This window comes from Acinetobacter sp. F9 (genome assembly GCF_019195275.1).
In the GTDB taxonomy this organism is placed as follows: domain Bacteria; phylum Pseudomonadota; class Gammaproteobacteria; order Pseudomonadales; family Moraxellaceae; genus Acinetobacter; species Acinetobacter pseudolwoffii.
On sequence record NZ_CP078068.1, the window covers coordinates 999586 to 1048900 of the forward strand.

A 49315-nucleotide genomic window follows, 5' to 3' on the forward strand; every position below is an offset into this window, starting at 1 on the left:
TATAAGCATGGCTCATCCGTAAACGATCTAATGCACAAGTAATCGTTTGAGAGGATGCTCTCGTTGGCCCTAAATGAACAATATGTACGTACAGGCTCTTTCGATCAACGAGAGTTAATAAAGCACCTTTATGATGTTTACCAATTACAGTGTCACCTTCGAAATCTCCTAAACGTTGTCGTTGATCAATGACCTGGTCTCGGCAATGAATACTTGTTTTATCAATGATTTGCCCCCTACGATCCGTGTTTTTGTAACCTCGTTTTCGATATTTCTTCTGATGCCTTAAATGTAGGTGGAGTTTACCGCCTTTTGATTTATCTTCATAAATGTACTGGTAAATCCACTCATGTGAAGGTACATCCAGCCAACCGCGTTGTGTTAAAGCGCCTAAAATTTGTTCTGGTGACCAGTCCAAGCCAATCAAGTAATCAATATAAGCGAAGGCAAATGCTGTCATGGGTGATGAAGGACGGTACCGTCTTTGACTTGCAAATTTCGCTGCCTGTTGAGCTCTATATCCACGTTGCCCAGTATTTCTTTTTAATTCACGGTAGATGGTTGATCGTGAACGCCCTAACTCCCGAGCAAGGCTAGCGATTGAACTTTTACTTTTCAAAGTAGCATAAATTTCGTATCTTTCATCTTGAGAAAGTTGGGTGTATTTCTTCATTGTGTGCTTTCCAATTGCGAGTTGAAAAAGTCCAATGATTCTACGAATACACCTAACTTTTTCAACTAACTACAAATGTGTCGCACTTGAGATTTGAATCTGCGAGACAAAAAAAGAGACCAAGCTGAGAGCTTGGTCTTTTAAAATGGTGGCTATGACGAGACTTGAACTTGTGACCCCCGCATTATGAGTGCGGTGCTCTAACCAACTGAGCTACATAGCCGTAAACTGTGTGCGCATTATCGTAATTTCAGGTGCTATCGTCAAGCATTTTAAAACACAAATGTTCAGTCTTTATGCAAATGAAGAATAAACTCTTAAACTTTAAACAATATTAGATTTTTTATTTGGTATTTCACATATTCTTATGAAGAACTTTAATGCTTGGAGCTTTCACCGATGTACAAAATCAACATACTGATTCTTTTACTTAGCACTTTAGCAATCACCGCCTGCCAGGTGATTTCTCCTATTTTTGTCAACTACAATGGAGTACGTCGCGATGTGGCACAGTGGATTAATCATCAACAATTCATGAGCATGCAACAGAAACGCACCTTGGCGCAATTAAGTCGGGCTCAACAGCAAATCAAGCGTTATCCGGAATATGATCAGACTCAACGACTGGCCATTGCCAAAGAAAATCAGATTGCATTCTATTGTGCACGTTTGCATGTGAACGAACATAAAATCCAGCAACTGCAACAACAAATTTTCGCACCTGAGACGCAGGCGATTTTAAATCAATATGAACAACTGGCACCACAAATCAAATTGGACCCGGCATCCATTCAATGTGATTGACAATCAGCTTGAATATTTCTGTAAATCCATATAATTCAATTATTTAAAATCAATAAACCATGAAACTTAAAACTCAGAAACCTGCGTTTAACTGTTTAATCTATTAGACATTATACCTATGTATTTACTTGGTTTTATTTTTATACAATACAGGCTATGATCAAAGTATAAACAACTATTCGTACTCGGTTTAACGTGTCATCATTTTTATAACACTTAATTCCCAACAGGAGAATTCTAATGCCTTTTGAACATATTTTAGTCCCTATTGACGGTTCGGAAACATCTTATGCTGCCGTTGATAAAGCAGTCGAAGTTGCCAAAGCATTTAACAGTAAAGTGACAGTGGTACAGGTACTGACACTCGACCCTTATATTGCTGCGGAATATATCTCTGCAGCGCAAACCAACGACCTGATTGAACGTGCTCGCACCTCGATCTTAAAAACTCTGGATGAAGCCAAAGCAAAATTCTCTGGTGCAGGTGTTGAAGTAGATACCCAGCTACTTGAAGGCCAGGTGATTTATAGCGAGATTGTCAAAGCAGCGAAAGATTTAAATTCTGACCTGATCATAATTGGTTCACATGGCCGTACTGGCTTCAAGAAACTGTTCCTGGGCAGCGTAGCTCAAAGCATTCTAGGTCAGGCCGATATTCCAGTGATGGTTATTCGCAAGTAATCCGTGCATCAAACTCAAAATCCCCACTTTCTAAAAGCGGGGATTTTTTATATCTAGACCCAACCATCCCACTGATAGCGTTTTAAATCCACACGATCACCATTCAGCACAATCCCTTCCTGTATCAGCTTTTGTTGCTGAATATTCTGGCCAGATGAATCAAGCTTGTTCAGACTGATTTTAGCTTGTGCATTGATCACCCGATACCAGGGAATGTCGGTATTTTCTTCCAGATGGCTTAAAACCCGACCCACTAAACGTGCATGTTGAGGTAAACCGGCCAGTCTGGCAATCTGCCCATAGGTTGCAACTTTTGCATAAGGGATCTGACTGACCACAGTCAAAATCATCTCTGCCATTTCCTGACTGGCTGAACTTGTCTTGCTGCATTTCATCTGTTCAATAGTACCTTTAAATAAAAGATCACGCCCTGATCCCCCTATTAACAGCTATAGGAAAATAATCACGCCTGATTAAATGCTGATTCAAGCGATCTCATTTCACTATTAAACATAATCCAGTAGCGCTTTATCTTCTGGATTTTATCTTTAGAAATTATCTGGATTTTCCAGCCGTTTTACCTCTTGAAATTTGTCTGGATGATGTACGGTAGCAACACCATCGATATCTTTCTGATCAATCAGAATCTCTGGCTGAAAAATAGTGATGGTTTCATTTCCTTTGACATCTTCTCCGACAATATATTGAAAACCCTTACGGTTCAGCTTGTGGCACATACGCTGGTACCAGCCTTTAAAGCCCTGTGTGTCTTCCTCGGGATTATAGTAAAAAGCATTCATCACCGCAGGTAAGCCCAGACCACACACCAGACCCGACAAGAGCACCACAATAAAGGTATAGCCCACCAAGATACTGCTATAAGCCTCTAGCTGAGGAATATTGGCCACCGCCAGAATAAGCGCCAGGGAAATCCCGCCACGCACACCGCCCCAGGACAAAATCGTTAAACTGCCGTTATAGCTTTTTCGGCGTATTTTGGGGAACATGGCAAATGCCAAGTGATTGGCAGCAAAGCGCGCTAGATGTAAAATAATAAATGCCACAATCCCGCCCAAGACCAGACTGGTACTCAGGTCAAGAATAAACAACTCCAAGCCAATCAGAGTAAACAGGAAGGAGTTAATAATCCCTTCAACCGTATGCCAGAAATGGTTCACGTCACCAATATCGGCATCGGCCAGAATTTCTTTCCATTTATTACCGACAATTAAGCCACCAATGACACAGGCAATCGGTGCTGAAGCATGGGCCAATAAAGCAATAAGATAAGAGCCACATGCCAATAAAGCAGTGGTCAGAATCAGTGACTCCATTTCATGCTTGCCACGCAAGATTCTTAATATTGCAAAGCCAAATCCCAGACCAATCAGTACGGCCACCACAATCTCATACAATAAAGTTTGCATGACAGCCAGTACCGTAAAGTTTTCGCCTTGCAGAACATTGAGCAAGGTCATAAATAAGGCGATACACATGGCATCATTAAATAACGATTCGCCTTCCAGCTTGACAATCAGATGATGCGGTGCGCGAACTGAACTCAATACACCTTTAATGCCGATCGGATCAGTCGCCCCCAAAGCCGCACCAAGTAATAACAACACCAGTAAATCCACATGATTACCAATCAGGAACTGATAGCCATATAAAACTGCACCAAAGAACACCGCACAAAAGACCAGCGCTAAACTTGCCAAAATACCAATCGGTCGCCAATGATTACGTAAATCTGAAACCTTAAACTTCAGTGCAGATGAGGTCAGAATAAAGCAGATCACCCCATTGATCAGAAAGTCATAAAAATCGATATTACGAACAGCCTGCTCGATATTGTCAATATTAATACTAAAGAATGGATTACCTTGTAATAAACTGGCGCCCCATTGCAAAATAAAAACAAAGATGGCCGAAACAATCGGAACACCGATCGCTTGCGGAAAACCTAAAACACGCTTATTAAACATAGTGGTGGCAATGGAAAGTGCAAAGACCACCGTGAGTAGCTGAAGAAAAAAGAAATTTCCCATTCGGTTTCCTAAAGTCGGGCGAGATGGAGCAATATGCGCCGAGCGGCATGGTCAAAATAGAGATTTGAATAGCAGAGCATTAGTAAAAAGGCATTCTAGCAAAACAAGTTTAATCCTCTTTTTATCGAATTGAGTTAAGTTTCTTTTCAGTATTTCCGAATGATGATTTAACATACAGATCAGCACTCGGCTTTTGCTTTCCCATCTTTCTATTTTGAATTTTTCTCCCATGCACCAAACTGTCAAAACCATTTTTCGTCTTTGTTTTGCGAGCGTGATTTTTCTGATCACCTTATCCTTATGTTTTACCTGCTTCGCTAAAATTCAGGAGATTCTGCAGGCAGAACAGCATTATCAGCAGGCAACCCGTATTCCCTTGAAAAGTACAACTGGCGAACAGTATGTTTTGGTATCTAATAACCAGCGACCGGACAATGCCATTTTTATTCTGATTGCAGGAAATGGTTATGTGGCCAAAATCAATTGTGAGCATTACAGTGCTTTATGTAGTGATGAGGACAATCAATCACATACCCGTCAAATCCAGAGCGTCCACCTAATTAAAGCGGGAAATCTGTTTTATATTGAAAAAATTCAATTTAGAGATAGCCGGACTGGCAAAGTCACGGCTCTCGAATATACCAACCATGATATGCAGCAGTTCTATCAAAATGACATCAACAATCTCAAATATACGGTCTTTGCCATTGCCTTGTTTGCTTTGGCCGCCTTATTTGTCAGTATCAAGATATTAAGAAATTTCCGGCGTTTTCTGCATAAATAAAAAAGGATTGCCTGCTCCACAGCTGCCCCACAATTGAATTAAGTAGATTTTGGAGATGCGAGTGTGACAAGGAGGTCACACCTTAGCCATCACGACAAGCATGTTGTGTATGGCGAACAAAAGACTTTTGCCTGCTTTTGACCTGTCAAAAGCAGGATTTCATGACGTCATAGATTCAAACTATAACCAAAGTTAAAATGATGAGAAGCAGTGGCACCTGCTCCTTTTTTATCTGGAAACAAGCTAAATATTTTGGTTAAAGGTATCGCAATTCGAAACCTGACCCGATTTCAAGCCGGTATTAAACCACTGTACGCGCTGCGCACTGCTGCCATGGGTAAAGCTGTCCGGTACCACCTGCCCGCGAGCACGTTTCTGTAAATAGTCATCACCAATTTTATGTGCGGCATCCATAGCTTCCTGCACATCTCCCTGTTCCAGAAACTGGGTGCGCTGATGATTATGGTAGGCCCAGACTCCAGCCAGACAGTCTGCCTGCAATTCTTGGCGCACTGAAAGCTGGTTACTCTGTACCTCGCTTGCCTGCTGACGTGCCTGCTGTACTTGAGAGGAAATCCCCAAAATCGTCTGGATATGATGACCTACTTCATGGGCCACCACATAAGCCTGCGCAAAATCTCCGGCCTGATCATTACGGGAGAGTTCGGTGGCATTCTGTTCCCCACTAATCCCCATCTGAGTACGCATATCTTTAAAGAATGCGGTATCGATATAAACTTTCTGGTCTGCCGGACAGTAGAAAGGTCCCATCGCCGCCTGAGCCGTACCACAACCCGAATTCACAATGCCATTGAACAAAACCAGTTTCGGGGGAACATACTGCTGATTTAACTGCTGCTGAAACACCTGAGTCCAGGTATCTTCAGTATCTGCCAGTACGGTGCCGACAAAATCAATCGACTCCTGCTGTTCCGGTGTCGGATTTTCCAGCCCCCGTGTTTCCGCCGTACCCGATACGCCTTGGGTGACCTGTTTGGTGGTTTGATAAGCTTGCTGTGGATCGACGCCGAAGAATTTCCAGGCCACAAAAGCCACAATCAACCCAATAATACTGATTCCGCCAGCTTTGGCACCACCACCGCGACGGTCTTCTACATTACTACTGACACGACGACCTTTCCAACGCATAGTTTTTTCCTTTTCTTCATCTGCTCAATTTGCAGATATTTTTGCATCTTAAGCTTTTGATGATTTGGGCCAGATTTTTTTAATCAGGCTGATGACCAGCATCACCAGCAGACCCGCTAAAATTCCCACGGCGAAATTAATCAAGGTCGGTGTCAGGGCACCTACAATATTTCCGATACTGGGAATATCCTGTACATAGCTAACACTATCTTCAGTAAAGTGGTGAATAACAGGAATAGCATGATTAATAATTCCCCCACCGACCAGGAACATCGCTGCAGTTCCAACAACTGATAAAATTTTCATCAGAATCGGGGCAAATGCCAACAAGCCGCGTCCTATTTGTTGTTTAAAATCGGACTGCTGCTCGGTCAGATGCAGACCGATATCATCCAGTTTGACAATCAGGGCAACAAAACCATAGACCCCGATGGTCATCACGATCGCGATCAGGCTTAAAACGGTAACTTTGGTCAGCATAGAGGCTGCTGCCACCGTCCCCAAGGTAATCACGATAATTTCAGCCGAAAGGATAAAGTCGGTGCGAATCGCGCCTTTGACTTTTTCATTTTCAAACTGGTGCAAATCTGTTTCAGTCTGGATCAGTTGCTCACGTGCCTGTTCAGCATCCTTGGCCTTCGGTGTATACAAGGTGTGTACGATTTTTTCCACGCCTTCATAACACAGAAACAAACCACCCAGCACCAATAAGGGGTTAATCAGCCAGCCGGCAATAAAGCTGATTAACAAGGCCAGCGGCACTAAAATCAGCTTATTGACAAAAGAACCTTTGGCCACTTTCCAGACTACCGGCAATTCACGATCTGCCCGTACGCCTGACACTTGCTGTGCATTTAAAGCCAGATCATCACCGAGGACGCCTGCTGTTTTTTTGGCTGCCATTTTACTCATCACAGCCACATCATCCAAGACCGTCGCAATATCATCTAATAATAGTAATAAACTGCTCGCCATATTTATTATCCTTATCATATTTCAGTTTATTTTAATCAAAATTCTTAAAAATATTGTATTCACTTGTTTAATTAATAAGATTTTTTTAATACAGCTTTTTTTCTGGCTGACAATCAAAAACAGAATACCGTACAATGTTGCCATTCGTTAAAATACAGCTGTAGTACTGACTACCCTTTGGAATAAATAATGAGTAATCAAGATAATCGTCCAGTGATCTTGACGGGCGACCGTCCTACCGGACAACTTCACCTCGGCCACTTTGTCGGTTCATTACGCTCTCGTGTAGGCCTGCAAGATTCTCACCATCAACACTTGTTACTTGCTGATGCTCAAGCACTCACCGATAATGCCGATAATTTTGAAAAAGTACGTCGTAACATTATTGAAGTGGCAACGGATTATCTGGCTGTCGGTATTGATCCAACTAAAACTACAATTTGTGTTCAGTCATGTTTACCTGCCTTAAACGAACTGACGATGCTTTACCTCAATTTCGTGACTGTTTCACGTCTTGAGCGTAATCCGACCATTAAATCTGAAATCCAGATGCGTGGTTTTGAGCGCGATATTCCAGCAGGTTTCTTGTGTTACCCGGTGGCTCAGGCTGCCGACATTACAGCATTCAAGGCCACTGTTGTTCCTGTGGGTGAAGATCAGATTCCAATGATCGAACAGACCAATGAAATCGTGCGTCGTCTGAACCGTCAAATCGGTCATGACCTGTTACCAGAATGTAAAGCGCTACTGTCTAATGTCGGCCGCCTCCCTGGTTTTGATGGCAAAGCGAAAATGTCAAAATCTTTGGGCAATACCATTGTGCTGGATGCGACAGATAAAGATATTAAAAAAGCCGTCAATGCCATGTATACCGATCCGAATCATCTTCGTGTGGAAGACCCAGGTCAGGTTGAAGGCAATGTAGTATTCACTTATCTGGACGCTTTTGATCCAAACAAAGAAGAACTGGAAGAGCTTAAGGCATACTACCGTCGTGGTGGTTTAGGCGATGGTACAGTGAAAAAACGTCTGGAAGGCATTCTCAAAGAATTGATTGGTCCAATCCGTGAGCGCCGTATTGAACTGGCTAAAGACCCTGACTATATTATGGATATTTTAAAGACCGGAACAGATAAATGTCGTGATATTACCCAGGCGACTTTAGATGAAGTGAAAACCGGTTTAGGTGTATTCCGTTTCTAACATAAAATGATCACCTAAAGCTCTTCATATGAAGGGCTTTTTTATTGCGAGGTGTTTATGCACGATAAAGCAGCAAACTCGCCCATAGAATCTCCATAGTTTTAACCTTAATTAACATCTATTAACATGAATGCTGCTGAGTCAAGCCTTATCGGGTCGTATTATAGCTACATACAGTAAGGAATCAGATTTAACTCTCTCCACAGTTAAGCTTGATGTAGTTTGAAAAAACATTCCTTTTTCTACGCAATGATCACCCCAATCATTGCGTTTTTTTTGTCTTTAATTTTTTAGTATAGCGATTTAAAGCATAAAAAAACCCGCCTAAGCGGGTTTTCTAAAATTCAGCACTTATGCATTTTTATGACGCATATGCGGGAACAAGATCACATCACGGATACTTGCTGCATTAGCAAAGATCATCACCAGACGGTCAATACCAATACCTTCACCGGCTGTTGGCGGTAGGCCATATTCCAGTGCTTCTACAAAGTCTGCATCATAATGCATCGCTTCATCATCACCCGCATCTTTTTCCGCAACCTGTGCCTGGAAACGTTCCGCCTGGTCGATTGGATCATTTAATTCCGAGAAGCCATTTGCCAGTTCACGACCACCAATAAAGAATTCAAAACGGTCGGTGATGTGCGGATTATCATCATTACGACGTGCCAATGGAGAAGTTTCCGCTGGATATTCCGTAATGAATGTTGGTTGACGCAGTTTGGTTTCAACTGTTTCTTCAAACACAATCGTTTGCAGTTTACCCAGACCAAAACCTGGCTTCACTTGCTCTTTCAATTCTTCTTGAAGGAATTTTGCCAGGAACTCACGGTCATTGACATTTTCCGGAGTAAATTGCGGGTTATTTTCCAGAATTGCATCAAACATTGAAATTTTCTTGAATGGCCCTTTGAAGCTATACACTTCATCACCATAAGGTACATCGGTCGAACCCAAGATATCCAGCGCCAGTTTTTCCAGCATCTGCTCGGTCAATTCCATCAGATCTTTATAATCTGCATAGGCTTGATAGAATTCAATCATGGTGAATTCTGGGTTGTGACGCGTAGATACCCCTTCGTTACGGAAGTTACGGTTAATTTCGAACACACGTTCAAAACCACCCACCACCAAACGTTTTAAATAAAGCTCTGGCGCAATACGCAAGAACAATGGCATATCTAGTGCATTATGATGCGTTTCAAACGGACGCGCAGAAGCACCGCCTGGGATCACATGCATCATTGGCGTTTCAACTTCCATATAACGTTTTTCAGTCAGGAAGGCACGAATACCTGCAACCACTTTGGCACGAATTTCAAACGTTTTACGGGTTTCTTCGTTCACGATCAGATCAAGATAACGTTTACGATACTTCACTTCAGTATCATTCAGACCGTGGAACTTGTCTGGCAGCGGACGCAATGATTTGGTTAATAATTCAAAATGTTCGATGTGTACATACAGATCGCCTTTGCCTGAACGACCGATATAACCTTCGATTGCAATAATGTCGCCAAGGTCTAGACCTTTGATGGTCGCAAGTACATCTGCAGCGAGTTCTTTACGGGCGACATAAAGCTGAATACGACCTGTCATGTCCTGGATCACAATAAATGAACCACGGTTTAACATCACACGACCGGCAACTTTGACGTAGACCTTTTCGCCTGCTTCAATTTCTTCTTTAGATTTATCAGCGAACTGGTCTTGTAAATCTTGGGCATAATGCTCACGCTTAAAGGTATTTGGCCATGGGCTTTTACCAGTTTCTTGTGCCTGAGCTTCGATTTGCTTTAACTTGGCATGACGCTGTGCAATTAAATCGTTTTCGGAAATGATTTGTTCAGAAGTCGATTGAGCGTTAGTTTGCGTCATCTCTGCCTCGAATAAGATTAGTTAAAAAATAGAAGTTGCATAGAATAGCAGAAATCCTACCCAAATCGTAGCTTAAACACTCTCAGGAAGCGGCTTTTCTTTGGAAAAATCCACTATCTTGGCATTTTCCCAACCTTATCCCGTCAATCTAATCCACTCTACCAATACAATTCAGCTCGATTTGGGACCGATTATGCGATTACTTAGATGAAAGTCCTAGTGTGTGACGAGGTAGAGCAAATCACTGCGCAGAAAAATGCTGGCTTAGACCAATAGCTAACTGCCTTGAATGTCCACACGTTCTACAATGATGCTCAGATTGAAGATGATGTGCCAATCAATAAATACCAATATGGCATGCCCCATAAAAATGAGTAAGATTATGTCTAAGATTTTGTTTTTACATGGCTTAGATTCCTCCAGAGAATCCACCAAGTTTCATGCAATTAATGTCGTGCATAAATATTGTATTGATGTCGATTATCGTAATCTGAGCTATAATTCGGTCACCAATTTTTATCATGAGATGATTGAAACCATCAAACCGGATATTCTGGTGGGTCATAATCTTGGCGGCTATTGGGCACTGAAAATGTCGCAGGCTTATCACCTTCCCTGTGTGGTGGCGAATCCCATTTTGCAACCCAATTTCAGAGATGATTATCCGGCAATTTGTCATGGCGATTTACAGCATGATATTCCGCAGTTTGCCTATCTAGAACTGGGCGATGAAATTCTGGATATGCATGCGGTTCAGGCACAGCTTGAAGACTATATGCAAATTCAGGCAGTTGATGGCGGCCATCATCGACTAGAACATCCTGAACAGATTAATACGCTGATTCAGGAAATTGAACATCATTTTATCAGACAATAAAAAAGCCCCGATATTGAGGTAATGCTGATCAGTTAAGGAGTTTAGAAATAGACTCTTTAACTTTTTAGTCATTCACGGCGGAGTCTTAACTTTATAAATCAAATACTTGAAAATAATTTGTTACTTTGGTTTCGCCCAAATGAGAAGCGAAGCTTCGCAAGGAAGGCATCTTGCGGAGCAACACTCCTCACCGCAAAACTCGTCAGCCACCATCGACTAGTAAATTTGTCGCAGAAACAATCATTTTTAAATCTAGTCCTGCCTCAAACAGTTGCGGATGACTTTTCTACTTGTCAAATATGATCATGAATTTAAAAAAGAAAATGCCAGTCAATTTCTTAACTGACCGACATTACCGATATTGAGGAGCTTTTTTTTAAATCTACAATTTAGGCAACCGCAGCTTCAGGCTGAGATTTATCATCCAGTACTGACCAGATATCCAGACCTAATTCAGCATGCAAATCAGGAAGGTCAAGAAAGATACTTGCACCTAGTACTTCATGCTGACATTTGAGTGCCAATTCATTTACCGCTTTTAAAGTTCCGCCTGTTGCCAGAACATCATCAACAATGATGACTTTCTGAGACTGAACTTCCGCAGACATTTCTAAACGATCCAGACCATATTCCAGGCTATAACCGACACCCACGACTGGAGGCGGCAATTTTCCTGCTTTACGCACCAATAACAAGCCTTTGCCGGTACGTTGTGCCAACAGGCTCGCCAACACAAAACCACGTGCTTCCACTGCGATAAAGCTTTCTACTTCTGCCAGTTTGTCAGCAGGAATGCTGGCAATCAGGGCATCAGTCAATGGACCAATATTGCTCATGAAAAGTGGGGTCAAATCATAAAAGCAAATTCCTGGTTTTGGAAAATCTTGGACCGTACGAATGTGAGACCACAAAGAAGTAGACAAATTGCTCATGGGAGATCTTAAAAAAAGAAAAGGAATATGCGAATTTTAAACCTATTTCCAGCCAATGAACAAGCCGAGCTGTATAATAAAAACTCAATATTTAAGCACAAGTTATTGATTTTATTAAATTCATTTATTATAAAAATATTTAATCCAGACTTTACTGATTCTAAATTATATAAAAACCTCAGTTTTTACTGCACGACTTTGGTCTATAACGCCTCATTTAAGCTAAATTTTGCCACAGCAGCCGCTTCATCACTCCACAGCATTTGCCAGCAAAGCCGATTTGACTCATTTTCAGAGAAATACTGAATCCCAAAGTCATTCTGCTGCTAATTTCGCTGATTAAGCTTTTATTCACTTTACTTTCTGAATAGAACTGCGTAAAAATTTAGCCAAATATGTTCACTGTTAAAAAGTCATATTCTTTTAGAGTCTTGCCATTTTATGGATTTTAAGCTGACGGTTACACTTGCTCAGTTTTGGAGAGTTACATGAAAAAGTATCAATGCATCGTTTGTGGATGGATTTATGACGAGGCGGAAGGTTGGCCTCAAGACGGCATCGTGGCGGGAACCAAATGGGAAGATATCCCGGATGACTGGACCTGTCCAGATTGTGGCGTGTCTAAAGTCGATTTCGAAATGATCGAAGTCTGAGCACGCCCAGTTAAAGACCATGTCGATATGGTCTTTTTTTATGTCCTTTTTATCCTCATATAAAACAGCATGGAGAGCCCTACAGCATGGAAACGACTATGCATCCTATCGTTATTATTGGTTCAGGTATGGCAGGTTATGCTGTAGCACGTGAATTTCGCAAACTTAATCCAGAGCATGAACTGCTGATGATTTGCGCGGATGATGCGATAAATTATGCCAAACCTACCCTTTCCAATGCTTTGGTTGGCAAAAAAGCGCCTGAACAGATTGCATTGGGCGATGCTGCAAAAATGTCGGCACAACTGAATATGCGGATTGAACAGCAGACTTGGGTCAAAGCCATTCATCCGGAAGATCATCAGCTGGTACTTGAGAAAGATGGTCAGGAAAGCACACAGAATTATTCCAAACTGGTCTTGGCGGTCGGTGCCAACCCGGTACGTTTAGCCATTTCCGGTGATGCCAGTGATGACATTCATGTGGTGAATAATTTAAGTGACTATAAGACGTTCCGCAGCAATCTGGCGGCACGTGAAGATAAACGCGTGGTGATTTTAGGCGCAGGCCTGATTGGTTGCGAATTTGCCAATGACCTGCAAAATACCGAGCATCAGGTCACAGTGATCGATCTAGCACCTCAACCGCTGGGCCGTTTATTACCTGAACATGTTGCAACGGCCTTCCAGAAAAACCTTGAAGAAACCGGCATTCATTTCGTCTTGGGCACCACGGTCGAGAAGGTCTCTCGTGCTGAAAATGGTGACTATTTGGTCATGCTGGCCAATGGTCAGTCTCTCGTTGCTGATGTGGTTTTGTCTGCGGTAGGTCTACAGCCGAATATTTCTTTGGCCAAACAGGCAGATGTTCATACCAGTCGTGGAATTTTAACCACGGCGCAACTGGAAACCAATCATGCCGATATTTATGCCGTAGGTGACTGTGCTGAAGTGAATGGTACCTTATTGCCTTATGTCATGCCCATCATGCAACAGGCGCGCGCGCTGGCAAAAACCCTGAATGGCGAACATACGGCTGTACATTATCCGGCTATGCCAGTGGCAGTGAAAACGCCTGCTGCACCTTTAACTGTCCTGCCTGCACCAGTCGATGTTGAGGTCACCTGGGAAACTGAAGAGCTGGAAGATGGCATGCTGGCCAAAGCCATCGACGGTAGCGGCACTTTACGTGGCTTTGTACTCTTGGGTGCAACTGCGGGCAAACAACGTCTGTCTTTGACCAAGCAGGTTCCTGACTTGATTCCTGCTGTGGTTTAGAGGTTTAATACTCAGGATATTTTTTAAACAAAATATCCTTTAATTAGGACAGCAATTATGCACAGCGCATTACAGTTTAATCTTTCTCCATATAGTTCTTTCATGCGTGAAACCAGAGTTGATCTGGGTAATGGTGTGGAATTACATGTCGAGGTGGGCGGAAATCCGGAACATCCTACGCTGCTCCTGATTATGGGACTGGGTGCGCAGGTGCTGTACTGGCCTGACTTTTTTTGTAAATCATTGATTGATCAAGGTTTCCATCTGGTACGTTTTGATAATCGCGATATTGGCCTGTCTTCAAAAATCCATAACAAGGGTCCACGCCTGAACACCCTGAAAATGATGAGCCGTTTTGTGCTCGGTCTGGGCAATCAGGGTGCACCTTATGACCTGTATGATATGGCTGAAGATGTCAGTCTGCTGATTGAAAAAATGGGGCTGGATCAGGTTGATGTATTGGGTGCATCCATGGGTGGCATGATTGCCCAGATTCTGGCGGCACGCTATCCAGACAAAGTCAAAAAACTGGGTTTACTGTTTACCAGCAACAATCAGCCGCTACTGCCACCGCCCTTTCCCAAGCAACTCTTTAGTTTGATTGACAAACCGGCTTCAACAGATGAAGATGGTATTGTAGATCATAGTCTAAAACTGTTTAACATCATCGGTTCGCCAGGTTATGTCAATCATCTGGAAGCGGTGCAGACCGCACGTAAATTATATAAACGAAGTTACTATCCTGCCGGTGTACTTCAACAGTTTTTAGCAATATTATGTACAGGTTCATTGCTGCAACTGAACAAGCAAATCAAGCAAGAGACCCTGGTGGTTCATGGTGCTCGTGATCGATTGCTGCCTCCCAGTCATGGCAAGGCCGTTGCAAAAGCGATTCCAGGGGCTAAATTTGAATTAATTGATGGAATGGGGCATGATATCCCACCGCATTTTATTCCATATCTTAGCGAATTATTTGCTGATCATTTTAAATCATAAACATTAGGACACTATGGCTGCACTACCCTCCTTAAGACAGCTGTCATACCTCGTAACACTGTCAGAGACGCTACATTTTACAGAAGCTGCTCGCCGCTCATTTGTCACCCAGTCAACTTTGTCTGGCGGCATTATGGAGCTGGAGCGTTTACTCGGTGGCGTACTTGTTGAACGCGACCGCCAGAATGTTCGTTTAACGCCTCTTGGTGAACAAGTGGTTGCACGCGCACGTGTTCTACTGGCTGATGCTCAGGACTTGATGCGCTTAAGTCGTGAGATGAGTGAACCCTTAACCGGTGATTTACATCTTGGCGTGATTCCTACGATTGCTCCCTTCCTGCTGTCACAGCTGCTAGAAGAAGTGCATAAACAATTACCAAAAATCCAGTTGCATCTGCATGAAGCACAAAGCGAGAAAATTGTAGAAAAACTGGAACATGGCAACCTGGATATGGTGGCCTTGGCGCTACCTTTCGATACACGTGGCCTGAAAGTGGCCGAGATTGCCAAAGAGAATCTGTATCTGGTTTATCAAAAATCAGACCAACACGCTGCACAAGCGAATTCTCTGGAAGATCTTGATCTGTCTCGCCTGATGTTACTTGAGGAAGGTCATTGCTTACGTGATCATGCCCTGAGTGCCTGCCCGATTGGTGAGCGTAAAAATGATCATCGTTTAAAAGCCAGCTCTTTGCCGACTTTAATCGAAATGGTCTCTGCAAATCTTGGTTTTACTTTATTGCCAGAAATTGCGATTTATACCAATATGATCAAAGCCAACCCTGAGATTCTGGTCAAGCCAATCAACTCTGCGCCAAGTCGCACCCTGGCATTGGTGACGCGTAAAAGTACGCCGCTACAAAGCGAGTTTGATGTGTTATTACAGATTTTCCAAAAAATCACTCAGCACAATGCTGCTTGAGCTAAAATTTTAGATGATTAAAAGGAGCACACCCGTTGCTCCTTTTTTTATATCTCAAAGTGGATATAACCAACCATCATAGACCTGCTAAAGTCTCAAGCTGACTGTTAATGTCATCGGTTTTAATCTGTAATAAATGCTATTTAAGACGAAGATGAGGTGATTATCGTTAAATCCCTATTTTTTGGGATATTCATTTTATTTTGCTTCATCCACAGTATAGCCTTCTCTTAGAATCAACAGGATTGAGCTTATTGGCTGCCCTCTTGCCTGCACCGGTTTTAGTCATCGCTTCATTTACTGACCTGAACCTGTCCAAAACTCAGACTGTACTGCAACAACTGGGCTATCAACCAGATATGCTGCTGTATGCAGACAATTTCCAATCTGCACAAGAGATGATTGCCGAACATCTGCCTAACTTGATTCTTTATCACCTGACAGAAGCCTCACAGATTCATTTCATCGGCCAGATGAAACAGCATACCCCAAGTACACCTGTAGTTGCCGTACTCAAGAGTGAATCCACAGCACTCATTTATTCAGCAATCTTATCTGGTGCAAATAGCTATATCCAACCTCAGGCTTCATTCATCCAGTTTGCTGAAAGCCTGAAAATTGTCTTGCGCGGCGGTGCCTATATCCATGCTGAACTGGCAGAACATATCCTGTACCAGCTCACTGGGAAACCCTGTCTCAAGGTAACCGAATTGCAGCTCTTACGCTTACTCAGCCAGCAAAACCCCCCAGTAGACATACAGCACCAGCTCCAGCTGACTGACTATCAGATGTATGCCCAGGTCAAACAGATCTATCGCAAACTGCTGATATCCTCTGATTAAAACCCTTGAATGCTATTTTCTGGATAGAAAAGAGGCTGAATTTTCAGCCTCTTGAGAGCATTTATTTAAACAAGTCCAATAAAATGCGTTGAGCATTATGTGGCTTTTCACCTTCTTGCAGCTGTGCCCGCAGCCAGGTTCCATCCCCTTGTAATAACCAGGATTGCTGATTATCTTTCAGATAGTTAAGTAGCCCCTGTTGATAGATGCGTTTTTTCAACGCTTCATCTTCTACTGGGAAGCAGGCTTCGACCCGGTTAAACAGGTTACGATCCATCCAGTCTGCGCTTGAACAGTAAACCCGTGCATTACCGTTATTGCTGAAATAATACACGCGGGTATGTTCCAAGAAACGCCCGACAATCGAACGTACCCGAATATTTTCAGACAAACCTGGCAATCCCGGACGCAAACTACAAATCGAGCGGATAATCAGGTCAATTTGTACCCCCGCCTGAGAAGCTTCATAGAGTTTATTGATCAACTGCATTTCGGTCAGCGCATTGACTTTAACTATGATCTGCGCCGGTTTCCCTGCCTTGGCATTCACGATTTCATTATCAATATAATTAATGAGTTGGGTATGTAAGGTAAATGGCGCATGTAACAGCTTTTTCAGCTTGGCCATTTTTCCCATACCGGTCAGCTCCTGAAAGATACGGTGCACATCTTCACACAGGTCTTTATCCGTGGTGAGCAAACCATAATCGGTATAGATTCGCGCATTGCCGGCATGATAGTTGCCGGTTCCCAGATGCACATAGCGCACCAGTTTATTATTTTCCCGGCGTACCACCAGAATCATTTTGGCATGGGTTTTATAGCCAACGATGCCATAGACCACTACCGCACCGGCTTCTTGCAGGACATTGGCCACTTCGATATTGGATTCTTCATCGAAACGTGCACGCAATTCAATCACGGCCGTGACTTCCTTGCCATTGCGGGCAGCTTCCGCCAGCACCTGCACGATTTCAGAATCCGGGCCACTGCGGTACAAGGTCTGTTTGATCGCCAGCACTTGTGGATCACGTGCAGCTTCACGCAACAATGAAATGACCGGTGCAAAAGACTCAAACGGATGATGCAGCAAGATATCCTGTTTTTGCATGGCACTAAAAATATTTTCAGATTTTTTTAGTACTTTGGGAATGATCGGGGTATGTGAATCATAGCGTAAATGCGGGCGCTTGAAATTAGACAATAAGCGCGCCAGATTAACTGGGCCTGCGACTTTATAAAGCTGCTCTTCTTCCAGATCAAATTCATTCAGCAGATATTCATAAATATGCTGCGGACAGTTTTCTGTCACTTCCAGACGTACAGCACGGCCAAAACGGCGTGAACTGAGTTCGCCTTTAAGCGCCTTAGCCAAATCTTCAACATCTTCATTCAGGGCCAGATCGGCATTACGCGTGACACGGAACTGATAGCAACCAGTCGCTGTCATGCCCGGGAACAGATCCGAAACATGTTCATGAATAATCGCGGACAGCATCACATGATGCTCTTTGCCATCGGTTAATTCATCTGGCAGACGTACCACGCGTGGTAACGAACGTGGCGCTGGCACCACAGCCAGATCAATCTGACGGCCAAAGGCATCTTTACCTTCGAGAGTCACAATAAAGTTCAGTGATTTATTCACCAGACGTGGAAACGGATGTGCAGGGTCTAGGCTAATTGGCGTCAGGACGGGCGCAACCTGTTCCTGAAAATATTTTTTCACCCAGGCCGATTGTGCCGGAGTCAGTTCACCACGGCGCAAGAAACAGATATCTTCCTCACGCAGTTTTGGCAAAATTTCTTCATTTAAAATACGGTACTGGCGTTCAATCGCAGCATGTGCAGTTTTGGAAATCTGTTCCAGCACCTGCTTTGGGGTCAGGCCATCCGGACTGCGACTTTCATTGTCCAAATCTAACTGTTCCATCATTCCTGCGACCCGAATCTCAAAAAATTCGTCCAGATTACGCGAGAAAATTAACAGGAAATTCATGCGTTCAAGCAAGGGATGTAAAGGATCGACAGCCTGTTCCAGGACGCGTAAATGGAAGTCTAAAATAGACAGTTCACGATTTATATAACGATCATTATATGTATATTCGGGCTGTGCTGAAGTAGTGCTGGCTGCCGTATTCATATCAAACCTATGCGGATTTAAAATTGTGCTTATCAGTTCAAGTATGCTTCAAATTGATGACAATTTCATAAAAAAAAGCCCAAAAACTGGGCTTTTTCTTTAAATAATTATTTAAGGCAATTCTGCATAACGCATATAACGCTGAATCATGCGCTTGCGTGCATTTAAGGCAGAGGAGTTGCGATGATCCTGAAAATATTTTGGATTGGTCAGAATGGCCGCCAGAAAGATCGCTTGATCCTGAGTCAGGCTTTGCGCAGTTTTGCCAAAATAATGTTTGGCTGCGGCTTCTACGCCATAGATATTGTCACCAAATTCAATCGAGTTTAAATAGACTTCCAGAATCCGCTGTTTCGACCACATGCGTTCCATCATCCAGGTGGCCACCGCTTCCTGGCCTTTACGTACAAATGAACGCTTATTAACCAGAAATAGGTTTTTCGCCAATTGCTGGGAAATGGTAGACCCCCCAGCCACCACCCGGCCCTGATCCCGGTTTTTATTCAGCGCAGTTTGAATGCCGTCCCAGTCAAAACCATGGTGATGAATGAATTTTCCATCTTCTGCAGTGACAATGGCACGTTTCAGATTCAGGCTGATCTCATCATAGGGACGCCATTGATGTTGAATGGCTTTGGAAGGTTCCGTCCAGTAATCAATCCGCATCATCATGGTGGTATTGACCGGATTGGTTCGCCACCAGGCCAGACTGGCAAAGATCCACAATTGAATCAGTAAAATCACACTGACGATGACTAATATCGTGCGGATCAGAAAGGCTTTCATGTCAGTGCGTTACTCCTGAAAATTTGATTTTTCGTGTTAAGCTTATTCGAAATATACAATCACAGCAAAAAAAATAGCATGTCTAAATACGCTCCCCCTGTCGTACACCGCAAACTTGAAATGCAGCTCTGGTGGATCACGGCCATTTTAATCGCGATTAATGTCGGATTATTTGGCTGGCAGGCCATCAATGGTATGGATATCAGCCAGCCGAGTACCCGAGATGCGATTCTCTGGGGTGCCGATTATGCACCTTTAACCTATTTAGCGGAACCCATGCGTTTGTTTAGCAGCATGTTTTTCCATTTTGGCCTGATTCACCTGATGTTGAATATGTGGGCCTTGTATATTTTTGGTAGTGTTGCCGAACAACTGTTTGGCCGGATGTATTTTATTGGCTTATACCTGTGTGCCGGCTTAATGGGCAGTTTGCTCAGTGGCTATATGAACATTCAGGACAGCTATGATCTGATTGCAGGGGGTGTGGCCAACCCAAGTTTATTGCCGGCGGTCAGTGCCGGTGCATCCGGTGCGGTGATGGGACTCGGCGCTTCACTGACGGTATTGGCCCTGTTGCCGATGCTGCCCCAGCAACGTTTTATTCTGGATAAAAAGACCTTGGTGATGGTGATGGGTCTGAACCTGGCCATGGGCTTTATGATCAGCGGAATCAACAATGCAGCACATATTGGCGGCATGTTGATGGGCGCTTTTTTAACCTTGCTGTGGTACGCCGGACAAAAAATGCAGCATAGCCGCATGATCAATCTGATCGCTTTAGTGATTGGTTTCGGCCTCTGTGTGCTGCTTTATCAACATAACTTGGCCTTGATCGAAGCAATTCGCCCACTGTGGCAAGATATTCTCGACCTGATGCGACAACAATTGCAGCTTTAAATCATTACCGCTTTAAATGCCAGCGAATTTAAAAAGCCATGGAGATGAATCTTACTGATTCATCTCACGCAAGCTTTGTAAGGGCGGAATGTCCGACAGATAGCTCAGACGATAACGGCCAATCAGCGCACATAACACAGTCATGAAAATCGGCAGGATAATCCAGATTTCCCAGTGTGGCTGAATCATTAAATCCATACGATAACTGGCGATTGCGCTAATCACTTCGGCAAACAGACAGGAAACCACTCCGGCAAACAGTCCGATAAAACCAATTTCCAGACTCATCATGGTTTTCAGTTTTTGTTTGGAGCTGCCAAATGACCGTAGCAAGGCCACTTCACGTTTGCGTTCATCCATGAGCAGGTTCAGACAAGCCATCAGTACCAGAAAACCGGAGATACTAACCAACACGGCCAGAATCGTCACGATCTGCACCAGTACATTCACAATACGCTTGATCTCTTCCAGAATCAGGCTGACATCAATAAACACCGTATTGGAAAATTGCTGGATCACAGACACCAGTTTGTCCTTATCTTGTTCCGGCACATAGAAACTGCCCAGATAACTTCCGGCATTGGCATCCATGCTATTCGGGGCAAAAATAAAGAAGAAATTCGGACTAAAACTTTCCCACTCGACCGTTCTTAAATTGATAACCTTCGCTTCCAGCACACCTTCGGGCAAACTGAAACTGAGCTTGTCGCCAATCTTGATGCCTAATTCTTCAGCAGTATTGGCTTCGACCGATACCGTGCCGACCTGTTGCAAAGCTGCGTCACCACGAATAATCACATTATCCTGTGGATAGCTGTCGGACTGGGTCAGGTTCAGCTCACGTTTTAAAGTATTATTGCTTTTGACTAATTCTGGAGCAAAAGGCTGATCATTTTTGGCCACCAGACGCCCACGAACGTTCGGATAAAGCGGTGTACTTTTCCAGCCATTTTGCTCAATTTGAGCTTTTAGATCTGGCATGTCAAACGGCGGCAAACCATACACAAACTGATTTGGTGTACCTTGCGGCAACTGTTGCTGCCAACGCTCTAATAGATCTGTGCGCAATACGGCTAATACTGTAATCAGACTGAGACCCAAGGCCAAAGCGGTAATCTGTAAGGCTGTTTGAGATGGTGTTCGTACATAGGCTGACAGATTCAATTTCTGATTGCGCAGCAGTTTTAAGATCAACCATACCGTCAGATACAACACTGCACATAACACAATAATCGCGCCAATCACCCAGGCAGTCAGGAGCAGATTTTCGGTTAAAATCACGCTAAAAATAATCAGGCTCAGCGTTCCGGTCAGCAGCATCCACAGCATGGATTGCACTGATTTTTCCTGCTGGCGGATTACTCGAATTGGTGGCGTGTTCAACAGTTGCAATAGGCTCGGCATGACAAAGCCCAACAGCACCACCGCACTGGTCAGCATCGCGACTGGTAATGGCCCGAGCAGCATCGCCATAGCAGAGAATTCAATTTCTAAGTTGGGAATCAGTTGCAGCATTAACTGTAATAACCCATAACCCAGACCAATGCCGACCACCGTACCAATCGACATGGCAATCAGCAGTACTGTACCGAGCAAGGCCAGATAAGCCGATAAAATCTGCTGTTTGGTCGCACCGATACAACGCATCAAGGCAATATGATCTTGATTCTGCTGGACATAACGCTGCGCAGTGAGAGCAATCGCGATACCACATAATAGAATGGTCAGAATATTGGCCAGTTGCAGGAAGGTATCCAGGTTGGCAATCGGCTTCATTAAGCGGGTATTGCCCTCACTGGCATTGCGTAACCGGAGACTGCTTTGCTCTTCAAATTCCTGTCCCTGCACTTCTGCTGGCGTTTCAGCCGAGCCGTTTTCGGATTTGAGCTGCTGCTTAAATAAAGCTTCATATTCTTGCGTACTGTCTGGAGAACCCGCCATGAGCAAGCGATATTCAATCCGGCTACCCACCTGAATCGCATTGGTTCGCGCCACATCCGCCTGGGAGATAATCACCGTTGGCGAAAAGCCAGAAAATCCGAGCTCCTGATTAGAATCCTGTTCAATCTTGGCTGTGACTTTAAACGCCGCATCGGCAATATTCAGCTGATCGCCCAGTTTGACTTTGAGCAGGTCCATAGCCCGTGGACTGAGCCAGATTTCACCCGATTGAATCTTCGTTTTTGCAGGCTGCAGCTGCAGCTCGCCACGCAAGGGAAAAGCCTGATCAATGGCTTTGACATTGACCATGACAAACTGTTCATCGGTATAGGCCATGGTGCTAAAGAAAGTGACTTCTGACTGCTGTAAATCCAGCTGTTTGGCCTGATCACGCCATTCTTTTGGTAGAGGCTCATTGTCCGAAAGTACCAGATCACCGGCCAGCATTTCTGCGGCCTGCAAGGCCACTGCATTTTGAATCTGTTCATTGCTAAACTTGAGTGCTGTTGTTGCACTGATCGCCAGCGTTAAGGCAATAATTAACAGATAAATTCCGGTACTTTTAAAACTTTGTGTGAGTAGAGGACGAAATAAAGGGTTCATCTCATCCTCCACTCGGATGTTCAATCAGCTGGCCATTCAGCAGTTCAAAATGTCGCTGGCATTGCTGTGCCAGTTTGCGGTCATGCGTCACCAGCACCAAGGTCGTACCCAGTTCCCGATTCAACTGAAACAAAAGCTGTTCAATTTCCTTGGCAGTTTCACCGTCGAGATTGCCTGTGGGTTCATCGGCAAAAATAATTTTCGGTTCACTGACCAATGCCCGGGCAATCGCGACACGCTGCTGCTCCCCGCCAGACAGGACTTTCGGGGTTTGTTGTGCCTGCCGATCCAGACCAACTTTATGCAGTAGCGCCAAGGCTTTTTGTTCAGCTTCTGCATATTTGAAACTGGGCTGTAAACGCAGTGGCAGCATGACATTTTCAAGGGCAGTCAGATGTGGCAAGAGCTGAAAAGACTGAAACACAAACCCGATATTTTTCAGGCGCACCAACGCACGTTGTTCTTCATTCAAGGTAGAAACCGACTCGCCACTGACGATGAGCTGGCCTGAACTGGCCTGATCCAGCGTTGCCAGAATGCCTAGCAATGTGGATTTCCCCGAGCCGGAACGACCGGTAATTGCCACCTGCTCGCCTGCCATAATCTCCAGATCAAGATCCTCAAAAATAGTCAGCTGTTTTTGTGAAAGTTGTATCTTTTGTGTCAATTTCTGGGCAGAAATAATCGCCTGTGGCATGATGTTCGAATCGTTGCTACTTTGAATCATACGTGTCCTATATGAAAGATCTTAATCAGAAAACTCGGGTATTGTCTTACTTGTTTTTGCTCAGTCTGTGCCTGTTACCGCTCGGGGTATCAGCAAAGACGATTATGATTTTAGGTGATAGTTTAAGTGCTGGTTACGGTATTCAGCCACAACAAGGCTGGGTACATTTATTACAAAAACGTTTAGAGCAACAGTATCCGAAACAGCATAAAGTGGTCAATGCAAGTGTCAGTGGAGAAACCACCAGTGGAGCGCTGGCCAGACTGCCGAAACTGTTGCAGACGCATCGTCCAGACCTTGTGGTCATTGAGTTGGGGGGTAATGACGGCTTACGCGGACAGCCGCCACAAATGATTCAAAAAAATTTAGCCAGCCTGATTCAGCAAAGCCAGAAAGCCAAGGCCAAAGTCGTGGTATTTGGTATGAAGATGCCGCCTAATTATGGACAGGCCTATAGCAAGGCCTTTGAAAATAATTATAAGGTAGTGAGCCAGCAATATAAGGTGAAATTGTTACCGTTCTTTATGCAGGGTGTGGCCGGCAATAAAACCCTGATGCAAAAGGATCTGATTCATCCAAATGCCAAAGCACAAACCATCCTGCTAAATAATGCCTATCCATACATTAAAGGCGCTTTATAAAGCGCCTTTAAATTATTTTAGATTGTATTTAAATAAATTTTGCCTAAAAATCAAAGAACAATACTTCACCTGTTTCCAGTGAATATTCAGCACCGACCACTTTGAGTTGTCCTTGCCCAATCAGGTTTTCTAATACTGCTGAACCATGACGTAGTTGGTTAACCGATGCAAATACGTTAGAACGCACGGCATGCTTGGACAATTTTGCCAAGTCATTTTTCAGTTCAGTTTGCATTAAGGTTTCAACAGAAGGACGTACTCGATTTACAATCGACATCAGGTTTGCCGACGGCGGGCAATCTGGGCACATTAAGGTATCAATGGTGGCCTGGATCGCGCCACAATGACTATGACCTAAGACTACAACAATAGCGCAGTCATAGCGTTCCGCCGCAAATTCAACACTCCCGACCTGTGATGGTGCGACAATATTGCCTGCAACACGAATCACAAAAAGATCACCGAGACCCTGATCAAAAACCATTTCAGCCGGGACACGCGAATCTGAACAGCCCAGTACAATTGCAAATGGGTTCTGATCCTCTGCCATTTCTGCGCGCTGTTGGTGGCTCAGTTGTTTTGGATGCGAGGTATCACCGCTGACAAAACGTTGGTTCCCTTGTTTAAGACGTTCTAAAGCTTCTTGAGCTGTGAGCATTCTTTTCTATCACCGATGTTTTAGTTGCAATATTTTACTGCCAGTTTTTTTGAATGTCACTTGCAAAAAATCTTAGCTGCTTAAATTTTTAACATTTATGTAATTTCATTTCAGCAGGGGTTTTATGTGCAGCACATCACATTTTAAAATCATTCAATGCTGTTCAGCAAAAAACTAATGGGTGACAAGCGCCAGGATTGATTTAAAATAGAATGAAGAATAATGTTTTTATTTGACTGAAATAGCAAATTTACAACATGGAAGTATTTGAGCAATTTGCTCGCTGTGTATTTTTTGGGGAATGTGCCAATGAAGAAAATAATAAAGTTGCGCTCGAAAATAATCTGCTCGACCTTAGTCGCGTTTACGATGGCATTGCCGAGCTTTGCACATAGTCAATATATGTTTAGCCAGCCGAATGAAAAGCCTGCCAAAATATTACAACAACATCTGCTGCAGGAACGAACACAGGCTGGACTTCAATCCAAGACACTTAAAATCGGTGATGTGACCTGGAGCTACAGTGAAGGTGGTGCAAAGAACAAGCCTTCAATTCTGCTGATTCATGGTCTGGCAGGAACGCGAGATAACTGGAATCGGGTCGCACAGTTTCTGACTCCACATTATCATGTGATTATTCCTGACTTGCCGAGCAACGGCGATACCAAGGTTCCGGAGAATTTCGATGTTTCTGTGCCCAATGTGACTTTTCAGATGCGTTTATTCATTGAAACCTTAAATGTAGACGAGAATTTACATATTGCCGGACATTCCCTGGGGGGATCGATTGCCACGGTCTATGCCTCACAATATCCCTTCGATACGCAAAGCCTGTTTTTAATCAATAGTGCCGGCCTGTATAAAATGGGCAATACGCCCTATACCAAAGACCCGCAAGCCCTAAAAGACCTGATCGTCAGCAAGCCCGGTGATCTGCAAGATGTCTCCAGACAGCTGATGCAGAACCCGCCGGTGATTCCTTATCAGCTCCAGTATGCACAGGAAAAACTGCTGATTTCACGTTCTGAGCAGACCAGTAAATCGATTGATCAGGTCGTGATGCTGAACCGGATTTACACACCGGAAACCTTTGCCCGCCTGACCCGCACAGTTGAAGCACCGACCTTGATTTTATGGGGCAGACAGGACCGGATCATCAATGTCGAAGTGGTTAAAGAACTGCATGCCCTGTTGAAACGTGCCGAAACGCCAGTGATTCTGAACAATGTCGGGCATATACCGATTCTGGAAGCAGAAAAACAGGTGGCACAACATTATTTGCCTTTTCTGGCCAAGACCCAGACCCTAAAAAACCCGCTTGCTGATAAACTCATTCCTTTAAATTAAGTTTCAGAGCCGTTATGCAGAAACACCCGATGATTGAGCAGTTGATCGATGCTCAACTTGATTTTCTCGATCAGGCATTTTCTCAATCTGAAACGATTCAAACTGAGTTTCATGCGTTTTATATGTGGTTACGTAAACAGAACCTGAAAGATCTATGGAGCTGTGATCTGATTCATCAGCTTTTACAAAAACAGATTCTGGATACTGCTGCCAGCAGCTTTCTGATTGAACAGATTGCTGAGCATATCCGTTTTGCACTGGTGCATCCGGCCAATGATACGACCCAAATTGCCGATGTGATTCCAGTCCTGACCGTGGATAAAATCGCACAATATGTTGCCAGTAAAAGTGGCCATCGTCAGCGTCTGATTAAGACCGTCGTGAATAATCCGGCATTTTCGGCCATGATCACGCAACTGATCCAGCATTCCATTCAGGATTATCTGGATAATTCTGTCATCGCTAAAAGCGTGCCCGGGGTTTCCCGTTTTATGAAAATGGGCAAGTCGGTACTGGAAAATGTCACCGATACGGATCTGGACAGTACTATTGCGCGTTATCTGCAAAAGAATATTTTAAAACTGAGCCAGATGAGTGAACATGTGCTGAACCAGCACTTTGATGATGAAAAACTTTATCATTTTCAGGCCAATCTCTGGCATAAAATTAAAGATATGCCGGTATCGGTATTGAAAAATTATATTGAGCTTCAGGATTTAAATCAGACAGTCGGTTTAGGACATGAGATCTGGGATCATTTGCGTCAGACGGATTATCTAAAACAGCAAGTTCATGATGGAGTTCATACCTGGTATGTACGCAATCAGGAACATACTTTTGACAGCTTACTGCGTGATCTGAATATTGATGAAGCCTTAATCCAGCATGAGTTACAGCAATTGTTGAGCCCGATCATTCAACAGATGGTTTCACAAGGTCATTTACGTGAACGTACACGCAGATATCTGGAACAGTTTTATTATTCAGAAGATACTTTGAAGATTCTTAAAGTATAAAGTTTAAAAGCCGCTCGAGAGCGGCTTTTAAACTGTTTAGAAATTATAAGTCAGTCCGACAAAGACTTCCTGACGATCCAGATAATAATCATTTGAAGCATTTACTAATTTTTTATCAAATAAATTATTGAGACCACCTCGAACAGTCACTTGATCGTTCACTTCATAATTCGCAGATAAGTTAAATACCGTATGTGGTTTTTGCATCACTACCGTATCTTCAATACTTGCCGTATATTGTTCACCGGTATATTGCGCTGCAAGTTCCAATGAAAGTGGATCAGTGGGAGTCCAGTTGAGTGCACTATAAACGGATAACTCGGGAATCGTTGAAAGATTTCTGCCAGTCACTAAGTTTTTTGATTCAAAATAATAGGTTGCATTGGTCTTCCAGCTTAAATTCTCTAAAAGTGGTAATGCCACACTTGCTTCCAAGCCCCGTACACGCGCTTTTTCAGCATTTTGATATTGTGTCCACCACACCCCATTAATTTCTCCTAAAGCACGATATTCAATTTTATTTTTAAAATCTGTGTGGAAATAAGTTAAACCGAGATCAAAATCATTTTGAGCAAAATTAAATCCAAGTTCATAGTTGGTACTTTCTTCAGGCTGCAGGTCTGCATTACCCGCCATATAACATCCGCCCGATACATAGCCTAAAGGTTTCAAGGATGTACATCCATTCCCCCCTGAACGCGTCGCTGCACCTGCAGTATTCTCTTTGAGTGAAGGAGCTCTAAAGCCCTGAGCAACACCACCTTTAATGGTCAATGCATCATTTGGTTGCACCACCAAATAAGCACGTGGACTATTATGTGTGCCAAATTTATCGTGATGATCAAAACGATTACCAAGGGTCAAATTGACTTGATCATTAAAAACAATTTTATCTTCAACGAACAATGCCCAGGTATCTCCTTCTAGCTCTGAACCATATTCTTTGCCGTCATAACTTGGAATAGCCAGCCCAATATTACGGGTATTAACCAGTTCTTCTGATTTCCATTGACCTCCCACTGTTGCAACATGCTCCACACCTAATTTAAACGGAATATTGAGATTAGCTTCTACAATGCTTTCCTTGGATTTTTGTGTGGTCGGCCCAGTCTCTGTCACCTGACTTTGATCATAATCATTGTAGTAAGCCGTAATTTTTGAATCACCGAAACCCCATTGAGCATCATGTGATAGAGACACTGAACGATGTTCTAACTCAGATGGACCCCATGCTAATAAAGCCTGTTCTTTACCATCCACCACCTGAGGCGTGGTCGAGGCATTATTCTCTTGCAAGCCATAACCCAGCTCTAAAGATAAGCTATGAATATCGTTCGGCGTATAATCGAACTTTAAGTTCGCATTCTGATCACGACTACCCGATTGTCCGGTTGCTTTACTTCCTGCCATTCCGGGAAGATTACGGTCAGAGGTTTGATAGCCTTGATCCGCTTCCTGTTCAGTGATCCCGACTGTGGCACGCATACCTAGTGTATCGGTTAAAGGGCCATATCCCACGAGTCCTGATTGAATGGTTCGCCCTAAATCCGAAGATGTCGTTGGCATGGTATGGTTTAAGGTCAATGAGCCACCCCATTCTGAAGGGATTTTTTTGGTAATGATGTTGATCACTCCACCCATCGCATCAGAGCCATATAAAGAAGACATGGGTCCACGTACAACCTCAATACGTTCAATCATTTCTGGTCTCACCCAGTTTAGATCTTGATGTCCTAGGTTTGCACGATAATTGGTATCTCGAGAAGAGCCCACACGTTTACCATCAATTAAGATCAGCGTGTAATTGTCAGGCATCCCGCGTAATTGTATTTTTGAACCTGCCCCATTTGAACTTAGGCCCCCTGTTACGCCGGGCACGCGTTTCAAGATATCGGCCAGACTTGAAACAGGCTGTTTCTGTATGTCTTCTGCCGTAATGACACTAATTGAAGCTGGCGCAGATTTAACATCAACTGCCTGTCCACTCGCAGTCACCACAATCGTTTGTAATTTGGTCGCATCAGCCTGTACGATTCCCTCTTTTTCTTCAGTAACTTGGTCTTGCGCTTGGACTGAAACAGTCATTGCTGTAAATACTGCGAAAGCTAAAGTTGTTTTTAAGAAGGGCTTATTCATACCTTGCACGTCCTAAGAGTTATGAAGAGATCATGTTTATTCGGTTGCGAAGTGTAACAGGGATTTCCACAAATGCAATTACTATTGATAATTATTATCATTAACATTTATTAAACTTAAAGCCAGATATAAAAAAACCTCGAAAGTTCGAGGTTTTTTAGAATGCGATAAATGAACTGTTCTATAGAACAGCTTATTTCATATACGCACCTTCAGATTGGCTATGATCCGTTTCATCAACGACATGCATCAATTCAGGAATATGCTGCTTTAGCGTGGTTTCTACCCCTTGTTTCAAGGTGATATCAATCGCTGAACAACCCTGGCAACCACCGCCAAATTTAAGCACCGCTGTTAAGCCATGCTCTGGGTCTTCTTTGACTTCAACCAGTGCACAGTTACCGCCATGCCCTGCCAGACCCGGGTTAATTTCAGACTGCAATACATAGGTAATACGCTCTTCTACCGATGCATCTGGCCCCACACGTGGCACTTTAGAGTTCGGTGCACGGAAGGTCAGCTGACCACCAAAACGGTCTTTGTTGTAGTCAATCACGGCATCAAGTAAATACGGAATAGATGGCGAGTCGATAAAAGCAGGGAACTCAGGGTATTCCTGCTTATAATCTGTCGGTACAACTTCATCAGGTGCACTATAGGCCATGCAACATTCAGCGCGAGGAGTACCCGGATGTTCTACAAAAACACGCACACCAATACCCGGGGTGTTCTGTTTATCCAGTAAATCCTTTAAATACTCTTGTGCTGTTGGTGTAATCAATAAGTTGGGAATTTCACCAACAACTGGAGTGCTGCTGTTCTCAGTCGACATAACAATAATTTCCTCAAGCTCAGACGGCTATTTTAACTGAAGATCGGGGGGAATTTTTAAAAATCAACTAAAATTGTCGGATTTATTATAAAAGTACAACTTTAGTGCAATTTTAATGGCATGATAATTGGCAAATAGGCACCATTAGAATTACTTTATATGCTTGATTTACCTTTTAATCACACCGTTACCATTATTCTGATCACCTGTATTGTGTCCTTTATTGCCTTCTCTAAAGAGACGGTGATGAATCGCCTGATTTTCTGGCCACCGGCACTGCAACGTGGACAATATGACCGCTTTATTAGCCATGGTTTTATTCACGCCGATGGAACTCACCTGCTATTCAATATGATTACCCTGTTCTTTTTTGGCAGTGTGATCGAGAGCTTTTATCGTCAGTATTTATATGATCTGGGTTTTATTCTGTTCTATCTGGGCGGTCTGATTGCAGCTATTATTCCAAGTTATCTGACCCATAAAAATAATCCGCGCTGGGCCAGCCTTGGTGCATCAGGTGCAGTTTCTGCGGTGCTGTTTGCCTATATTCTGTTTGAGCCGTGGAAGCTGATTTTTGTGTTCTTTATACCGGTTCCTGCAATTATTTTTGCCGTGCTCTATGTGGCTTATAGCATCTGGTCAGGCAAAAAAGGCAATAGCAACATTAATCATAGCGCGCATTTGTGGGGAGCAGCCTACGGCGTGATCATGACCATTATTCTGGAGCCACGCCTGATTCCGCATTTCCTGAATAAACTGATGCAGGTTCCGTTTTAATCAGGGTTATTGAAGGCTAGAGAAATAAGGCTACATATAAGATAAGTCTGATATTTATTTGAAACATCTCGTAATATATTAAAAAGTCATGATGTCACTTATTGCCAATCTTGGAGTGAATTTTGCAGCGATAATGTATACATCTGTATATTAATTACTGTCATTTACGAGATATTTTGCATGTCCACTACACCAGACGGTCTTCAATTTCCGCTTCAGTCCAATCAACAAAAACCAAGTAGCTCAAAAACAGGACGCGCGATCATCGCAGCAGCTTTGGCCAATGTGAATCAGCACAGTGCTGCACAGGCACAATCAGAAAAAAACTGGCGCAAACAATATACCGTGCATTTTAAGCAACTGGTCGAGCAAGGGCTAAGCTCGCCTGAAGCCAGCCTGAAAATTGCTGAAGATGGTCTGGCACAGGCGCATCAGACCTTTGAATTTTACCGTGATGGCCAGAAGCATTTACTGAAAGATGCCCTTACCTTGCCCGCCGATCAACTACATAGCTTTAAATTGACGGGAAGCAGTCAGGCTGCACCAGAATGGTATGTGCCCTACCACGGCCAGAAGCTGCAAGGCTATGCCTTATTGGAGCAGATTGAACGTTGGGAAAACCAAGGTATTATGGAAAGCAGCCATGCCAATGCCCTGCGTGAATGTGTGGCGCGCCCAGAATGGTTTGATTTGTCAGATCGAACCATGGTGCTGTTTGGTGCTGCATCTGAAGCTGGCCCTTTGACCTGGCTGGCAAAATGGAAAGCCAATATTGTGGCGATTGACCTGCCCAGTACCCGGGTCTGGGGCAAGATTGTCGATACCATCAGCCAAGGCAATGCCACGCTGTATGCACCCTGTACTGAAGCACTTGCAGAAGATACGCCTGACGATGTTCTAAAAGAAAAACTCGGTGCCAATCTTTTGACTCAGATTCCCGAGATTGCTAAATGGCTATTACAGTTTGAGCCGGATCTGGATCTGGCCGCAATTGCCTATCTGGATGGCGAGAAGCATGTCCGTGTTTCGATGGCGATGGATGCCATCATGAAATATGTCAGCGAACAAAAAGCCAATACCAGCCTGATGTATATGTGCACCCCGACCGATGTCTATGCCGTTCCAAGTAAAGTGGTTGAAGCATCAAAAGTGAAATATGCGGAGCGCTCCAAAGCACAGACACTCTTTTCCAAAGGTGTATCGACTGTAAGCCGCAAACACTTTTTTCAGAAAAATGCGCATGAGCTGATTCAATCTGGTGACCAGTCTTATGGGATTTGTGACTGTCTGGTGGTAGAACAAGGTCCAAACTATGCACTGGCCAAACGCATTCAACAATGGCGTGCTACTTTAGCTCGCGCTCAGGGTCAACGTGTCAGCATCAATATCGCTCCATCTACAACCACGTATTCAGTCACCAAGAATCCGCTATTAAAAGCCGCGTTCAACGGTGCCAGTCTGTTTGATGTCGAAGCTTTTGCACCTGAAACCACAAATGCACTGATGGCAGCCCTGTGGATTCATGATCTGCGTAATGCTACCTCTGTGGCCAATCCTGAAGTGAAGCTGAATCATCCACTGGAATTGATGATGCAGGGTGCGAATCATGGTGGTTTGTGGCGAGTGGCTTATCTGGCGCGAACTGCATTACCTTTTGCTGCCCTGTATGGTTTTGCGACAGAGAAGTTACCCAAGGGATTATTGAGTAAGCTTAAGAAGTAATTGATTTCCTTGACTCTACCCTTCTCCTAGAGTCAATATTATTTTTATTCAAAATTCTCCCCCTCTCCCCAACCCTCTCCAAGGGAGAGGATTTTAAAAAACTTCATAAAAAAACGCTGCAAAAGCAGCGTTTTTTACTTATCTAATAATATTAGAAAACTTTAAGTAACAACCAGTACAAAGTACCTGATAAACAAATTGTGGCGGGTAAAGTGAAAACCCAGGCAGACAGAATGGTTTTCACCATCTGGAAGTTCAGACCTGACTTATTCGCCACCATGGTACCTGCAACCGCAGAGTTCAATACATGAGTGGTCGATACCGGCATCCCGAAACCATCCGCAGCCGCAATGGTCGACATCGCCACCAGTTCAGCAGACATCCCCTGACCATAGGTCATATGCTGCTTACCAATACGCTCACCGACTGTCACCACAATACGCTTCCAGCCAACCATAGTACCCAGACCCAGCGCCAGAGCAACGGCCACTTTCACCCAGGTCGGGATGTATTGCAAGAATGAATCCAGACTGTCACGGTATTGATCTACCGTTTTGTCCTGTTCAGCCGTCATTGCAGGTAAAGCTTCTGCTTTGTCCAAACGCTTGAAAGCCGTGGTACTTAGGTACATGTCATTCCGGAATTCTGAAACCTGTGCTTCAGGCACTTCCCTAATGCTGCTATAGCTACCGACTTTTTCACCTAAATGATCTGTGAGGCTCGCCAATGCAGGCACCACTTCAGGGGTGATTTCTTTGGTTTGGATATAAGTCGTGATGATCTGACGCGCTTTTTCATCTTCAATATCCGCATGGTCTGGATAAATCGCATTGGCCGTTTGCGCAGACAATTGACCAAAAGTCTGGATATGCTGTTGATCTAAGTTTTTGTTGAGTGAGTACGCCATTGGTACACAGCCAATTAAAATCAACATGATCAGCCCCATGCCTTTTTGACCATCATTTGAACCGTGCGCAAAGCTGACACCGGTACAGGTAAAGATCAAAATGGCACGAATTAAAGGGGGTGGCGGTTTATTACCTTCAGGTGGCTGGAACAGCTCCACCTGTTTCTTGAAGATTTTTTTCACCAGCAAGAACAGCACAGCGGCAAATGCAAAACCGATTAAAGGCGAAAATAACAGCGCCTTACCGACTTTCATCACCTGCTCCATGTCTATACCCGATGCACCGCTACTCGCGTGCAGAATGTAGTTCATGATACCCACACCCAGAATCGAACCGATCAGGGTATGTGAGCTGGATGCAGGAATACCAAGAAACCATGTTCCCAGGTTCCAGACAATCGCAGCGATCAGCATGGCAAACACCATGGCAAAACCTGCTCCGGAGCCGACATTCATGATCAGCTCAACAGGTAACAGTGCAATAATACCGTAAGCCACCGCACCACTGGCCACCATAACCCCAAGGAAGTTACAGAAACCGGCCCACATTACAGCGACAGGCGCAGAAAGTGCATTGGTATAAATGACCGTGGCAACCGCATTGGCAGTATCGTGGAAGCCATTGACGAATTCAAAGCCCAGCGCAATAAACAATGCCGTCGCCAGGAGAATAATTGAATACAAACCCAGTGCAGGAACATGCGCTAAATCGGCAGACAATTGAAAACCGATATAAATAAGAGTAGAGATAATGACAGTTAGAAAAACTGGCATAAAGAATTTTGGTGTCGGCACGTGAACATTGGTCGACTTGTGCGAAGCCGACTCGTGTGCTGAATCTATGGGGGTTTGATTAGGATTCATGCAAGCAGGAATAGAGGATTCAAGAATTCCCCTATTGTTCAGTTAAATTGTGACAATTATATGACAAACTGCTGTCATATGAAGCAATAATTTAGATTTTCTTGCTGCTGTTCGTCCTGTTTAATCCCGAGTAAAACACTGCTGTTTGATTCAATAAATCATCAACTTAAGATAAAATTCCAGCTTTTCAGAACTCAAAAACGTGTCCTGTTTTTGCGCTTAAAGCTTTGAATCTCCCTCTACGCTTAAGATGACCATAATTTCTATGTACAGAGCATAGTCAATAAATATGACAATTTCATGAATAAAAGCATCAGCTTAATTTTTCAAATATATTTTTGCCAGTTTTAGCCAGATCCCATTTTAAAGCTGGATACTGCATAGACCGGATAACAAAAACCTGTCTTGTTCTAACTGACTTATCAAATTTTCATATCATGTATATCCATCATTCTGAGAAAGGAGGCGCAGAATTCAAGCATTAATTCTGCTAATATGGCCGATGTTTTTTGATTTCTACTGAGAAAGTTTGAATGTCGACACTTGCCACCTTAAAAGAACTTCTTGCCAAGAAAATTTTAATTATCGATGGTGCGATGGGTACCATGATCCAGCGCCATAAACTGGAAGAAGCCGATTACCGTGGCGAGCGTTTTGCTGATTGGGCTTATGATCTGAAAGGCAATAACGACCTGCTCGTTTTGACACAACCACAAATCATTCAAGGTATTCATGAAGCTTACTTGGAAGCTGGCGCCGACATTATTGAAACCAATACCTTTAACGGTACGCGGGTTTCGATGTCTGACTATCATATGCAAGATCTGGTTCCCGAGATTAACCGTGAAGCCGCGCGTCTGGCCAAAGAAGCCTGTGCCAAATATTCAACCCCAGAAAAACCACGTTTTGTGGCAGGTGTGATTGGTCCGACATCACGTACCACGTCTATTTCTCCAAACGTCAACGATCCAGCCTTCCGCAACATCACTTTTGATGCCTTAAAAGTGGATTATATTGAATCAACCAAAGCGCTGATTGAAGGTGGTGTCGACATCATCCTGATTGAAACCGTATTCGATACTTTAAATGCCAAAGCTGCGATCTTTGCGGTGAAAGAAGTCTTTAAAGAACTGGGCTATGAACTGCCAATCATGATCTCAGGCACCATCACCGATGCATCTGGCCGTACCTTAACCGGTCAAACCGCAGAAGCGTTCTGGAACTCGATGCGTCATGCAGAACCGATCTCGATTGGTTTTAACTGTGCGCTTGGTGCAGATGCGATGCGTCCACACGTCAAAACCGTGTCGGATGTAGCGGATACTTTTGTTTCAGCACATCCTAACGCTGGCTTGCCAAATGCCTTCGGTGGATATGATGAAACACCGGAAGAAACTGCAGCTTTCATTAAAGAATTTGCGGAAAGCGGTCTGATCAATATTACCGGTGGTTGCTGTGGTACCACACCGGATCACATCCGCGCAATTGCACAAGCAGTGGAAGGCATTAGCCCGCGTCAAATTCCTGAGATTGCGCCAGCTTGTCGTTTAAGCGGTTTAGAACCATTTAACATCACCCCAGATTCACTGTTCGTGAACGTCGGTGAACGTACCAACGTCACCGGTTCGAAAAAATTCCTGCGTCTGATTCGTGAAGAAAACTTCGCCGAAGCACTCGATGTTGCCCGTCAGCAGGTTGAAGCCGGTGCACAAATTATCGATATCAACATGGATGAAGGCATGCTGGATTCACAAGGTGCCATGGTGCACTTCCTGAATCTGATTGCGTCTGAGCCGGATATTTCACGTGTGCCGATCATGCTCGATTCTTCTAAATGGGAGATTATCGAAGCAGGTTTGAAATGCGTGCAAGGTAAAGCCGTGGTGAACTCGATTTCCTTAAAAGAAGGTTATGACGAATTTGTCGAACGTGCCCGCCTGTGCCGTCAGTACGGTGCAGCAGTGATTGTGATGGCATTTGATGAAGATGGTCAGGCCGATACAGCAGCACGTAAAAAAGAGATCTGTAAGCGCTCTTATGATGTGCTGGTCAATGAAGTGGGCTTCCCTGCTGAAGATATTATCTTTGACCCGAACGTGTTTGCGATTGCGACAGGGATTGTAGAACATAATAACTATGCGGTTGATTTCATTGAAGCGACTGGCTGGATTAAAGAAAATCTACCCCATGCCATGATTTCAGGTGGTGTCTCTAACGTCTCGTTCTCATTCCGTGGTAATGAGCCAGTACGTGAAGCGATTCACTCAGTGTTCTTGTACCATGCCATTCAAAAAGGCATGACCATGGGGATTGTGAATGCCGGTCAAATGGCGATTTATGATGACATTGATAAAGAATTAAAAGCTGCCGTTGAAGATGTGGTTCAAAACCAGAATCAAGGCGAAAGTGGTCAGGATGCAACAGAACGGCTGCTGGCTGTCGCTGAAAAATATCGTGGTCAAAGTGGTACGCAAAAAGCCGAAGAAAACCTGGAATGGCGTAATGAATCTGTTGAAAAACGTCTTGAATATGCACTGGTCAAAGGCATCACGACGTATATTGACCAAGACACTGAAGAAGCCCGTTTAAAATCAACCCGTCCACTGGATGTGATTGAAGGCCCATTGATGGCAGGTATGAACGTGGTTGGCGACCTGTTTGGTGCCGGTAAAATGTTCTTGCCGCAGGTGGTAAAATCTGCGCGTGTGATGAAGCAGGCAGTGGCTTGGCTGAATCCGTTTATTGAAGCTGAGAAAACCCAAGCTGAAGCCAAAGGTAAAATCCTGCTCGCGACGGTAAAAGGTGACGTACACGACATCGGTAAGAACATTGTCGGCGTGGTGCTGGGCTGTAACGGTTATGACATCGTGGATCTGGGCGTGATGGTGCCGTGCGAGAAAATCCTGCAAACCGCAATTGATGAAAAAGTCGATATTATCGGTTTGTCTGGTTTGATTACACCGTCTCTGGACGAAATGGTCTTTGTTGCCAAAGAAATGCAGCGTAAAGGCTTTAATATTCCATTGATGATTGGTGGTGCAACCACCTCTAAAGCCCACACCGCTGTAAAGATTTCACCGCAATATCAAAATGATGGTGTGTACTACACAGCTGATGCTTCACGTGCCGTGGGTGTGGCAACACAATTGCTTTCTGCCGAGATGAAACCAAAACTGGCAACGGACTATGCGGCGGATTATGAAAAAATCCGTACACGTTTAGCCAATAAACAGCCGAAAGCCGCCAAATTGTCTTATGCAAAATCAATTGAAAATGGCTTTAAAATTGATTTTGGTGCACACACTCCAGTAAAACCAAACTTCATTGGTTCGAAAACTTTCACCAATTATCCACTTGAAACCTTGGTGGAATATTTTGACTGGACACCGTTCTTTATTTCTTGGAGTCTGGCGGGTAAATTCCCGAAAATCCTGGAAGATGACGTAGTGGGCGAAGCAGCACGTGACTTGTTTGAACAAGCACAAATTATGCTGAAAGATATCATCGAGAATAAACGTTTCGATGCGCGTGCCACCTTCAGCATTTATCCTGCCAACCGTGTGGCAAGCGACACTGTTGCTGTGGCAGATGAAAATGGCAATGTGACCCATACTTTTGAACATCTACGTCAGCAGTCGGATAAAGTGACAGGCAAAGCCAACTATTCTTTGGCGGACTTTATTGCACAGAAAGATGTGGCTCAGGATTATTTGGGTGGTTTTACAGTTTCAATCTTTGGTGCGGAAGAGCTGTCGCAAGAATACAAAGCCAAAGGCGATGATTATTCTGCAATTATGGCGCAGGCTTTAGGTGACCGTTTTGCGGAAGCATTTGCTGAACATTTGCACCAGCGTATCCGTAAAGAATTCTGGGGCTACCAAGCAGATGAACAATTGTCGAATGAAGATTTGATTAAAGAGAAGTATGTCGGTATTCGTCCTGCACCGGGCTACCCTGCGTGTCCTGAACATTCTGAAAAAGCGCCACTCTTTGACTGGTTAGGTACAACTGACAAGATTGGAACTTACTTAACCTCTAGTTTTGCAATGTGGCCACCTTCATCAGTCAGCGGTTTCTATTATGCAAATCCTGAAACTGAATACTTTAACGTGGGTAAAATCTCTGGCGACCAGTTGGAAGATTATGCGAAGCGTAAAGGTTGGACGCTGGATGAAGCGAAACGTTGGTTAGCGCCGAATTTGGATGATTCGATTGTTTAAGAGTCATCTAGTTTAGAGAAGAAAAATCCCCTCGATTGAGGGGATTTTTTATTTTTCAATCAATTAGTCTTAACTTTCTCAATCGCGAACGAATACCACCCTCTTTACGTGAATGTCGTTTTGCAATTTCTTTAATAGACAGCTTTTCATCCATAAATGCATCAATCAGACGAACTTCCTCATCTTCTGTCCACTTTTGCCCAATCATTGAATCATTGATATTTTCTATATCTTCTTGGGAAATGGTTACTTCAGATTTTTCAATACTAACTTCCACCGAGCTTTCTTCGACGTCCAATAAACTAGTTGCTTGCTCATAGATCTTTTTAACATCGGCAAGAAATCCTTTATTTTCACATCCCAGGATAAATAGTTTATTTTGTGCACGAGTCATACCCACATAAGCAAGTTTTCGCTCGGAATCTAAATCATGATTTTCACCGAGTCGTGGCATGTAATCTAGCCCAACGAAAAAAACATGTGGAAACTCCAAACCTTTGGATGACTCCACATTCATAATTTTAATTGAATTTTTATTTAAGTCTAATGCCTTCTTCTCTACGCTGCTAAAAATAAATTCTGCTTCAACATTTGGTATATAAGTATTTAATTTTGACTTCAACTCACTCACAAAAATATCGTATACGGCTGATTTTGCCTGTAATACAGCAATCTCCCTTGGTGCAGTTTCTGATTGCAACAATTGACGAATTTTCCGAGCGATCAAATCGGCCAAGTGACGGACATCATTTTTATGATAAATACTTGGATATTCTCCTGTTTTACATTCGCCTGTGTCAGGATCTAAAATACGATCGTATTCGTCATTATTTTGTAAGCTATCCGGTTGTTTAGAATTCAAAAATGCTTTGGCAATATCTAAAATTTCTTTAGTATTACGATAACATTTATATAGTTCTACTGGTTTTTTACCTTGAACCTGCAAGCCAACAGAGCGCCAGCTTGGCTTTTTGCGGTTGAAAATATTTTGTGCAGGGTCATAACAGAACAAAATATTGTTACTCTCAGATTTCACTAGTTTAGATAGCCCAATAATCCATTCCTGCGCAAAGTCTTGTCCTTCATCAATCAGAATAGCGTCATATAATTCAGCGTCTAGTACATCCTTCTTTTCCAGGTAATCCAGTAAAATGTGCCCCACCCGGGTATTATATTCGGACTGCTTTTCCTGAAGCAGCATAGATAAATTCGCTCCAGTTAGCTGCTTGACAAGGCTATGAAAATTAAGAACTTCAATTTTCTTATTAAAATCATCACCGAACATATGCTTTAAATGGTTGCATAAAGAATTGTTATAACAAACCACTAAAATCTTATAGTCAGGATAAATTGTTTTTAGATACTTGGCACGGCATGCTAAAACCAAAGTTTTGCCACTTCCTGCTACACCTTTTAAAATACGATGCCCATCACCAATATTTTTGGCAATTGATTCTTGTGTTAAATCTAAAGCTTTAATTTCTTGTGGCTCTAAGGCAAATAGCTCATCTTGTTTAAACTCATTGACACGAATTTCCGGAAAAATCATATACCGAAGAAATTTCTCTTCCGCCTGAGTTAAAGGTTCAAATGGAAATGCAACATCTTGGAAAGCCTTAATTAATTTTTGTTTAAACGTTTTATTTTCGGCAACTAAACGTAAATCATCCTTGTATATGGTCTTATGCTCGGAGCTAATAGCTGGAAAGCTGAGTCCAATCCCCTTAGCATCCTCTTGTTTTAATTCAGTATAAATCACACAACTACTGATCGGAAACTTAACATTTCCTTGATAGGGACCACTCTTTTGTAAAAATATCGCAGTCTTTTTGAATTGATTTAAAATATTTAGCATGCACTTACGTACTTGCATTTCAGGATTCTGAACAGACACTATTTTAGTGTCATTTTTATTATAAAAACGTCCTGTGAATGTATCTGGATTTAGTGTTTCAAATCGTTCTTTTGACCAATCCTTGACTTCAACTACTAATAAACCATGCTTTGGCAACCACACCAAAAAATCAGTATAACGATTTAATGCTTTCGGTTCATACCAGATAATAGCATTTTCATCTTGAAATATATGTTCCAATAATTGGTAAACTTTCCTTTCCCCACTACTGGCAGATCTTAAGTGTTGTATATTTGGAGGAATGAGTTCAGCCACGATAATATTTTCTCTAAATCTTAATTAATAAATTGAATGATATATCAAAGAAAGCTCACTAATCTAATAGCACAATCAAATTCCAGTTCATCTTTGTAAAAGGTAATAGGTTTTACTTCTTAATAGAGAAATTAAATCAAACAATATACATATCAAAAACGTTATTTTTCTGACTCATTCATTAAAATTTATCCGCTTTTACATTTTTAACTCTGCAAAAATCATTACTTTCTATAATAATAGAGCAATAAATTTATCTCCCAAATCAATCACTCTTGGTGTTCCAATGAAAAAACTCATCAACAACCCTGAAAACCTGGTTGTCGAAATGTGCAAAGGCTTCGTCCTCGCTCATCCAGAACTCGCATTTACCGAGTCACACAAAATCATTTCAAGAAAAGCAAAACATAATAATGTCGCACTGATCAGTGGTGGCGGCAGCGGTCACGAGCCGGCACATGCAGGCTTTGTCGGCGCAGGTATGTTAGACGCAGCCGTTTGTGGTGATGTATTTGCATCACCTTCACAAATTCAGGTCTATAAAGCCCTGCAGCATGTCGCAACAGACAAAGGCGTGCTGATGATCATTAAAAACTATTCTGGCGATATGATGAATTTCCAGAATGGTGCAGCGCTTGCAACAGATGACGGCATTAACGTGGATTACGTCAAAGTAGCAGATGACATTGCAGTCAAAGACAGCTTATATACTGTCGGTCGTCGTGGTGTTGCCGGTACAGTATTGGTGCATAAAATTGCCGGTGCAGCTGCATCAAAAGGTTTAGAGCTTGCGGAAGTCAAAGCTGTGGCTCAAAAAGCTGCGGACAATGTCATTAGTCTTGGTTTTGCTTATAGCTCATGTACCGTTCCTGCCAAGGGCACACCAACCTTTACTCTTGCCAATGATGAAATGGAATACGGCGTGGGCATCCACGGTGAACCAGGGATTCGTCGTGAAAAAATATTGCCATCAAAAGAACTGGCACAACGTATTATCGATGACCTGTTTCTTGACCGTCCTGACCTGACTGAAGTAGCGGTATTGGTCAATGGTTTTGGTTCAACGCCAATGCAGGAGCTGTATGTCTTTAACAACGATGTTTGCGAACATTTGGCACGTAAAGGCATCAAAATTTATCGTACTTTTGTCGGTAACTACATGACCAGTATCGACATGAACGGTGCATCAGTATCTTTACTTGCGCTGGATGCTGAACTGAAAACCTATTTAGATGCAGAAGCCAATACCCCTGCATTTAAAACGGATGGTTCACCTGCACTACCTTTTGAATTTGCAGTAAAAAATGCAGCAGCTGAACGCAGCGCCAATACCGCAGTTGAAACCCAACCTGAACATGCAATAATCAGCAATGAGCAATTCACGATTGAGAATATGCGTTATGTCGTCGATGTTATGGCGGCTTGCATTATTAAAAATGAAGTGCCTTTCTGCGAGTTAGATGCACATGCCGGCGATGGTGATTTCGGCATGAGCGTGGCCAAAGGCTTTAAACAGCTAAAACGTGAATGGCAAAGTCTGATTCAAGCACAGCATATGGATGAATTCATGCTGAACTGCTCAATGATCATTATGGAACACTGTGGCGGCGCATCAGGTCCAATCTGGGGTTCAGCCTTCCGTGCCGCGAGTAAGGCCATTCAAGATAAAACCAGTTTAACTGTCGCTGACTTTGCTGAAATGTTGCAGGCGGCAGTCAAAGGCATTCAAGTGACCGGTGAGCGTTCATTTGGTCGTGGTGCCGTGGTGGGGGATAAAACCCTGATTGATGCCCTAGTACCATGTGCAGATTCATGGTCTGCCAATACCGGCAAGACTTTTAAAGAAAACTTTGTCTTGGGTGCAGCGGCTGCGGTAAAAGGTGCAGAATCGACTCAAGAGATTGTGGCACGTATGGGCCGTGCCGGTACGGTCGGTGACCGTAGCTTAGGCTATCCGGATGCCGGTGCACATGGTTTAGGCGTGATCTTTAGCGACATTGCAGCACATATTAAATAAATCATTTATTAAAAAAGCCTCGAATCATCGGGGCTTTTTTTATTTCCAGGATACAGCCGGTGCTCAAGCAAGACAGCAGAAAGAACGTCTATTGAAATTTTTCTAGATACTTGTTCAGGTTTTCTTTGACCACGACCCTTTTATTGCCCTTCATCTGTGCTTCACTCAAAATTCCTTCCGAGTCAACCACCACAACAGGATGACCATCCTTTTTCAAACGCGCCACGCCTTCAAATAACATGCGGGCGCCGACATTATGAATTAGGGTCAAATTGGTCAGATCCAGTATAATTCGTTTTTTGCCTTCCGGTTCATCTTCCAAAATACGCAGCAGCATTTCCGATTCAGTAAACTGCAATACGCCACGCAGTTCATACACCACCACATGATCGCGTTTTCCAGTGAGATAACGGTTTTGTAAAATGGTTTGTGCCGACGGCGTTCCTTCCATTAAATGTAGCCCCATTTCCCGGGATATACGTTCAAAGATATCGACCCCACGCGCGCTATGCCCATGTTCATCAATTCGCGGAGAAAATACGGCGATGCCCACCTGTCCAGGCAATACGCCAATAATGCCGCCTGCGACCCCACTTTTTGCCGGAATGCCCACCGTGGTCAGCCAGTCACCGGCAGCATCATACATCCCGCAAGTGAGCATCACGCTCAGGACTTGCCGCACCACAGAACGATCCAATAATTTTTTACCGGTCTGCGGCTGAATCCCACCGTTGGCGAGTACCCCGGCAATCATCGCCAGGTCTTTGACCGTCACCTTGATTGAACATTGCTTGATATAACCATTGACAATCGCTTCTGGATCTTCTTCCAATACTCCTACTGTACGCAGCATATAACCCAAGGATCTGTTACGAAACGCTGTTTTCAGTTCGGAGGTATATACATCGGTATCAAAACTCAGTTCACGTCCAGCCAAACCGCTTAAAAAACGGCGCAACTGTTCCGCCCGGGATACTGTGCGTTTATAGGGAATCAGGGAGTGGGCAGTAATAGCACCCGAATTGATCATCGGATTTTTCGGAATATTGGTGTCTTTCTCCAGTGAAATCTGGTTAAAGGCCTCGCCCGAAGGTTCCACGCCCACTTTTTCCATGACCTTGGTCAGGCCGACTTTCTGCAAGGCCAAGGCATAGGCAAAAGGCTTGGACATGGACTGCATGGTGAACTCAACCTCGTCATCACCGGTGGAATAGATCGTGCCATCTACGGTGGAGAGTGCCAAAGCAAACTTCTCTGGATCGACTGCTGCCAGCTCAGGAATATAGTCGGCCAAGGCCCCTTTATCATTGTCTTGGCAGGAGCTTAAAACATGCTTGAGATAATCTGGCACCGGTGTTTTCATCGAATGAGCGTATTCCAATTCACTATTATTTTTAACTAACATAGCGGTTTTTGACTTAAGTACCAGAGTGAAAAGGTAATTTTCTGCATATCTGTGTGATGGGTTGTGCACACTTTGCGTCAGCTCCTTCAGAAATTAAATTGTAGGTTTGTTTTAATTTTCTTTTTCAGAGCGATCAAAAAAGGGCAATACTGCCCTTTTTATTGAGTCTGGATGATCTATTTCACCTTGGTTCTGCGAATCATCTTGTACAGGACTTTTGGCGAAATACGCGACACCAGTACCCCGAGTTTTTCTTTCTTGCCGCCAATCACGATATATTCTTCGCCGCTCTGCAAAGCTTGTACAGTTTGACGGGCAAAATCTTCTGCGGACAGACCATTTTCAATCGCTTCATCTGCATGCCCTTGCGGCTTCCCTTGACCATTTAAAGCGTTCAGGGACACATTGGTTTTAACAAAACCGGGGAAAATCACCGATACGCCAATCCCCTGATCTGCCACTTCAGCACGCAGGCTGTTGGCCCACATATGAATTGCTGCTTTGGCTGCGGAATAAGACGCGCGATATTGTGTACCGAGCAAACCTGCAACACTGGAAATAAACACAATACGGCCGGATTTTTGTGCCAGAAAAGTTGGCAGTACGGTTTTGGTCAAAAATACCTGCGAGAAATAATCGACTTCCATAATGGCGCGTTCAGTCTGCATGGTGGTTTCTGCAATCAGGGCACGCTGACTGAGTCCGGCATTATTGATCAGCCAGTCAATCCGGCCTTTTTGTTGCACAACCTGCTCATAGGCATGGCGAACCTGACTTTCATCGGTGATATCAGCCGTGATGGAAATATGTTGATCCGGATTGATCAGGCTTTGGCGCACATTTTCCAGTTCTTCATGACGGCGCGCAGTCAATATCACCTGCGCTCCCTGTGCGGCACATTGCTGTGCAATCGCCTTGCCTATCCCTGAAGATGCGCCAGTAATCCAGACCACTTTTCCATTTAAACTTTCAACTTTCGCCATGAAATCCTGTTTCCTTTGTTTTAATAAATATGGTGCGGCCTTTCATCTTCCAGAAATGCCAGTAAATGCTCGAAATAATAACGCATCGTATCAGCATCATAGATATTACCGAGTTTATCAAAACGTTTATAGCCGAGCTGGGTGGTTAGGTGAATCACCCCATTTAAGGTTTTATCGACCACAACATTAAACTTCAACAGGTTTTTCGGTTCACGGATCAGACAGGTCACGCCCTGATCAACGACCTGGGTAAAGGCTTTGAGTGCCGGCGAGACATACTGATGATTGCCGGTTTTCATCTGATCCACACAACCCAGTAACTCCATCACCAGCATCTTTTCCACCGGATAACACACAAAAACATCGCCGTCATGCGTATAGGTCATGCGATGCAGATAATTCACCATGGGCATGAGCCGTTCATTGCCAAATAAGGAAACCGACCAAGGCATATATTTACGTGTCGTCTCAATAATGTGCTGAATCACTTTTTCAGATTCACTGTCGGGAGATTTCGCGATCTGCACCATCTGACCAAAAATCTGGTCAATAATTTCACAGGCCATATCGGCCAGATTTTCACCGAGCGGTTTAGCCAGACTGTCTGGATCACCGGCATTTAATCTGGAATGAAGGTCGATAAAGCGCTGATGGGTTTCAGGCTGGATCTTCAGGGAAATGCTATAGCTCATCTTGTTATCCTTTTTAATCTTCTGCGATGAGTCGCGTTTTTTTATCTTTGCATCATACGACGAGTTGCTCTGCATGCCAATTGTCTAAAGTTTGCATTTGGTTAAGCTGCCGCATGCACTATTTTTTTTGCTACAATAGATCCAATTTTTCATCTACTTTTGATCTGTTTAGACTATGACTGATTCAGCGCAAAATATCGCGACAACCTACGATCCGACCGAGATCGAGAAAAAATGGTACCAAACTTGGGAAGAACGCGGCTACTTCAAGCCCTCTGAAAAAGGCGAATCATTCTGTATCATGATTCCGCCGCCAAACGTCACTGGTAACTTGCACATGGGTCATGGTTTTAACAATGCCATCATGGATGCATTGACCCGTTATAACCGTATGTCAGGTAAAAATACGCTTTGGCAACCGGGTACTGACCACGCCGGTATTGCCACCCAAATGGTGGTAGAACGTCAGCTTGGTGCAGAAGGCATTAGCCGTCATGACTTGGGCCGTGAAAAGTTCATCGAAAAAGTCTGGGAATGGAAAGAACAGTCTGGCGGTAACATTACCCGTCAAATCCGTCGTTTGGGTTCTTCTGTAGACTGGTCACGTGAACGCTTCACTATGGATGATGGTCTATCCAATGCGGTCAAAGAGGTATTTGTAAAACTGCATGAACAAGGTTTGATCTACCGTGGTAAACGCCTTGTTAACTGGGATCCAAAATTACAAACGGCGCTTTCTGACTTAGAAGTTGAGTCTGATAAAGAAGAAGCAGGTTCATTGTGGCATCTGAAATATTTCTTTGAAGATAAATCATTGCGCACGCACGATGGCAAAGATTATATCGTGGTCGCAACTACCCGTCCTGAAACCCTGCTCGGTGATACTGCCATTGCAGTTGCCCTGGATGATGAGCGTTATGCGCATCTTGTCGGCAAAAACATCATCCTGCCGATTACCGGTCGTAGCGTGGCAATTGTTAAAGATGAATATGTCGATAAAGAATTCGGTACCGGCTGTGTAAAAATCACCCCTGCACACGACTTCAATGACTATGAAGTGGGTAAACGCTGCGAATTGCCAATCATCAACATCTTCAACAAAAATGCGGAAGTGCTTGCTGAGTTTGAATACATCGCGAAAGCGGGCGAGCAAATTTCTAAAACCATCCCTGCACCTGCGGAATATGTGGGCTTAGATCGTTTTGAAGCACGTAAAAAATTAGTTGAACAAGCTGAAGCTGAAGGCTGGTTAGAGCAAATCCAACCGTATACGCTTAAACCACCTCGCGGTGACCGTTCAGGCGTGATCGTTGAGCCTCTACTTACTGACCAATGGTATGTGAAAATTGCCCCTCTTGCTGAGCCTGCAATTAAAGCGGTTAAAGATGGCGAGATTAAATTTGTACCTGAGCAATACAGCAACATGTACATGGCTTGGATGAACAACATCCAAGACTGGTGTATCTCGCGTCAATTGTGGTGGGGTCACCGTATTCCTGCTTGGTACGATGTAGATGGTAATGTTTATGTAGGTCGTGACGAAGCTGAAGTTCGTGCGAAAAACAATATCCCTGCCGATGTTCAATTAGACCAAGACGAAGACGTACTCGATACATGGTTCTCATCAGGTCTTTGGACATTCTCAACCTTAGGTTGGACTGGCGATGAAGCCAAAGATAAAGAAAACTATTTCTTAAATACTTTCCACCCGACTGATGTACTTGTGACTGGTTTTGACATCATCTTCTTTTGGGTTGCCCGTATGATCATGATGACCATGCACTTCATGAAAAATGAAGATGGTACACCGCAAGTTCCATTTAAAACCGTGTATGTACATGGTTTGGTGCGTGATGGCGAAGGTCAGAAAATGTCGAAGTCTAAGGGCAACGTGCTTGACCCATTAGACTTGATTGATGGTGTTGATCTTGAAACTTTAGTACAAAAACGTACAACAGGTTTGATGAACCCGAAACAAGCAGCGAAGATTGAAAAATCGACGCGTAAAGAATTCCCTGAAGGCATTCAATCTTACGGTACAGATGCGGTTCGTTTCACATTCTGTGCGCTTGCCAACACAGGTCGTGACATCAAGTTCGACATGAAGCGTGTTGAAGGCTACCGTAACTTTGCCAACAAAATCTGGAACGCAACCCGTTTCGTGATGATGAACTGCGAAGAACAAGTGATTGGTCAAGAAGTTCGTCAAGACCTTTGGGAATTGCCTGAACAGTGGATTGTAAGCCGTCTACAAAAAGCAGAACAAGCAGTGCAAACAGCATTTGCAACGTATCGTTTAGACTTGGCTGCACAAGCGATTTACGAGTTCATCTGGAATGAATACTGTGACTGGTATGTCGAGCTGACTAAGCCTGTTCTGAATGATGAAAACGTATCGGTTGAGCGTAAAGCTGAAATCCGCCGTGTTCTTCTTGCTGTGATGGAAGCGTCTTTACGTTTGGCACATCCGTTGATGCCTTACTTGACAGAAGAAATTTGGCAAACGCTTGCGCCGAAACTGAACATTTCTGGCGAAACAATCATGTTGGCTCAGTACCCTGTTGCAGATGAAGCGAAAATCAACGAACAAGCTGAAGCAGATATGCAATGGCTGCAAGGTTTGATTGGTGCGGTACGTAACATCCGTGGTGAAATGGGTCTGGGTAATTCGCGTTTGTTGCCTGTTCTTCTGCAAAACACGACTGATGCTGAAAAAGCACAGATCACACGTATTGAAGCGTTATTCACTGCGTTGGCTAAAGTTGAGAGCATTACTTTCCTTGCGGACGGTGAACAACCGCCATTGTCTTCATCAAGTGTTGTAGGTCATGTGTCTGTATTCGTTCCAATGAAGGGTTTAATTGACCCTAAAGCGGAATTGGGTCGTCTACAAAAAGACTTAGACAAGGTTCAAAAACAGCATGACCAAATTGCAACTAAACTTGGTAATGAAGGTTTTGTCGCGAAAGCACCTGCTGCGGTTGTTGAGGGCGAGAAAGTTAAACTTGCTGAGTTTGCTGATCAATTAGCGAAAATTAAGGCGAATATGGAGCAAATTGCGGCGCTGTAAGGTGTTGTTAGTTTGATCTAATTTATGTATAAAGGGCTGATTATTCAGCCCTTTATTATTAAAT

Annotated in this window: 38 protein-coding genes and 1 tRNA gene (1 of these 39 cut by a window edge); 19 read left to right on the top strand and 20 right to left on the bottom strand. The window is 43.6% G+C overall.

Annotation, left to right across the window (positions count from 1 at the left end):
- Together KT990_RS04870 and KT990_RS04875 are read right to left on the bottom strand one after the other, a co-directional pair.
- Positions 1-673, bottom strand: the 5' portion of a protein-coding gene (locus KT990_RS04870) for an IS30 family transposase (protein WP_005095842.1). It extends 290 nt beyond the left edge of the window; the window shows 673 of its 963 coding nt (coding positions 1-673); its start codon is at positions 671-673; the stop codon falls past the left edge of the window.
- A gap of 146 nt (positions 674-819) precedes the next feature.
- A tRNA-Met gene (locus KT990_RS04875) sits at positions 820-896 on the bottom strand.
- Positions 897-1072: 176 nt separating this feature from the next.
- Between KT990_RS04875 and KT990_RS04880 the strand changes: the two genes are divergently transcribed.
- Together KT990_RS04880 and KT990_RS04885 are read left to right on the top strand one after the other, a co-directional pair.
- Complete coding sequence (locus KT990_RS04880; protein ID WP_005171986.1) at positions 1073-1477, top strand: hypothetical protein; 405 nt, start codon at positions 1073-1075, stop codon at positions 1475-1477.
- A 240-nt stretch (positions 1478-1717) separates the two neighbouring features.
- On the top strand, positions 1718-2158 hold the full coding sequence (locus KT990_RS04885) for a universal stress protein (RefSeq protein WP_005096273.1): 441 nt from the start codon (positions 1718-1720) through the stop codon (positions 2156-2158).
- Positions 2159-2211: 53 nt separating this feature from the next.
- Here KT990_RS04885 and KT990_RS04890 read toward each other — a convergent pair whose 3' ends face one another.
- Both KT990_RS04890 and KT990_RS04895 read right to left on the bottom strand, forming a co-directional pair.
- On the bottom strand, positions 2212-2508 hold the full coding sequence (locus KT990_RS04890) for an MGMT family protein (protein WP_074383182.1): 297 nt from the start codon (positions 2506-2508) through the stop codon (positions 2212-2214).
- A gap of 198 nt (positions 2509-2706) precedes the next feature.
- A complete protein-coding gene (locus tag KT990_RS04895; RefSeq protein WP_218209248.1) occupies positions 2707-4206 on the bottom strand; it encodes a cation:proton antiporter in 1500 nt (499 codons plus the stop codon).
- A gap of 229 nt (positions 4207-4435) precedes the next feature.
- On the opposite strand from KT990_RS04895, the gene KT990_RS04900 reads away from it, so the two are divergent.
- Positions 4436-4990, top strand: a complete 555-nt coding sequence (locus KT990_RS04900; RefSeq protein WP_005171992.1) for a hypothetical protein — start codon at positions 4436-4438, stop codon at positions 4988-4990.
- Positions 4991-5233: 243 nt separating this feature from the next.
- Here the strand turns inward: KT990_RS04900 and KT990_RS04905 are convergent, their stop codons facing one another.
- Both KT990_RS04905 and KT990_RS04910 read right to left on the bottom strand, forming a co-directional pair.
- Positions 5234-6139: a neutral zinc metallopeptidase gene (locus KT990_RS04905; RefSeq protein ID WP_100534416.1), complete on the bottom strand. Its 906-nt coding sequence runs from the start codon at positions 6137-6139 to the stop codon at positions 5234-5236.
- Between the two features lie 48 nt (positions 6140-6187).
- Entirely contained in the window at positions 6188-7114 is a 927-nt protein-coding gene (locus KT990_RS04910; protein WP_086044017.1) for a DUF808 domain-containing protein, read from the bottom strand.
- Between the two features lie 189 nt (positions 7115-7303).
- Here KT990_RS04910 and trpS point away from each other — a divergent pair, with 189 nt between their 5' ends.
- Positions 7304-8317: a tryptophan--tRNA ligase gene (trpS, locus tag KT990_RS04915; RefSeq protein WP_005096266.1), complete on the top strand. Its 1014-nt coding sequence runs from the start codon at positions 7304-7306 to the stop codon at positions 8315-8317.
- A 351-nt stretch (positions 8318-8668) separates the two neighbouring features.
- On the opposite strand, the gene lysS is transcribed toward trpS, so the two are convergent.
- Positions 8669-10198 (bottom strand): lysine--tRNA ligase, encoded by a 1530-nt coding sequence (gene lysS / locus KT990_RS04920; RefSeq protein ID WP_005172002.1) that lies wholly within the window; start codon positions 10196-10198, stop codon positions 8669-8671.
- 382 nt (positions 10199-10580) lie between these two features.
- Here lysS and KT990_RS04925 point away from each other — a divergent pair, with 382 nt between their 5' ends.
- A complete protein-coding gene (locus KT990_RS04925) occupies positions 10581-11075 on the top strand; it encodes a YqiA/YcfP family alpha/beta fold hydrolase (protein ID WP_159516429.1) in 495 nt (164 codons plus the stop codon).
- Between the two features lie 389 nt (positions 11076-11464).
- Here KT990_RS04925 and KT990_RS04930 read toward each other — a convergent pair whose 3' ends face one another.
- Positions 11465-12007: an adenine phosphoribosyltransferase gene (locus KT990_RS04930; RefSeq protein WP_005096259.1), complete on the bottom strand. Its 543-nt coding sequence runs from the start codon at positions 12005-12007 to the stop codon at positions 11465-11467.
- A gap of 488 nt (positions 12008-12495) precedes the next feature.
- On the opposite strand from KT990_RS04930, the gene rubA reads away from it, so the two are divergent.
- The 5 genes from rubA to KT990_RS04955 all read left to right on the top strand — a co-directional run bounded on the left by rubA (position 12496) and on the right by KT990_RS04955 (position 16697).
- Positions 12496-12660 (top strand): rubredoxin RubA, encoded by a 165-nt coding sequence (gene rubA, locus KT990_RS04935; RefSeq protein WP_005096258.1) that lies wholly within the window; start codon positions 12496-12498, stop codon positions 12658-12660.
- 98 nt (positions 12661-12758) lie between these two features.
- A complete protein-coding gene (gene rubB, locus KT990_RS04940) occupies positions 12759-13937 on the top strand; it encodes a rubredoxin reductase RubB (RefSeq protein ID WP_074383094.1) in 1179 nt (392 codons plus the stop codon).
- Positions 13938-13994: 57 nt separating this feature from the next.
- Entirely contained in the window at positions 13995-14933 is a 939-nt protein-coding gene (gene estB / locus KT990_RS04945) for an esterase EstB (protein WP_100357259.1), read from the top strand.
- Positions 14934-14946: 13 nt separating this feature from the next.
- Entirely contained in the window at positions 14947-15855 is a 909-nt protein-coding gene (gene oxyR / locus KT990_RS04950) for a LysR family transcriptional regulator OxyR (protein WP_005172010.1), read from the top strand.
- A 254-nt stretch (positions 15856-16109) separates the two neighbouring features.
- Positions 16110-16697, top strand: a complete 588-nt coding sequence (locus KT990_RS04955; RefSeq protein WP_218209249.1) for a DNA-binding response regulator — start codon at positions 16110-16112, stop codon at positions 16695-16697.
- 61 nt (positions 16698-16758) lie between these two features.
- Here the strand turns inward: KT990_RS04955 and ppk1 are convergent, their stop codons facing one another.
- On the bottom strand, positions 16759-18840 hold the full coding sequence (gene ppk1, locus KT990_RS04960; protein ID WP_100355284.1) for a polyphosphate kinase 1: 2082 nt from the start codon (positions 18838-18840) through the stop codon (positions 16759-16761).
- A 111-nt stretch (positions 18841-18951) separates the two neighbouring features.
- Positions 18952-19626 (bottom strand): monofunctional biosynthetic peptidoglycan transglycosylase, encoded by a 675-nt coding sequence (gene mtgA / locus KT990_RS04965; RefSeq protein ID WP_005096252.1) that lies wholly within the window; start codon positions 19624-19626, stop codon positions 18952-18954.
- A gap of 78 nt (positions 19627-19704) precedes the next feature.
- Between mtgA and KT990_RS04970 the strand changes: the two genes are divergently transcribed.
- Entirely contained in the window at positions 19705-20523 is an 819-nt protein-coding gene (locus KT990_RS04970) for a rhomboid family intramembrane serine protease (RefSeq protein ID WP_159138416.1), read from the top strand.
- Between the two features lie 51 nt (positions 20524-20574).
- Here the strand turns inward: KT990_RS04970 and KT990_RS04975 are convergent, their stop codons facing one another.
- Together KT990_RS04975 and KT990_RS04980 are read right to left on the bottom strand one after the other, a co-directional pair.
- A complete protein-coding gene (locus tag KT990_RS04975) occupies positions 20575-23067 on the bottom strand; it encodes an ABC transporter permease (protein WP_218209250.1) in 2493 nt (830 codons plus the stop codon).
- 1 nt (position 23068) lies between these two features.
- A complete protein-coding gene (locus KT990_RS04980) occupies positions 23069-23794 on the bottom strand; it encodes an ABC transporter ATP-binding protein (protein WP_005096248.1) in 726 nt (241 codons plus the stop codon).
- Positions 23795-23805: 11 nt separating this feature from the next.
- Here KT990_RS04980 and KT990_RS04985 point away from each other — a divergent pair, with 11 nt between their 5' ends.
- Positions 23806-24435, top strand: coding sequence for an arylesterase (locus KT990_RS04985; protein WP_005096245.1), 630 nt, complete (start codon positions 23806-23808; stop codon positions 24433-24435).
- Positions 24436-24478: 43 nt separating this feature from the next.
- Here KT990_RS04985 and KT990_RS04990 read toward each other — a convergent pair whose 3' ends face one another.
- Positions 24479-25093: a carbonic anhydrase gene (locus tag KT990_RS04990; protein ID WP_005096244.1), complete on the bottom strand. Its 615-nt coding sequence runs from the start codon at positions 25091-25093 to the stop codon at positions 24479-24481.
- 309 nt (positions 25094-25402) lie between these two features.
- Here KT990_RS04990 and KT990_RS04995 point away from each other — a divergent pair, with 309 nt between their 5' ends.
- The gene (locus KT990_RS04995; RefSeq protein ID WP_180072010.1) at positions 25403-26440 is read left to right on the top strand and encodes an alpha/beta fold hydrolase; all 1038 of its coding nucleotides are present in this window, start codon (positions 25403-25405) and stop codon (positions 26438-26440) included.
- Positions 26441-26454: 14 nt separating this feature from the next.
- A complete protein-coding gene (locus KT990_RS05000; RefSeq protein ID WP_218209251.1) occupies positions 26455-27456 on the top strand; it encodes a hypothetical protein in 1002 nt (333 codons plus the stop codon).
- Positions 27457-27492: 36 nt separating this feature from the next.
- On the opposite strand, the gene KT990_RS05005 is transcribed toward KT990_RS05000, so the two are convergent.
- Together KT990_RS05005 and nfuA are read right to left on the bottom strand one after the other, a co-directional pair.
- Complete coding sequence (locus tag KT990_RS05005; protein WP_180085146.1) at positions 27493-29592, bottom strand: TonB-dependent receptor domain-containing protein; 2100 nt, start codon at positions 29590-29592, stop codon at positions 27493-27495.
- Positions 29593-29785: 193 nt separating this feature from the next.
- Positions 29786-30424 (bottom strand): Fe-S biogenesis protein NfuA, encoded by a 639-nt coding sequence (nfuA, locus tag KT990_RS05010; RefSeq protein ID WP_005096238.1) that lies wholly within the window; start codon positions 30422-30424, stop codon positions 29786-29788.
- Between the two features lie 159 nt (positions 30425-30583).
- Between nfuA and KT990_RS05015 the strand changes: the two genes are divergently transcribed.
- Together KT990_RS05015 and KT990_RS05020 are read left to right on the top strand one after the other, a co-directional pair.
- Positions 30584-31201 carry a rhomboid family intramembrane serine protease gene (locus KT990_RS05015; RefSeq protein WP_005096237.1) on the top strand — a complete coding sequence of 206 codons (618 nt, stop codon included), beginning with the start codon at positions 30584-30586 and terminating at the stop codon, positions 31199-31201.
- Between the two features lie 180 nt (positions 31202-31381).
- Positions 31382-32923: a hypothetical protein gene (locus KT990_RS05020; protein WP_180072008.1), complete on the top strand. Its 1542-nt coding sequence runs from the start codon at positions 31382-31384 to the stop codon at positions 32921-32923.
- A 151-nt stretch (positions 32924-33074) separates the two neighbouring features.
- Here the strand turns inward: KT990_RS05020 and KT990_RS05025 are convergent, their stop codons facing one another.
- Complete coding sequence (locus KT990_RS05025) at positions 33075-34694, bottom strand: inorganic phosphate transporter (protein ID WP_005096235.1); 1620 nt, start codon at positions 34692-34694, stop codon at positions 33075-33077.
- Between the two features lie 533 nt (positions 34695-35227).
- Here KT990_RS05025 and metH point away from each other — a divergent pair.
- Entirely contained in the window at positions 35228-38914 is a 3687-nt protein-coding gene (metH, locus tag KT990_RS05030; protein ID WP_218209252.1) for a methionine synthase, read from the top strand.
- A 55-nt stretch (positions 38915-38969) separates the two neighbouring features.
- Here metH and KT990_RS05035 read toward each other — a convergent pair whose 3' ends face one another.
- Positions 38970-41084 (bottom strand): 3'-5' exonuclease, encoded by a 2115-nt coding sequence (locus tag KT990_RS05035; protein ID WP_218209253.1) that lies wholly within the window; start codon positions 41082-41084, stop codon positions 38970-38972.
- A 286-nt stretch (positions 41085-41370) separates the two neighbouring features.
- Between KT990_RS05035 and dhaK the strand changes: the two genes are divergently transcribed.
- On the top strand, positions 41371-43101 hold the full coding sequence (gene dhaK / locus KT990_RS05040; RefSeq protein WP_218209254.1) for a dihydroxyacetone kinase subunit DhaK: 1731 nt from the start codon (positions 41371-41373) through the stop codon (positions 43099-43101).
- Positions 43102-43189: 88 nt separating this feature from the next.
- On the opposite strand, the gene KT990_RS05045 is transcribed toward dhaK, so the two are convergent.
- The 3 genes from KT990_RS05045 to KT990_RS05055 form a co-directional block, all read right to left on the bottom strand.
- Complete coding sequence (locus tag KT990_RS05045; protein WP_100355297.1) at positions 43190-44464, bottom strand: glutaminase; 1275 nt, start codon at positions 44462-44464, stop codon at positions 43190-43192.
- A gap of 218 nt (positions 44465-44682) precedes the next feature.
- On the bottom strand, positions 44683-45489 hold the full coding sequence (locus KT990_RS05050; protein WP_074383104.1) for an SDR family oxidoreductase: 807 nt from the start codon (positions 45487-45489) through the stop codon (positions 44683-44685).
- A gap of 20 nt (positions 45490-45509) precedes the next feature.
- Positions 45510-46181 (bottom strand): hypothetical protein, encoded by a 672-nt coding sequence (locus tag KT990_RS05055; RefSeq protein ID WP_218209255.1) that lies wholly within the window; start codon positions 46179-46181, stop codon positions 45510-45512.
- Positions 46182-46356: 175 nt separating this feature from the next.
- On the opposite strand from KT990_RS05055, the gene KT990_RS05060 reads away from it, so the two are divergent.
- Complete coding sequence (locus KT990_RS05060) at positions 46357-49251, top strand: valine--tRNA ligase (RefSeq protein WP_218209256.1); 2895 nt, start codon at positions 46357-46359, stop codon at positions 49249-49251.
- Positions 49252-49315 lie beyond the last annotated feature (64 nt).

What these genes read in the sequence shown, in the direction of transcription:
- KT990_RS04880 (WP_005171986.1), top strand. Translation starts at nt 1,073, where the DNA reads ATGTACAAAATCAACATACTGATTCTTTTACTTAGCACTTTAGCAATC.
- KT990_RS04885 (WP_005096273.1), top strand. Translation starts at nt 1,718, where the DNA reads ATGCCTTTTGAACATATTTTAGTCCCTATTGACGGTTCGGAAACATCT.
- KT990_RS04890 (WP_074383182.1), bottom strand. Translation starts at nt 2,508, where the DNA reads ATGATTTTGACTGTGGTCAGTCAGATCCCTTATGCAAAAGTTGCAACC.
- KT990_RS04895 (WP_218209248.1), bottom strand. Translation starts at nt 4,206, where the DNA reads ATGGGAAATTTCTTTTTTCTTCAGCTACTCACGGTGGTCTTTGCACTT.
- KT990_RS04900 (WP_005171992.1), top strand. Translation starts at nt 4,436, where the DNA reads ATGCACCAAACTGTCAAAACCATTTTTCGTCTTTGTTTTGCGAGCGTG.
- KT990_RS04905 (WP_100534416.1), bottom strand. Translation starts at nt 6,139, where the DNA reads ATGCGTTGGAAAGGTCGTCGTGTCAGTAGTAATGTAGAAGACCGTCGC.
- KT990_RS04910 (WP_086044017.1), bottom strand. Translation starts at nt 7,114, where the DNA reads ATGGCGAGCAGTTTATTACTATTATTAGATGATATTGCGACGGTCTTG.
- trpS (WP_005096266.1), top strand. Translation starts at nt 7,304, where the DNA reads ATGAGTAATCAAGATAATCGTCCAGTGATCTTGACGGGCGACCGTCCT.
- lysS (WP_005172002.1), bottom strand. Translation starts at nt 10,198, where the DNA reads ATGACGCAAACTAACGCTCAATCGACTTCTGAACAAATCATTTCCGAA.
- KT990_RS04925 (WP_159516429.1), top strand. Translation starts at nt 10,581, where the DNA reads ATGTCTAAGATTTTGTTTTTACATGGCTTAGATTCCTCCAGAGAATCC.
- KT990_RS04930 (WP_005096259.1), bottom strand. Translation starts at nt 12,007, where the DNA reads ATGAGCAATTTGTCTACTTCTTTGTGGTCTCACATTCGTACGGTCCAA.
- rubA (WP_005096258.1), top strand. Translation starts at nt 12,496, where the DNA reads ATGAAAAAGTATCAATGCATCGTTTGTGGATGGATTTATGACGAGGCG.
- rubB (WP_074383094.1), top strand. Translation starts at nt 12,759, where the DNA reads ATGCATCCTATCGTTATTATTGGTTCAGGTATGGCAGGTTATGCTGTA.
- estB (WP_100357259.1), top strand. Translation starts at nt 13,995, where the DNA reads ATGCACAGCGCATTACAGTTTAATCTTTCTCCATATAGTTCTTTCATG.
- oxyR (WP_005172010.1), top strand. Translation starts at nt 14,947, where the DNA reads ATGGCTGCACTACCCTCCTTAAGACAGCTGTCATACCTCGTAACACTG.
- ppk1 (WP_100355284.1), bottom strand. Translation starts at nt 18,840, where the DNA reads ATGAATACGGCAGCCAGCACTACTTCAGCACAGCCCGAATATACATAT.
- mtgA (WP_005096252.1), bottom strand. Translation starts at nt 19,626, where the DNA reads ATGAAAGCCTTTCTGATCCGCACGATATTAGTCATCGTCAGTGTGATT.
- KT990_RS04970 (WP_159138416.1), top strand. Translation starts at nt 19,705, where the DNA reads ATGTCTAAATACGCTCCCCCTGTCGTACACCGCAAACTTGAAATGCAG.
- KT990_RS04975 (WP_218209250.1), bottom strand. Translation starts at nt 23,067, where the DNA reads ATGAACCCTTTATTTCGTCCTCTACTCACACAAAGTTTTAAAAGTACC.
- KT990_RS04980 (WP_005096248.1), bottom strand. Translation starts at nt 23,794, where the DNA reads ATGATTCAAAGTAGCAACGATTCGAACATCATGCCACAGGCGATTATT.
- KT990_RS04985 (WP_005096245.1), top strand. Translation starts at nt 23,806, where the DNA reads ATGAAAGATCTTAATCAGAAAACTCGGGTATTGTCTTACTTGTTTTTG.
- KT990_RS04990 (WP_005096244.1), bottom strand. Translation starts at nt 25,093, where the DNA reads ATGCTCACAGCTCAAGAAGCTTTAGAACGTCTTAAACAAGGGAACCAA.
- KT990_RS04995 (WP_180072010.1), top strand. Translation starts at nt 25,403, where the DNA reads ATGAAGAAAATAATAAAGTTGCGCTCGAAAATAATCTGCTCGACCTTA.
- KT990_RS05000 (WP_218209251.1), top strand. Translation starts at nt 26,455, where the DNA reads ATGCAGAAACACCCGATGATTGAGCAGTTGATCGATGCTCAACTTGAT.
- KT990_RS05005 (WP_180085146.1), bottom strand. Translation starts at nt 29,592, where the DNA reads ATGAATAAGCCCTTCTTAAAAACAACTTTAGCTTTCGCAGTATTTACA.
- nfuA (WP_005096238.1), bottom strand. Translation starts at nt 30,424, where the DNA reads ATGTCGACTGAGAACAGCAGCACTCCAGTTGTTGGTGAAATTCCCAAC.
- KT990_RS05015 (WP_005096237.1), top strand. Translation starts at nt 30,584, where the DNA reads ATGCTTGATTTACCTTTTAATCACACCGTTACCATTATTCTGATCACC.
- KT990_RS05020 (WP_180072008.1), top strand. Translation starts at nt 31,382, where the DNA reads ATGTCCACTACACCAGACGGTCTTCAATTTCCGCTTCAGTCCAATCAA.
- KT990_RS05025 (WP_005096235.1), bottom strand. Translation starts at nt 34,694, where the DNA reads ATGAATCCTAATCAAACCCCCATAGATTCAGCACACGAGTCGGCTTCG.
- metH (WP_218209252.1), top strand. Translation starts at nt 35,228, where the DNA reads ATGTCGACACTTGCCACCTTAAAAGAACTTCTTGCCAAGAAAATTTTA.
- dhaK (WP_218209254.1), top strand. Translation starts at nt 41,371, where the DNA reads ATGAAAAAACTCATCAACAACCCTGAAAACCTGGTTGTCGAAATGTGC.
- KT990_RS05045 (WP_100355297.1), bottom strand. Translation starts at nt 44,464, where the DNA reads ATGAAAACACCGGTGCCAGATTATCTCAAGCATGTTTTAAGCTCCTGC.
- KT990_RS05050 (WP_074383104.1), bottom strand. Translation starts at nt 45,489, where the DNA reads ATGGCGAAAGTTGAAAGTTTAAATGGAAAAGTGGTCTGGATTACTGGC.
- KT990_RS05055 (WP_218209255.1), bottom strand. Translation starts at nt 46,181, where the DNA reads ATGAGCTATAGCATTTCCCTGAAGATCCAGCCTGAAACCCATCAGCGC.
- KT990_RS05060 (WP_218209256.1), top strand. Translation starts at nt 46,357, where the DNA reads ATGACTGATTCAGCGCAAAATATCGCGACAACCTACGATCCGACCGAG.